Source organism: Alcaligenes sp. DN25 (assembly GCF_023674485.1).
GTDB classification, from domain to species: Bacteria; Pseudomonadota; Gammaproteobacteria; order Burkholderiales; family Burkholderiaceae_B; genus Alcaligenes; species Alcaligenes phenolicus.
In genome coordinates, this window is record NZ_CP098408.1 from 2101079 (window position 1) to 2158749 (window position 57671).

The window sequence follows — 57671 nt, forward strand, 5'->3', positions numbered from 1 at the left end:
TTGCCTGAAGGACAGGCGTCGCGCTACAGACTGCGTAAAGCGCCCGACCCGCAGGCTGTGTCGACCCTGGAAGCAATTGTCCGGCTGATGCAGATTATGGAGCCGGAGCGGGATTTCAGCCCTTTGCTCCGGCCCTTCGAGCAGTTGATTGAAGAACAAATCCAGGCTATGGGCCTGGATACGTATCAGCGTAACTATCCTACTTCCAGGTGAAGTTCAGTTCGCGGGGCTGGCCTTCAACAATAGTGGCCTGGCGCTCCTGGGTCTGGCCCTGGTAAGTGGCAAATACCTTGTAATTGCCGGGGCCAAGACGGATCAGGCAGTAGGGGCCGTCGATCAGGCTGTTCAGCACGGTTTGGTCGTTGCTGTTACGGATAACCAGCTGCACATCGGAAATATAGCCGACGCGCTCACCCTGGTTGGCTGAAAAGTTCACGGACAAGGGAAAGGTGTTGCGCACCATGCGAAACAGTTGGGCTTCATCACTACCTATGCCGCCGCTGATGTATTCGGTTGAACCGTAATACTGGCTGGGGGGCAGTTCCTGGGCGTGCACAATGGGGCTGCTCAATAAGGCCAGCGACATGGCAATGCCGATCAATGAAAGACGAGGACTCATGAGGTTTCCTTGCTTGAAGTAAGGTGGCTAAGCGGGCCCTCAGGGGCCCTGTTGCTGTTATGAGAGGGGTGGGGCTGGCTGTCAGGATGAAAGCTGGGCCATAACAAAGGCCAGTCATGCTGACGGGTCGGTTCTGCCTGCGGATTGAAACTGCGTTCACGCAGCATTCCATGTCCGCGCTGATTAATAGTGATGACGGTGGTGCAGCGAGTGCCGTAATTGGGGCTGACAATAAACGGGCTGCTTAACAAGCGTTCGTGCTCAAGACTTAAGCCGGTTTGGGGCAAGTCGGCATCGGCTGCGACTTCCTGATTGCGTAAACCCTGAAACAAGCCTTCTACCGCTGGTGGCGAGCCATCAAAATGCTGTGCCTGCAGGGTTTCTTTCAGGAACAGGCTTTTGGGCCAAGGAGTATTAAGCCAGGCATTGCTCAGAACATGTACGCCTGGTTCCAGCATGTGCGGGCTGCCACTGGGATGACGGTTGCTGTAATAGCCCATGCGTAAAGGCTGTTGCTTGTCCGGCCATTCCAGCACAAAAAGATTGAAGCCTGCGTAATCGGCTCCTTCCTGGGCGAGTTGTTCCAGATAGTCGGCGGGACTGCGCTCGTCTCTTAGAAACTGGGGGATCAGCTCGCCGCGTGAGCGTTGCTTGCTGTTTTTGTTGCTGGGGGCTTCGCGGTAATTGGTCAGCAAGGCTAGACGTCCACGGCTTTGTGTCAGGCCCAGCCAGGTGCCCCCGGCTTGCAGGTCCCGACCCGCCAGAATATCGGGCTCGTCCCGCCAAGGTTGAGCCGCTTGGCTGGGGCGAGCATGATATTCGTCGCGATTGGCAGCAATAATCAGCGGCCAATCCGCATTAACTCCGACGGCGATATAAGCGATGCACATGTGCCGATTGTAGGATGGCTATGCAGGCTTTGGTAGCCAAAGTACCGCCAAGTTCCGCTTTTTTTCTCGGTATTGAGAATGCCTCTTTAGGCTTGGCATTCAGGGCTTGAACGTCAGATTTAAGCGATCTATGAAAGGGCGTCGTAGTTTTGTGCCAGACGCACGACGGTGACACCCGGACGTAGCTGGCGCAGCGAAGGCATGACCAAGGTGCAGTTATCGTAGGGCGTCAGCAAAGCTTGACCATCAGCTTGGCCGATCGCTGTGCCGGCATCGGCCAAGGTTTCCAGGCCTTGCCAGTTCTGATCGAAACTGACTTGCATGGAAGGGGCGACAATCGCATGGGTGACTTGCAGAACGCGTTGCGTATCGGGAGACGCTCGACGCCAGTCCGAGGGCAAATCCTCTTTTTCCACAATCTCGGAGGCGAGCAGAAAGCGGGCAATCAGGTCCAGTGCGATTGCCGGTGTATCAGGATCGCCATGAAAGCCGCATTCCAATAATAAGGAGCGCGCTTCATGTGCTTCAGGGTCCGAGAATCGACCGTAATCGCGCATGCGTACGCCGTCTTGATGGCCGCTATCCACAATCACATGCTCGGGAGCGCCCAGAGTACGAGCCAGCTCGATATTGCGTGCCAAGGTGCCAGTCAATAACAAGGGGGCGCTGGGTTCATGCATGGAGTGCAGATCCAGCAACCAGTCGGCTTGTTCCAGCCAAGGCAAAATGGCTCGTGCGCGACGCTGTTCTTGTGTCTGTGTTTGAGCCAGCTTCTGATCGCTCCAGACGCGGTTCATGTCTTCGTCCACGTAGCGGCTGGCATCGTGCTGCTCAGGATCAAAGCGATCAAAGGCGTCCAGATTGCAAAAGGCCAGAATCAGCTTGCCACGACGGGGCTTCAGGCCACTGGCCAACACGGCTTTCAAGGCCCAGGCCCCACAAAGTTCGTTACCATGAATCAGGGCGCTGATCATTACGGTACGGCCCGCTTCGCCCGAGTCCAGGCACCAGAGTCCAGGGACACCGGTATTGCCCTGACGCTCTTCTTGAATGTCAGGCAAGGAAAGAGAAAATTGCATGGAAAGACTCCAGCGCCCCAGCAGCTAGCCGGGGCGCATGTGTTTTATTCGGCTTGCAGCTTGGCCAGTTCGACCAGACGAGCATATTTGTCGACCTCTTTGGCCTGGAACTCTGCCGCGTTCATGCCGGGTGCGTAAAGCGTGGCTCCATTGGATTGCATTTTCTCTTGCAAGTTGGCCGATTGCAGGCTGCTGTCCAGAGCCTGACGCAAGGTGCTGGTGACGGATTCAGGCAAATCCTTGGGGCCATACAAACCAAACCAGACGTTGATGTCGACCTTTTCAAAGCCGGGTGTATCGGCCAGCGGCGGGATCTCCGGGGCAGCAGGAGAGGCATGGGTTTCGGTAATGCCCAAAGGCACGATGGCGCCTGCGCGAGCTTGCGACAGGCCCGAGGACAGCACAAGGTAAGCCGTATCCAGTTGACCACTCATCAAATCCGAAACCAGGGGTGGGACGCCACGGTAGGGCACGTGCATGGCGGTGGTACCGGTCGAGGCGTTCACCATTTCACCGGCTAGGTGCAAGGTAGTACCTACGCCGGAGGAACCAAAGCTGAAGGCTTCCGGTTTGGCCGCCCGCAGCTTTTGCGCATAGTCTGCCGCGGAGCGAATACCGGACTCTTTGGAGGCTGCCAGCAACAAGGGCTGGGAGGCAATCATGCCAATAGGCGTGAAGTCTTTTTGCCCGTCGTAGCGCACGGCTTTGTTGATCATGCCGGCGATGATCATCTCGTTGGTAGAACCCAGCAGCAGGGTATAGCCGTCGGCGGCTGCACGTTGTACGCGTTGAGCACCAATGGTGCCACCGGCACCGCCTGCGTTTTCCACGACGACGCTTTGGCCCAAACGGCTGCTCAGCTCTTCAGCTAACAGGCGGGCAGTCAGATCCACGCTGCCTCCGGCGGGATAACCCACGACCAGAGTCAGGCTGCGTGAGGGGTAGGTGTCGGCGTGGCTGATTGAGGCTTGCAAGAGGCTACAGGCGCCCAGAATGCCAAGGACCAAGCTGCGCTTGGGAAAAGAAAAAGACATGATGTGCTCCCCGTTCAATAGATAGGTTTCCAAGCAGCGGCCGGTGTGCGCGCTGCGGGCCTGTTTATCCTTAGTTATGAAAGGGTATTGTGTCTGTTGCGGCTACTTGCGATGTGCTGTTGCGGCACATGGACGTGCTTTTTCGGTTGCTTGTGCGTTTATCGCCCCTGCTGGGTGAAGGCCCAGACGGACTCTGCCAGATCCGAGAGCGGGGCTCGGGAGCGATACAGCCGAACTTCAAAGGCAATCTCGTCGCCTTTGCCGCCCAATTGCACCAGCGTGCCGCGACGACATTCATTGGCAATCATGGACAGGGGTAACCAGGCTACGCCCATGCCTTTCAATACCGAGCCCATTGCCGTATCCAGAGAATCGCAACGCACCGTGCTGACCAGGGGATAGGGAAAGTGGTGCAGCTTGTCACCCAGAATGCGGGCCATGGCCAAGCCGCCTGAATATGAAATCAAAGGAATGCTGCGTCCGCTATCGGCATTGAGTTCATATAAAGGTGTGCCGTTCTTGCGGCGCTGACAGGTAGGCACCAATTTGTCAGTGGCGATGGTCATATACGTCACTTGCTCGGCCAGCAGTTCAATTGACAAGGCCGGGTGTTCATAACAGCACAGAAAGTCGGTTTTGCCTTGGGCCAGCAGCTTGGCCATGTCGGCCATCATGCCGGTGCTGATGTCGATAGGCACATGGGCCGACAAAGGGGCGTGGCTGCCTTTTTGCAGACGGCTGACCCAATCCGTGACCAAGGTGCGTGCCAGGCTACGGCCGGTAGCAATGCGCAAGCTGCCTTGTCCGGCTTGATCCGAGGCCTGCAATTGCCGACGAACGCGGTTCAGTTGTTCCAGCACTTGATTAGCCGTGTTGTAAAACACCTGTCCTTCCGGCGTTAGCGTGATGGGCAGGCTGCTGCGCTCCACCAAGGGTGTTCCCACCCATGCTTCCAAGGCCCGAATGCGACGTCCAAATGCTGGGTGTGTGACGTGGCGTTGCTCTGCTGCCCGAACAAAACTGCCCGCACGAGCCAGGGTTACAAAGTCTTCAAGCAGCTTTAGCTGGGGCACGAAGGGCGTCTTACAGCATGGCCAGGCCGTTGGATTTTTCAACCAGATCGCGAATACGTACGGCGTCACCAATACGCGAGTAACGACCCGAGGAGTTCAGCAGCACAATAGCCACTTCACGATCTTCGATCTTGGTCAGCATTACCAGGCATTCGCCCGCTTCGTTGATGAAGCCGGTTTTGGAGACCTGAATATCCCAATTGGCGTTTTTCACCAAACGATTGGTATTGTTGAACACCAGTTGGCGACCACGTATAGGCTGCACGGAGTATTGATCATTCGTGGTGTATTGCTGGATACGGGCATGCTGGCTGGTGGCCGTCAGCAACTTGACCAGATCACGCGGGCTGGATACGTTGTCGCTGGACAAGCCGGTAGGCTCTACAAAACGCGTATTGCGCATACCCAAGGCACGTGCCTTGTCATTCATGGCGCGCACAAAAGCAGACAAGCCACCAGGATAGCTGCGCCCCAATGCGTGGGCAGCCCGGTTTTCCGACGACATCAGCGCCAGGTGCATCATGTCGGCACGGCTCAGTTTGGAGCCAACGCTAAGACGCGAGCTGGAATATTTGACGCGGTCCACATCTTCGTCGATGATCTCCAGCATTTCATCCATGGGCAGGCCGGATTCAGCTACGACCAGGGCTGTCATCAGCTTGGAGATGGAGGCAATGGGACGAACGGCGTCGCTGTTTTTCTGGTACAGCACAGTAGACGATTCCAGATCCTGCACAAAGGCAATTTCCGAACGCAGGGCCGCGTGCTGGATCAGGGCGTCGTGTTTAAGGGCATTAAGCGCGCGGCGGCTATCGTTCTCGCTATAGCTGATAGGCTGCAGGTTTTTCTCGAAAACCAGATGCGGCACGTTGTAGCTGATGGCGGCTGTGGCTTCATCCAGTGTGGATGGCTCGGCCAGCGCCAGTGTCTGCGCAAAGGACGAAATCGAAAAAGGCGCTAAAAATAAAACACATAGCGCACGTCGAATGAATTTATTTGTTCTGGTCTGAGGCATTTTTCAGTTCCCGGTAGGCGAGAAACAGAAGGGCGGAGAGAATTTATGCGCTTATGCTACCAGAAAAAATCCTCTTTATATTAGTATCTTACGGCTCAAAGTTAAAAAAAAATTAAGATGTCTGCGCGGTATCATTAAGAAACTTATTTTTATCTGTATAAAAACACAGCTTATGCTTTTTCTGAAAGTCCAAAATAATAAAAAACCTGTTTTTATAAACAGTTTTTTAAATCGATTCCTGCTTTCTATCGTCCTGGTTTCATTACCGCTGGCCAGTCATGCTGCCTCCTTGGCCTGGGACGGGGAACAGCTTAGCAATGCCATCACCACCAGCTCGCCCAGCACCCAGCAAAGCTTCCTGCCTGCAGAGGCGGTGCGAGCACAGGCTTCAAGCATAGGCAAGGTGGAAGTCAGTTATCACCACAATGGGCGCGCCATTCTGAAAAGCCGTTTGTGCTTGCAAGGCGGCTCCTGTGTGGACATGAATGGTTCGGTATTAAGTACCAGGGCCTTTGCCGGTCAGGATGCGCGTCTTGGCTTTGTGCTGGTGCATGAGGTGTGGAGCTGGGCGGGTAGCACAGAGCCTGTGCGTGTGCAGGCCTCGATACGGGTGAATTACCAGCGCTAGCCTGAAATGAGGCGGTCTCCCAATAAACGATTTAATTACTCTTGTACTTGATCCACCTCAAAGTCCAGGCCTAAAGAAACCTGCCGTACTGCCGATATGTAGTCCTGATGCCCATCGGGCCATAACCAGGACTTGTGCATGAACCCCTCTACTCTGATCGGCATCGTAGCCAGCGTGCTGCTGTTTGCCGTGATCTTGTTTTTTACGGCAGAAAATCCCGCCTTGTTTGTGGACCTGCCCAGTCTGGCCGTGGTGCTGGTAGGTACCTTGGCCGCGACGTTCATCAGTTATCCCTTAAGCGAAGTTGTCCGTATTTTTGGTCTGATCGGCACTGTGCTGCGCAATGAACGCCTGTATACCCAGCAGGATATGGACGAGCTGATCAATATCTCCCGCCTGTGGATGATGGGGGATATTCGCGCGGTGGAAGAGGCGCTGGAAAAAGTGGCCAACCCTTTTCTGAAAACCGGCGTTCAGCTGGTGATTGATCGGGCACCCCAGGAAGATATTGAAGACCTTTTGCAATGGCGTATCAGCCGTTTGCGTGCTCGTGAACATGCAGAAGCGCAATTGTTCCGTTTGATGGCCAGCTTTGCACCGGCCTTCGGTATGGTCGGCACGCTGATTGGCTTGGTCAACCTGATGTTTTTGCTGGGCGATGGTGACATTACGTCTATTGGTCAGCAAATGGCTCTGGCCTTGATGACGACGTTCTACGGCGTGCTGCTGTCCAATCTGGTCTTCAAGCCCGTGGCGGTGAAGCTGGAGCGTCGTACCGAACAGCGTGTGGTTCTGATGAACATGATCATGCAAGGTGTGTCCATGATGAGCCAGCGCCGTGGCCCGGCCTTGATGCGTGAGACGCTGAACTCCTTCATGGCTCAGTATCAGGACGAGATCAATGACCGGGGCGGCCGCGATGATGATGCGGACCCGGCTCCGGAACGGGGCTGATCCCATGGGAAACATGGAGCAGGACCTGACTTTGGGTGAACTTGCTGACCGCCAGAAAGCCTTGCAAAAGGAACTGGAGCAAGCTCGCGGCGCCAAAATCGAACAACAACTGGCCAGCAATCTGGGCAGTCGTCGTCGTAGCCGCCCCTGGAATGATCCAGGGCTGGCGGTGCCCGAGGAAGAAGAAGCCTGGTTGACCACGTATCTGGACATGATGACCTTGTTGCTGGTCTTGATGATTGTGATGCTGTCCTTTGCGGGTAAGCGGGCGCAAACGGCGGCGCAGGGACAAGGGCAGGGAGGGGCTACAGTCGTGGCCCAAGCAGGCAAGGACGGAGCCGGTTTGTTGCCTGCTGGGGCGGGCCTTTTCCCGGACGCTGGTCAGGGTGAGGGACAAGGCAAAGGCAATCACGGTCTGGATCTGGACGGCTTGGGTGACAATATCGATGTGGTCATGAACGACCAATCCGTGAGCTTTCGTATCAATAGCGAAATTCTGTTTAACTCGGGCGGTGCGGATCTGGGGCTGGAAGGTTTGACGGTATTACGCCAACTGGCTGCCGTACTGCAGAAATCCACCCATCCTATTGTGATTGAAGGTCATACGGACTCGGTGCCGATTCGTAGTTATCGCTACCCATCCAACTGGGAACTATCAGGTGCGCGTGCCGGTAGCGTAGTGCGTTATATGGAAGCCAACGGAATTGGCAGCCAGCGACTGAGCGCTGTCGGTTATGCCGATACCCGGCCTTTGGGGGATAACGGCACCTCGCAAGGCCGTGCGACGAATCGACGGGTTGAAATTATTGTGCAGACTCCCCAAGCACAGCCTGAAAGCCCCGTCCCATGAGCCTTTAACACAAAACCCCGGTTTGTATGTTGCAAACCGGGGTTTTTGTTTTGAGCCGAAATTCAACGCGTCTGACTTAGTCCAGTACGCGCGTGGAGGAAGCCAGAGAGCCTAGATCGAACTTGGGCAGGTGACGACGCAAGGGCATGATCAGAACACTGATCACTACCGGCACAATCGCGGCCAGCAGGAAGGACTCCAGCAAGTAATCCATAGGACCATTGGGGCGCGGGAATACGGCCAGACCGGCGACCAGACCACCGATGGTGCTGATGGTGGCCGTAAAGCCATCGTAGCGGCGGCTGTACAGGCCAAAGAAAACCGGGAAGGCCGCTGCCGAGCACAGCAAGTCTGCCAACAGGAACAAGTACAGTACGCTAAAGCCTTGTGAGGAGGCGTAGAGCACAGGGATGGAGCAAATCCAGATCAGGGAACGCGCCAGACTCATCATTTGGGCGGTGTTGCGATGCGGCATGATGCGGCTCAAGTCCACGGCAATCAGGCTGGAGACAGCGCTGATTGCGGTATCGGCACTGCTCATGACCAGGGACAGGCCTAACGGAATCAGCAGCACCAGGAACCAGACAGGTACGTGCGGCAAAATTACATTGAACAAGGCCACGGAGCTGTCACCGGGCGAGCCCAGACCAACAAAGGCCAGGCCAAACAAGCCCATCAGGAAGATGAAGGGCGCTACAAACAAACCACCCAACAAAAAGCCGCGACGCATGGACTTGGTGTCTTTGGCGGCATAGATGCGTTGCCAGTTACCTTGGTGAAACAGGCCGGTCAGCAAGATGGCGACAAAGAACGTCAGGCCAGCCTTCACGCCTACGGGATCGCTAAGCTCGATCAGTCGAGGAGCTTCCAGTTTCACGTTGTCAAACAACTGTACCGGGCCGCCCACCGCTTGCCAGCCGAACATCACGATCAGGAACAGCATGGGCAGAATCACAAACATCTGCACCTTGTCGGTGAAGATGGAAGCACGCAAACCGCCGTAAGAGGTGTAGATCAGCGTGGCCAGCAACACAATGCTGGCAGTGACCCATAAAGGAATCGGGGCAATCAGGGTGATCATCTTGGACATGGCAGTGATTTCTGCCGTCATGGAGATGAACATGTAAAACAGCATGATGACCAGGGTCAGCGCATACATGGGGCGACCGTAGCGGGCGATGACAAACTCGCTCAGGCTATGGCCGCGAGGCAGCAATTCGCGCATGCGCTTGCCGAGTGGAATCATGGCCAGACGGGGCGACATGGAGCCAATGGCATAGCCGATGACAGCGCTTAAACCGCCCCAGCTGGCTGCCTGTGCGGGCGAGAACAGAATCCAGGCACCCAGCGAGGAGGCCAATAAAGTCAGAATGGTAGCGACCGAGCTTTGGCTGTTGCGAGCCACCACAAAGTCTTCCAGGGAACTGTTGTAGTGGCGGGCGTACAGCACCCCGGCCAAGGCAAAAGCGGCGGAAAAAACGATGAGCCACAGGAGGGTGGCACTTTGGTCCAGCATGAGATCTCCCCAAAAGCCTGCTTGAACAGGCACAAACCGGCCAGTCTGGCAGGGTGCCAGAGCAGGGCGCAGAAAAATGGAGGGATTGAAATGGGGCGTGTGAGCTTGTGAATGCGCCGCTCAGACAAGAGCGGGCAGGCTGCCAGGCCGCGTTTCCTTTCCCTTCGCCGGCATGATCCGGATCAGGTTCTAAGGGTTACCGCTTGAATGCGGAGTCTCAGCCCGTTAAGGACTCCCCCAGGAACAGGCTAGAAGAGTAGGAGAGCTTCTTTCAAATGTCAATAATACGGTTTAGTCCGATTTATGCTATGGTCTGCCTGCGGCACGGGGTGTCCTTCTTGGAAAGGGCTGAGATAAAACCCGTCGAACCTGATCCAGCTCATACTGGCGAAGGGATGTCCGAATCCATGGCCCTGCGTCCGAACTGGGCCGACATCCTCGCCGAATTTTTGCAAGGAATGTCATGTCTGTGGAACACGTCTCGGAACTCTCTCAACAACTTGTTCTGGTCACCGGCGGCGCACGCGGCCTGGGGGCTTGTCTGGTACGCGCCTTTGCGGGCCAGGGCGCAAAAGTTGTGATCAATTACCTGAAAAGTGAAGCAGCCGCTCAGGCGCTGGCGGACGAATTTCCGCAGCAATGTCTGGCCGTGCAGGCGGACGTGACGGATGCGGCTTCGGTACAAGCCTTGTTTGCCAAGGCGCAGGCGCACTTTGGCCAGCCCATCACCACCGTCGTCAATAACGCCTTGCCCGAGTTTTCCTTCAACGGCGATGCCCGTTCCCATGCCGATACCTTGACGTGGGCTCAACTGAACCAGCAACTGGAAGGCATTGTGGGCGGTGCCTTGAACACTACACAGGCCGCCCTGCCTGGCATGAAACAAGCTGGTTTTGGCCGCATTATCAATATCGGCACGAACCTGTTTCAGAACCCCGTGGTGCCTTACCACGATTACACCGCGGCCAAGGCGGCCTTGTTGTCCATGACACGCACCTTGTCGCACGATCTGGGGCCGGATCAGATCACCGTGAACATGATTTCCGGTGGTTTGCTGCGTACAACCGACGCGTCCGCGGCCACGCCCGAAGCGGTGTTTGACTTGATTGCGGCCAGCACCCCCTTGCGCCGCGTGACCACGCCCGAGGAGTTTGCCGATGCGGCCTTGTTCTTCGCCGGTCCGTGGGCGCGTGCCGTAACAGGACAGAATCTGGTTGTTGACGGTGGATTGGTGAAAAACGGATGAGACAGCTGCATTTCAATTTGTTCATTATGGGCTGCGGGCACCACAAAGCAGCCTGGCGCCATCCTGATTCGCAGGTCGAACGTTTGGGCGATGTCCGGTTTTACGAAGAGCTGACCCAAATTGCCGAGCGCGGCAAGCTGGACGCTATTTTCTTTGCCGATGGTCAGTCCAGCGATAACGTGTCCGATGGTCCGCGCTGGTTTCTGGAACCCTTGACCATGATGGCTGCGCTGGCGCGAGCCACCGAACGTATCGGCTTGATCAGTACCGTTTCCAGTACCTTCTACACGCCGTTTGTGGCGGCACGCATGTTGTGCTCTTTGGATCATGTATCCAATGGGCGGATGGGCTGGAATGTGGTGACATCCATGTTTGACTCGGAAGCGCGTAACCACGGCTACGAAGCCATGCCCGATCATGCCTGGCGCTATGCGCGGGCTGAGGAGTTTGTCGATACCGCATTGCAACTGTTCGACTCCTGGAGCGACAGTGCTTTGGTCATGGACAGAAAGGGCGATTACGCCAAAGTGGATCAGGTTCGCCAGATCCTGCATAAGGGCGATCACTTCCTGGTGGATGGGCCCTTGACCTTGCCACGTTCGCCGCAAGGCCAGCCGGTGCTGTTTCAGGCAGGTGCTTCTGAGCAAGGCCGTGATTTGGCCGCGCGCAAAGCGGAGGCTATTTACGCTGTGGCTTATGATTTGCCCTCGGCCCAATCCTATTACCGCGATATCAAACGACGCGTGCGTGAAGCGGGCCGTGGCGTGGATGTGCCTGTGATGCCGGGTTTGGTGACCTATGTGGGCTCCACCATGGAAGAGGCGCGCCGCAAGCAGCAAGAGCTGGACGAATTGCTACCCGCCGAGACATCCTTGCGTCAGCTGGGCATGTTTGTCGGCCAGGACTGCATGAATTGGGAGCTGGATGCGCCAGTGCCACCACTGCCGCCACTGGAAAGCTTCAAAGGCCCCAAAGGGCGCTATGCCACCATGCTGCGCATTGTGGAAATGGAAAAACCGACAGTGCGCCAGTTGCTGGGCCGAATCGCTGCTGGCGGCGGTCACTGCACCATGGTCGGTACGCCGGAGTCCATTGCGGATCAGATTGAGCAATGGTGGCGCAACGAAGGAGCGGATGGTTTTAACCTGATGCCGCCTTCCTTGCCCAATGGCATTCGTGACTTTGTTGAGCAGGTGATTCCGGTTCTGCAAAAACGCGGGCTGTTCCGTCAGGAATACGAGCATGCGACCCTGCGCGGCCACCTGGGCCTGGAGCGGCCTGCCGCCTGATGCCAGGGCAAGAAAAAAGCGGGCATTTCCATAGACGGATTTGTCCGCTTTTTCCCTAGGGTGAAGAGGCTACGACGTGCCTGAAGTTTGCTATCCTTAATGCTTTAATTGTCGCCTGCTTAACGAGCAGCGAGCTGTATAGGGATCGCACTATGAAAACCGCCGTTGTCACCGGGGCCTCCTCAGGGTTTGGGGCTGCGCTTGCCCGTAAATTGGTATCTGAAGGACACACCGTGCTGGGTCTGGCGCGTCGTCAGGAAAAGCTCGATGCCCTGGCCGCCGAACTGGGCGAGCGTTTTGTACCGGTCAGCGTGGATTTGACCGATCGTGCGCGAGCAGAAGCGGTGCTGGCTGATCTGACAGCTCGTTTTCCCAATATTGATGTGCTGATCAATAATGCCGGTCTGGCACTGGGCGTGGACAAGGCGCAAGACGCCAAGATGGATCAGTGGGACACCATGGTGGCCACCAATATCAGCGCGCTGCTGCACATTACGCACGCTTTGCTGCCGGGTATGGTCAAGCGCAATCAGGGCCACATCATTAATCTGGGGTCGACTGCGGGCGAATACGCTTATGCAGGCGGCAATGTGTACGGTGCTACCAAGGCTTTTGTGCATCAACTGGGCCTGAACCTGCGCGCCGACCTGTCGGGTACCGCAGTTCGTGTTTCTACCGTGGCTCCTGGCCTGTGTTCCGGTACGGACTTCTCGACTGTGCGTCTGGGCGATAAAGACAAAGCCGCAGCGCTGTACCAGAACGTGGATGCGCTCACGCCTGACGATATCGCCAATACCATTGCCTGGATCATGAACGCGCCTGCCCATATGAACGTCAACTACATCGAGTTGATGCCAGTGGCGCAAAGCTTTGCAGGCTTGAGCGTGCATCGCAAGGCTTAAGCGTGGCGACCGGCGCGGGTCTGGCTTGATTAGACTTGGGCTCCGGTCTTACACTGCAAACGTCTTCAGGGCGGGGTGAAATTCCCCACCGGCGGTAAGGGAGCCATTCCCCAGCCCGCGAGCGCTTTCCGCCAGGGAAAGGTCAGCAGATCAGGTGAGAAACCTGGGCCGACGGTCAGAGTCCGGATGAAAGAAGATGAAGCATCGCTGCCTTGTGATCAAGGCAGCGGCGTGTTTTATTGCTGCCCGGAGGACGCATTGTTTAATCAAGGATGCGTTCAAATGAAAAATCTGAAAATCTCCCCTGCATTAGCCGTTGGTCTTTTGCATGAATTCTGCGAAGGAGCGTGCTGATGTATACCGGAATTGTTAAAGCGGTTCGTCCTCTTACAGCGGTCAAGGCCGAGCTGGGCCGTACCGAGTTTGAAATCGACTTCACCGACGAGCTGCTGGTGGATCTGCAACTGGGTGCCAGTGTCAGCGTGGAAGGCACGTGCCTGAGTGTGACCAGCATCTCTGGCCCTAAAGTCACCTTTGATGCGATTCCCGTCACGCTGGAGCGCACAAATCTGGGCACACTCAAAATGGGTGATCTGGTCAATATCGAACGGTCGGCCAAGCTGAACGAGGAAATTGGCGGCCATGTGATGGCTGGCCATATCGCAACGACGGCTGAAGTGCTGGAACTGAGCATTACCGAGGCCGGTAATCGCCTCCGTTTTCAGATGCCGGAAGATTGGGCGAAATACGTGTTTCCACGTGGTTTTCTGGGCGTGAATGGCTGCAGCTTGACTGTGGCTGATGTGGAAGACGGTGTTGTGACCATCAACCTGATTCCCGAAACCTTGCGCCAGACGACGTTCTCACGCTACAAGGTGGGCGATAAGCTCAATATCGAAGTGGATCAGCAGACGGTTGTGCTGGTCGATGTGCTGGAGCGTACGGTTGCAGGCACGTTGACACGTGTGATGCCTGGTTTGAAAGGCTGATTGACGCCCAAATGAAGTAAAAAGAGCTGTCAGTTTCAAGACTGGCGGCTCTTTTTTATGCGGGGCTTTTACTGTCTCTGTTGCGGTACTGGATGCTTTGGGGCTTGTGGACAAAGTCTGGAGTGAAACGCAGCCCGAAAGCAGAGTGTGGAGCCGTGTGAGCCTGCCCCTTCTAGCGATCGGCACCTTCCATAATAAAGCTGCACTCACACTTGAGTTAGCGCCTTCAAGACAAAATCAGCACGCTTTTCTACGCTTGTTTTGGGCAGCAGGCTCACTTGGTATCCCAAGAGGGGATAAACACGCTCCAGGCGCTCATACTCACGCAAAGCAGCGTCCATATCGTGACGACGTTCTGGGTCAGCCTCGTATATTTCAGGCCAGGGAGGCGTTAAAAACACCTGTGAATGATAAGGGCAGGTCTTGTCGAGTTCATCCAGCAGTGGCGTTCCCTTTAATTCCTGCAAAGCCGCGGCTGCATCAATCAAACCTCGATCAAAAAATACCCATCCACCATCTTTCGGAGCGCTGGAATAGTCATCTTGCGCGATCTTTATCGCTTCATACAGGAAGGCCTCCATATCCAGCCAGGGAAGGGCAGAGCCACCGCTGGCCAGTTGTTCCTGCACGATGCGTCGCCCAGGTTCCTGGATAACCGTATAGCCACGATTTTGCAGCTCCGATAACAAAGTAGATTTGCCGCCACCAGAGCAGCCGGAGATAAGAACAAAAGGGTTCATAAGAGTAGGTCAGTAGAAGATGAAGACTTGTACAGGCGTGTTCACGCCCCGAAACTGAAGCCGGATGTAGGGATGTAGGGATGTAGGGATGTAGGGATGTAGGGATGTAGGGATGTAGGGATGTAGGGATGTAGGGATGTAGGGTGGGGAAGTCTGGACCAGATACCCGCGAAGATTTTGCAAGTTTAGCGTATTTCTGCATTTCCATACTCCCACACCCAGCCAGCTAGTGACCAGCCGACTTGAAATAATAAAATGCAATTAACGGAAAAGAGTTTTTCTCATTGAAAAGATAGTCTTCAACAAGAAGAGGGCGAATTTACTTACCATCGGCTCGCTTATTGATGCGACATCAGAGGGAAGCACAGCGATAGGGAGCATTCCTGTTCTCATACTCTTGTTCCCACACATTCACACCAAGGGCTTGCTTCAAAACCAAATCGGAGCTTTGAACAAACAAGCCTCCATACATCCATAAGCAAGCAAAGAAAAACGCCGATCATCCAAAGGACAATCGGCGTTCTTATCTTTCAAAAACCTCTTGAAAGAGGGGGCGCTTTTAAGCCGACAACTTTTCTACCTTGGCTGGCAGGCCTTGGCGCACGGCCGCGCCAGAAACCCAGTCAATCCAGACGTTGTCCTGACCATCGCCACGGGTTGGATCAGCAAAACCCAATTCGTTCAGGTTCACACCTGCAGCCAGATCGTTCAGGTGAGGCGTAGCCTGACCATCAATCTGGTGCGAACGCGCACCCAGTTCGGTATGCCCAAAACCGTGTTCGATTGCAATGGCCCCGCGCATAATACCGCCACGCACCAAAGCAACACCTTCAACCGCACCACCTGGTGTACTGACACGAATACGGTCCCCGTTACGGATGCCCATGTTCTTTGCATCATCCAGATTCAAGGAAATCGGATTGTGCGGGTGGACCTGGCGCAGGCGGGACATCCCGATGGACATGGAGCTCATCAAATTGGATTTGTAGGAGCTCATCAGCAATGGCCACTCTTGTTCCGAGAAATGCTCGCGCATTGGGCTGCCGTCAGCCAAACGAGTGGGGTACCAAGTAGGGCAACCGCTAAGACGTTCACCCGTCATGGTGTGACGCATCTTGGACAGGTCTTCATTCCAGATCTGCAAAGCATTGCTGTAGCGATTTTTCAGCTGATTTCCTTTCCAGGCGTTTTCGATCCGGTCGAATCGGCCACCGCGTGTCAACAACATCGCCACTTTGCGCTGCTCTTCAGGATGCAAACGCGCTTGAAGATCAGGAAAAAGTCGATCCACACCGGTGATGCGCATATCGTCGTCGGATGCGTCGCCAACCGGGCGGCCAGCACCAAAGGCAATATTGGCCATGCCCCGCAGATAGAAATCCTCGGCGCGCAGCAAGTCGTGGGCATTGCCTGCCTTGTCTTTCAGAACGCCTTTACCAAAACCTGGCAATCCCAAACGCAAAGCTACTGCAAACAGGAAACTTTCCAGGTTGATAGGTTGACCGTCAGCCGTGCGATCCACTCGTGGCTCGACCACAGGCCAGCGCAAGGTCGAGGACTTGGCGATCACGTCAGCCCAAGGTGCCGAAACACCCCAGCTTTCGTAAGTCACCGTGTCTGGCACGATGTAGTCTGCGTAGGCATTGGTTTCGTTGATAAAGGGATTGACCGAAATCGACAAGGGCAGAACCGCAGGGTCTTTCAGTTTGTGCAGCAAGGCATTTTTAAAGCCAGCAATCGCATAGACCGGGTTGCTCATGTGGTTGATCCACACTTTGCTGGTGTATGGATAGCCATTCAGGCCTGATGCAATCATTTCACTGCTCAAGGCACCTACAGCGGGGTACCAAGGAGCAGGAGCGGGGTACAACGCTTCCCCATTCGCTTGGCGGCGCTTGAATTCGCTGGATTTTTCGTAAGCGAAGCGATGTCGCGACAAAGACACGCCTTTAGCCGCCACTTTTCCGGGGAATTGAGCAAAGTTGTAGCGTGGGCCGGGGCCAAAAGGACCAAATGGGCCCGCATCCAGCACCAAACCGCCTTTCAGGTTCAGGTTACCCACCAAGGTATTCAACATGGCAATGGCATAAGCCGTGTAGAAACCGGAACCGTTCATGGTGCCGCCGTGTGCGTCAGCCACGGCTTGGCGACCGTAGCTGGTAAATTCACGGGCCAGTTCGATCAGGGTTTCTTCGTCCATGCCGCAGCCTTTGGCGTATTCGGCAATGGATTTTTCCTGACTGCGCTCGCGCAGCATGTTCAGCGCAGTACAGACACGTACATCCTTGCCTTCCAGCTCAACGGTACGGTCGACAAATAGCGTCGCACGATCCAGATCGGTATGGGCGCGCAGTTCGCCTTGTTCGTCCTGAACAATAAAGGGCGATTCAGTGTCTTCAGCTACTTCCCAACCCAGGTCTGTACCGCGCAAATAGCGGCCAAAACCAGGATGCTCAGGATCCGCAATCAACAAATGGCTGGCGTTCGTCCAGGAAGCGGTATTTTCGTCCTGCTCCGCAGGCGCATGGGGCAGGGACAAGTGTTCTGCATCAAAACGCTCTTGTTCCAGAATCCAGCGCAACATGCCCATGACCAGGGACAAGTCAGTGCCGGGCAGAACAGGTTGCCAGCGGTTGCCACTGCCCGAAGCCAGGCTGGAGGACGTTGGCAAGATCGGGGAAACAACCACGTACTTGAAGGTGTTTTCAGGACGCGAACGGGCTTCTGCTAGCTCACGGCCTTGACGCTGGAAGGGATTACCGGACTGAGCCGGTGCTGCACCAATAAACAGGCCAAAACGGGCGTTTTTCCAGTCAGGTTTGCCATGAGGCATACCTTTGATGTCACCCATGGCAGCGCCTGTACCGACACGGAAGCTTTGACCACAGTAAGAACCGTGGTTGCTGACGTTGATCGTGCCAAAAGCCTGCTCGGCAAAGCGTTTGACCAGTGGCGTACGGCCTTCATTCGCGGCATCCGTGAACAACAACTGGTTGGCCAATGGACCGAACTCGGGGTTTTGCGGGTCAATCAGGGTTTCGTGATCCCAAATCGCACGCAAACCATCGACATGACCTTCTTTGAACAGATCGCCGCCTTCGCAGACCTCTTCAATCAATTGTTCAAAACTGATGCGCTCCCATTGGCCTGAGCCACGGGGGCCGACGCGTTTCAACGGCGACAGAACCCGGTAAGGGCTGCTGTGCTGTTCCAGCATGGAGGCACCGCGAGCACAGGCGCTGGCACGGCCTTCCAAGCCGTTTTCACCACCCAGCATGGCGTAAACCTCGCGTACGGGCTGCTCCATGGGAGCAGACTGCGTGGTTGCCAAAGGATGATAAGGATTACCGGCGATACGCAGAATCTTGTTGTTCTCCGTATCAATACGTACGCGCACACCACACTGCGTCCAGCAGCCCAGGCAACTGGACGGGCTCACAATCTGGCCGGGCTGCGTATCCAGCAGACCCGTGATCGGATCAATACGGAATTCAGCCTGCAAGGAGTTGCCACGGGTTGCGTGTGCGGTGGGTACACCGGCTGTACCTTGGCCCAGACCTTGGACCGCCTTGACTACCGTGTCGCTATAACCAGCCGCAAAGGCAGCCAGACCACCCACAGCAGCACCGCCGCGGGTCAATACCTGTCGACGCGACAGGTTAGGGGTTTCTTTTTTCTTGCTCATGACGATAAGTACCTGAAAGCTAGTGAGTCTGTAGGGCCTAGGCCGTCAAAGACGAACGGCGGGCCGGGAACAGAGAGAGCAGGGTGGTGCTGGCGGCGAGCAAGGCAATACACAAGCCCAGCACACCCAGCATCCCCAGCAGACCATCGCTGCCTAAGGGCATGGTGTAGAGGTACAAACCGGCACCGTATTTAGGCACTCCTTGTACCGCCATGAAAATAATCCAGCGAAACATCCAGGCAGAGCCGAGCATGAAAGCAGCACAGAACAAGCTATAAAGATTGCCTTGCAAGGTATGGACAGGACGGCTGAGCATGTACAGAAGCAGCAGACCGAACGCCGAGGAACCCAGGAAGCCCAAACGCCATACGGGATAGGTCTGAAACAGTTCCCAGGCCGAACCAAAGGAGTGGCTGTAACCCATCAGACCGGAGCCCACCCAGAACAGGGCCACGAGGATCAAGGTCAATACCACGCCCAAAGACCAACGGCGTACGTACTCCAGCGGCAGATTGGCCACGCCGCCAGGCAAGAAGCGAGCAACCAGCAAAATAGCGCCCAGACTGGCCAAAGCAGCTGTCAACGCGAAGTTGATGGGTAAGAACGCGGTATTCCACAAGGGGCGTGAACGCAGCACCATGACTTCAAAACCGCTGTAAACCAGAATCGACAAGGCCGAAACCAGTAAAGCCAGGCTCAACCAGCGCCACAGAGCACGTTTATTCAGCCACCAGGCCAGCACGTTGGCCATGGACAGGCCAACGAACAGGGGCAGCAGCACAGCACCCAGCGACATCCAGGACCAAGGAGTGAAGTGGGCATAAAAATGCCAGAAACGGCCAGGTTGGTGCAAGTCAGCCAGCAAGGACACAGGAGCGGCAATGCTGCTGCACAGAAGCACAATCATCAGCGCAGGCTCCAGACGACGCAAAGCGCTGTCGCTGGACCAGGCGCAACGCCACACCCAGACGGTGCTGGTGGCAGCCATACCGACCAGGAAAAAGTATTGAACCGCCCAAGGTAACCAGGCAACTTCGTAGGCGGGGGTCAGAATTTCGATAATAGACATAACGGCCCCTTAGAACTGATTGGTCAGACGCACACTGGCCTGCCCATCCACACCATCGACGAACTCATCGGGCAAACCGATGTAGAACACATGCGGGTTGGTGTTCATGCCGGGCTTGAGTACACGGATTTCCTCTTTGTGCTCTTTAAGCAGCTGGGAAATCGTGCTGGTTTCATCGTTCATATCGCCAATGACGCGTGCGCCACCCACGCAGCTTTCCACGCAGGCGGGCAGCAGACCCACTTCCAGGCGGTGCTCGCAGAAGGTGCATTTATCGGCGGTCTGGGTTTCATGGTTAATGAAACGGGCATCGTAAGGACAGGCTTGAACACAGTAGGCACAGCCAACACATCGTTCGTTGTCGACCAGCACCACCCCGTCTTCGCGCTGGAACGTCGCCTGCACAGGACAGACCGGCACACAGGGCGGGTTGTCGCAGTGGTTACAGAGGCGTGGCAGGCTCAGCATGGCCGCCTGCTGCTGTTCATCGAGCACCTCATATTGCAGAACCGTGGTGCGGAACTGCCCGATAGGGGGTGCATTTTCGATAGAACAGCTGACCGTACAGGCCTGGCAACCGATACATTTTCTTAGATCAACCACCATGCCGTAGCGGGCCCCATCTTTCCCACCGCTACGTCGTGGAGGCTGGCTGTTCATGGCAGCATGAACAGGCTGAATAGGAATAATCGTGGCCCCGGCACTAAGGCCCAGCAATTCCTTAAGAAAACGTCGCTTGCCCTTTTTGGGCTCGGCGCTTGGAATCATGTGTTTTCCTTTCCTATGCTTGGGTTGAACCCATTTACATTATTTGTAGTTATAAGCATATGAAGAATACAAAGTTCCGGTCTTGATGAAGGTCAAAAAGAACATTTAAAGGTTGAAATGTTGACGCTCGGCTGTATTTTTCAGGCACAAAAAAAGCCCCTCCAGGAAAGGGAGGGGCGCTATATACCTGAGTTGTGGATAAAACCGCTTAGAACGTTCCGCTTAAGCCCAGGAAGAAAGTGCGGCCGGGTTGGTTGAATGTGTAGGCCCCAGCACCGTAGATGTAATTGGGGGTACCCAGGTTCACGCCGATGGCATTGCCGCGACGGAACAGACGCTTATCAAAGAGGTTATCAACCCCTGCATTGATGCGGAAGTGCTTGTTGATCTTGTACTGCGTGCTCAGACCAAACAAGGCGTAAGGGGACACCTTGTCGGTTGCAGAACCCGTCAAAGGCTGACCGTAGTAGTCGTACTTCGGTGGCTTTTGCTCGCCGTAAAAGGTTGCCTTGGCGCGCAAGGACCAATCGGCATTTACATCCCAGTCCAGAGTCGTATTGATCGTGTATTTAGGGATAGTGGACAGCGCTTCACCCGTAGTCTTGTTCTTGGATTCGATCATGTAGGTGAAGTTGGTGGACCACAGCCAGTTTTCGGCCAAAGGCAGCGTCAAGTTACCTTCCAAACCCGAAACTACGGCTTTGGGAATGTTTTCCCATTGCAGAATCAATTGTTGATTGTTCAAGGCCGTGAAGCTATCGATTGCAAAACGGCCCGCTTCTACTTTGTTGCGGTAATCATTATGGAAGTAGGTCAGGCTGGCACCCAGGCCGTTGTCACCCACGTACTCGACACCCAATTCTTTATTGATGCTGGTTTCGGCCTTCAAGTCCGAATTACCTTGCAGGAAGCAACCCGTGCTACTGCCCGTGGTATTGCCCCAGCAGCCGTTACCCAGGCTGTACAAGGTATAGCCGTCATTGCTTTGATACAGGTTAGGTGCCTTGTAAGCACGGGCGATACCGGCTTTCAAGAGCCAGTTATCCGTCACGGCATGAGTCAGGTTAAGCGATGGGCTCCAGTTGCTGCCATGCTTGTCGTGATAGTCAAAACGCAAACCTGGGGTAACCGTGGTCTTGTCGGTGGCATAAATATTGTTTTCAGCGAAAACCGAGTAAATATTCGCCCGCGACTTGGGTTTGTATTTGTTGGGGACACCAGGAATACGGGTCGGGTTACGTTGTGCCAAGTCCGAGGACTTGTCGTTCAGCTCCTGCCCAACCCACTCCATACCGATAGTGGCGTATTGCTCGACGCTACCGGTCTTGAATTGATGGCTGGCCTCAGCGTGGGCCGTCATGGTGGTCAGGTCCGCTGTGCCAAAACCTCCATCCTTGACTCGGGATGGATCATTAAAAGCACCCTCAGTCCCTCCGGCCAAGCCTTCCAGCAAACGATAGTTACGCGTCTTTTCGTACTGGAAGTAGGCCAGGGAGTTCGTCTTATCGTTCCAGTCCCCACGATGCGTCAGCGAATAGCTTTGGCGATACATCTTGTTGGTCTCGTCGCCCAGCTGACGTTTCACCTCGTCATTGGTATTCGTGTTCTGGGTATCACCCGTATAAATATTGCCTTGGCGGCTATAGGAGGCCTCCAGATCCACCGTTTGACGGCTATCAGGACGCCAGGACAGCAAACCATTGATGTCCTTGTTACGTACGCCTTCACGTCCAGCAGGCAAGCTGTTCGCATTGGCACCACCACGCTCGGTCTGGTGTCCTTTATTGATCTCCGGATCGTCCGAATCCGTCTTGTTCAGGTTTCCGTACAAACGGAAGGACAAAGATTCGCTGATCGGGCCACTCAAGCCAAAGCTCATGCGTCGCGTGGCGCCTTCATCGCTATGTTCGGGCAAGTTGCCATACAAGGAGTAGGTGCCCTGGAATTTGTCTGTTGTGGGTTTGGTGATGATGTTGACCACACCACCCGCAGCCCCGTTGCCGTAACGTGCTGCTGCCGGGCCGCGCAGCACTTCCACGCGTTCGATCTGCTCGGCAGGTACCCAGTTGGTATCCCCACGCGAATCGCGCTCGCCACGCCAGCCGAAACGCACAGCAGAACGCGAACTGACGGGTTTGCCGTCAATCAGAATCATGGTGTTTTCCGGGCCCATGCCGCGAATGTCGATCTGGCGATTATTACCGCGCTGGCCGCTAGCCGAGTTACCTGTCAGGTTCACGCCCGGCATGGTGCGCAGAACTTCGGAGATATCGTTGGCGGGAGGGGACTTCTGGATGTCTTCGGTGGTAATGATGGAAGAGCCCAAGGTCTGCTTGAGCTCCTGCTCGGCCTTGACCACGATGCGGTCCAGCTCCTCGACCTCTTGCGCTTGCGTCTGATAGGGAAAGGCCAACAATAAAGCCACTGCCAGACTGCTTAAAGGCATAAAAGATACGCCGCTAGGCACCTGGCGCTTAGCGGCGAGAGACGAGGACACCGACATAATGAACACCCAGTAATAATGAGATTGATTCTTGATTATAAACAGAATGTTTCATGTTACCGAGCGTGAATCTCGTAAAACCAACACATCCGTCTGGGCAAATTCAGCCAGAACTACGCCCGCCAACGTTAAAGCTGCGGCCTGTCAAGGCTGACAGCTTGCGCTGCAAAGGGGCTGATTGTATTTAGGCGCAAACGCTGCAGCCAGGACCCATACAGGTATGGATGACAGAATTCCGGGTGCTGGAACGAGTGCCGGGCCCGGTCACATTATTGCCCGCCAAAGCTTGTTGAGGAGTCAGACCGCGCGTGGGGCTGGCTTTGCTGAACAGGCGTCGTGGTGCGCTCAGTTGCAGCAAGAGGCTGCCTTTTTCACAAGCAGGGCAGGTCTGGGGATCGTTGCGGGTGGCAATGCTGCGCAAATGGCTACTGCGTTGCAGGCAATGATTACAAAGATAGTCGTACAAAGGCATGGCAAATCCGAGTAAAGCAAGCCCTGACTCCAAGACGAAGCCAGGGCCAGAGACTGATCAGGTCAAGTTACAGCGTGTGCCTGGACGGCCAAAACGGGCCGCGTCATTCAAGGCACCTTTAGGCAGGATATCGGTATCAAAAATACCGGTAGGCAAGGCCAGAGAAGCGGAGCTGTTAGGCAGATCCACCACGCCGCCGTAACGGCCCTCAACGGGAGCAGCAGTCAGCAACATATAGGCTTGCGCACGCGACAGGTCTGTCGTGCGGCTGATGTAATCGATCGCAGCCAAACAGGCCTGACGGTATGCAACCGTAGAATCCAGGTAGTAGTTGACGCCTTCTTCCACGCTGATGCCCGTGAAGTGCATCCACTGATCGTACTTGGGATCATGACGGCCTGGAACATAGATAGGCGCGGTCAGATTGTATTTGGCCATGCCACCTTTGATCAGATCAAAGCCAAGGTGGGCTGCGCCGTCCATTTCAATGGCACCACAGAAGGAGATTTCGCCATCGCCCTGGGAGAAGTGCAAGTCGCCCATGGACAGGCCAGCACCCTTCACATAGACGGGGAAGTAAATCCGCGAGCCAATGGTCAGGTTCTTGATATCCAGATTGCCGCCGTGCTCACGTGGAGGCACGGTACGAGCAGCTTCAGCCGCCATGCGGTCAAACTCGGCCCCTTTAACGCCGCGCAATACAGCGGTTTTGGCATCAGGCGGATTGGCGTGGCCCTTGGGCACCAGCAGGGCTTCACGGCGGTTCCACTCGCGCAGCAGTTCGTGCGAGGGCAGGGTGCCGATCAAGCCAGGGTGCATCATGGCCGCAATGCGTACGCCAGGGATGTGACGCGAGGTGGCGTAAACACCATGCAGGTCCCAGATGGCCTTGTCGGCTTCGGGGAAATGCTCGGCCAAAAAGCCACCGCCATTTTCCTTGGCAAAAATGCCCGAGAAACCGACAGGAGTAATGGCGCGAATATCCAGCAGATCCACCACCAGAATATCGCCTGGCTCAGCGCCCTCTACGTGGATGGGGCCCGTCAATGGGTGGGCGCGGGTCAGGTCAACGTCGCGTACGTCGTTGGCGCTGTCCGTGTTTTTGATCTGGGCGTCCAGAAAGTCCATGCATTCCAGAATCATTTCCTCGCCAGGCTTCACGCTGGTCAGGTCTGGAATATCAGGGTGCCATCGGTTGTGCCCGATTTCAGCTTGTTCGGCCAGGGGTGCGCCGGGTTTGATTTTTATATGCTGCATGTGTTCTCCGAATAATGTGTGCGAGGTCAGCACAACGGCGCTTTTAGTGCGCTTGGCGACACAATTAACACGACTGGACTGGCACGGTCAAAATGTGTGGATAAGCGGTTTTATATGTTTTTTTATGCCAATAAATAAATTCTTAAGCGAGTCAATGATTTAGGCTTTAAGTGATTAAAGGACAATAGTCCCAGGTTTTTGTCCAGAGGATAAATCCTGATTTTGAGCAAATTTTTTATGTCCCGGAATACCGTAAAAAAACGGGCTGCTCTCTATACGACAAACCTTATAGAAGGCATAAGAGTTCCTGAATGGCCTAGCAGGACTCAAGGCTTGGAGCGAAAAAGGGCACGGCTAAGGCCTGGCTCTAAATAACCCTTATCACAGCAGGTATATAAGTCGGCTAGTCGAACTGACAACAATGAAAAGCAATAAAACGCAGGAGACACAATAATGACTAGCCGTTCCCCGATCCTGTGGATTCGCAATCCACTGGCCTGTTCAGATGCACAAGCTGCCGGTGGCGTACTGGTGCAAGATAGCCGCATTATCGAAAAAGTGGCCGCCGGTCAGCAGCCCAAGCAGGCTTACGACCAAAGCTGGGATGCCTCCCGGCACGTTTTGCTGCCCGGTTTGGTGAATACGCATCATCACTTTTACCAAACCCTGACACGGGCCTATACCCCAGCGCTGAACAAACCCTTGTTCCCCTGGCTGACCACCTTGTATGACGTGTGGGCCGGGTTGGACGACGAGCAAATGCAGGTGGCCAGCGAGCTGGCCATGGTGGAACTGTTGCAGTCGGGCTGTACGACGGTGGCCGACCACCACTATGTGTTTTCGGGCGCCTTGCAACATGCCATTGATTGCCAGGCTGAAACCGCTCAACGCCTGGGTGTACGCGCCGCATTGACCCGTGGTTCCATGAGTGTGGGCCGGGATCAGGGAGGCTTGCCCCCGCAAAACGTCGTACAGGACGAACAAACCATTCTGGACGACAGCCTGCGCCTGATTCGCCAATATCACCAACGCGAGGATGGGGCGATGATCACGCTGGCCCTGGCTCCGTGTTCGCCTTTCTCTGTCAGCCGCGAGTTGATGAGCGAAAGCGCCAAGCTGGCTGAACGCGAGGACGTACGCCTGCATACGCATCTGGCTGAAACAGACGACGAAACTGCCTACTGCGAGCGCCTCTTTGGTATGCGTCCACTGGACTATCTGGATCAGCAGGGCTGGTTAAGCAATCGCACCTGGCTGGCACACGGCATTCACTTCAACGACGAAGAAATCCAGCGTCTGGGCCGGGCAGGCACAGGTATTGCCCATTGTCCCTCGTCCAATATGGTCTTGGGCAGCGGCCTGTGCCGCACCATCGAGCTGGAAGCCGCTGGTGCACCCGTGGGGCTGGCCGTAGATGGCTCGGCCTCCAATGATCACTCCAATCTGGCTCAAGAGATGCGACAGGCACTCTTGCTGGGCCGGCTGCGCTACGAGCCGGGCCAGGTTACCCATCAAGCCGTTATCCGTTGGGCGACTCAAGGCTCGGCCCGTTGTTTGGGTCGCGAGGACATTGGTGGCCTGAACGTCGGGCAGCAGGCCGATCTGGCCTTGTTCACCCTGGATGAATTGCGCTTTTCCGGCGCTGAGAACCCCTTGGCGGCCTTGCTGCTCTGCGGCGCAGACCGGGCCGACCGCGTGATGGTCGCCGGCCAGTGGCGCGTGATTGACGGCCAAGCCTGCGGCATTGATTTGCAAGACCTGATGCAACGCCATCAAGCCGCTGCGCGTCGTTTGCGCGACAAGGTACTGGATACCGTAGCGACAGCTTGAGTTCGGTAGTGACAGGGCCCCTAGAGCCCTGCCTATCTATTTTCGGAGACAAACAATGACAACACCTACAAGGGCGACGGGTGCAGCGACTGCGCAGCGCCCCGAAGACGAGAATCTGGGCCTGGGCGCGAATCTTGCCTACGGTTTTCAACACGTATTGACCATGTATGGCGGCATTATTGCCGTACCCCTGATCATTGGCGAGGCCGCTGGCCTGCCTGCCAATGAAACCGGCTTGCTGATTACCGCCTGCTTGTTCATGGGCGGCCTGGCGACCTTGCTGCAAACGCTGGGCGTGCCGTTTTTCGGCTGCCGTCTGCCGCTGGTTCAAGGGGTATCGTTTTCTGGCGTAGCCACCATGATCGCCATTTTGGGTACGGGCGGCGGTTTGCCAGCCGTATTTGGCGCAGTCATTGTCGCGTCCCTGCTAGGGCTGCTGATTACGCCGGTCTTTTCACGGGTGATCCGGTTCTTCCCGCCTTTAGTCACGGGCTGCGTGATTACGACTATTGGTCTGACCTTGATGCCAGTGGCCGCATTCTGGGCCATGGGCGGTAATCCTTCCGCACCGGATTTTGGTAGCGTAGGTAATATTTCCCTGGCCGCCATGACCTTGCTGATCGTGCTCTTGCTCAGCAAGCTGGGCAGCGCCACGATCTCCCGCCTGTCTATCTTGCTGGCCATTATTATCGGCACCATCATTGCCGTCGCCATGGGCCATGCAGATTTCTCTGCCGTCAGCGAAGGCGAGGTCTTTGCCTTGCCCAGCCTGTTCCACTTTGGCATGCCCACTTTCCAGACTGCCGCGATTATCTCCATGTTCATTGTGATCATCGTGACGCTGGTGGAAACTTCGGCCGACATTCTGGCCGTGGGCGACATTATTGAAACCAAAGTGGATGCTCGTCGTCTGGGTGATGGCCTGCGTGCCGATATGCTCTCCAGCCTGATCGCCCCTGTATTTGGCTCTTTCACACAAAGTGCCTTTGCCCAGAACGTCGGTCTGGTGGCGGTCACCGGCGTGAAAAGCCGTTACGTCGTAGCCTTTGGTGGCCTGATTCTGATCGCACTGGGCTTGCTGCCCATCATGGGCCGTCTGGTTGCCGCTGTCCCACCCGCGGTACTGGGTGGCGCGGGTATGGTCCTGTTTGGCACCGTCGCTGCCAGCGGTATCCGTACGCTGGCCAAGGTGAACTACGAAAACAATATGAACCTGATCATCGTCGCCACCGCTATCGGCGCCGGCATGATTCCTATCGTGGCCCCCAAGTTCTACGAGCACTTCCCAACCTGGTTTGCGACGATTTTCCACTCCGGCATCAGCTCGGCGGCCCTGGTGGCGATTGTGCTGAACCTGTTGTTCAACCACTTCACCTTGGGCAATCCGGATCAGCCCTCTGTGTTTGCTGCGGGTGGAGGCCGCTATCTGCGGGTCTCGGACGTGGCCAATCTGAACGAAGGGGACTATGTTGAAAACGGCAAGGTCATGGACAAGGACGGCAAGGAGATCCCGATTATTGCTGATGAGCACTCCGCACCGGAACAGGCCCCTGTGCTGCACACGAAACCGAGTTTAAGCAGTACCTGAACAAGTAGAAACATTGCTAAAAGAACATAAGATCGTACCTTTGGCCGCCTTGTCTCTTTAGGGAGCAAGGCGGTTTTTTTTAGCTAAGCACTTGAAATATCGGGAACTAGCCTCATCTCTTTTTATGTAGGCGATCGAGCCCACGCCTTCCATTGCAGCAGGGCTCAGCAAAGGAAAAATGGAGATCAAGCATGGCAAATAATTTGACACGTTTTAATCCGTTTGGTGATCTGGCGGGCCTGGACACGTGGCGAGATATTGAAGACATCTTCCGACGCGTTCCTGTTGTCGGCTCCCTGGCCGGAAATACACCGCCCGCCATTCGTCTGGATGTCAGCGAGAGCGAAGAGGCCTATCAAGTCAGCGCGGAAGTGCCAGGTATCAACAAGGAAGACGTGCATGTCAGCGTCGAAGGCAATGTGGTTTCTATCCGCGTGGAAAGCCGTCGGACTCAGGAAGAAAAGGACGGCGATACGGTCTTGCGTAGTGAGCGCTATTACGGGGTGCAGACACGTCGCTTCAGCCTGGCGCAGGATATTGACGAGTCCCGGGCCAGCGCCAAATGCGAAAACGGCGTACTGGAGCTGATTCTGCCCAAGAAAAAGAGTGGAACAGGGGCCAAGAAGCTGGAAATCCGCTAAATAAGCTTGTTAAATTGAAAACCGCGCCATTTACGGCGCGGTTTTTTTGTTCTCCATCTGAAACCATCAAGAGGCTACGGTTTTTTGTGATCCATCATATAAGTCAAAGAGCTGGCCACTAAAGCACGAGTACCGATGCGCAAAGCCTTTTCATCAATCATGAATTCAGGCGAATGGTTAGGTGCTCCCATCTTGTCGGAATATGTCGAGGCATTCAGACGCCAGAAAACCACGGGCACGTTCTTGCCAAAGGCGCCGAAGTCCTCGGAGCCCATACCAGGGGCAACTTCCTTGGCCCCAATCCCGTCCGTTGCCAGCTCCAGAGCAGGAATCACAGTTTGGGTAGCCTTAGGATCGCTGACCAAAACTTCGTAGCCAGTATCGATACGCACAGTGGCCTTCAAATCGTGGTTCGCAGCAATGTTTTGCGCGTAGCGCTGAATCAGCTCATGTGCGGTTGCCTGGTTTTGCTTGGACAGGGAGCGCACCGTACCACTGATGTCGGCACTTTCCGGCAGAACATTGGGGCGATTACCGCTTTGCAACGAACCTACCGTCACGACAGTAGTGCCGTCCTGGGGATTGGTACGCTGGGCGATAATGTTGTTCAAGGCCACAACGGTTTCAGCTGCAGCGACAACCGGAGAGGCAGCACTCCAGGGAGAGGAGCCATGGCCACCTTTACCTGCCAAAGAGATGGAGAACACATCGCCACTGGCCATCAAGCTGCCTTGACGGTAGCCAATACTGCCGGCAGGGTAGGAAGGACCAATGTGCTGGCCCATCACTACATCCACTTTAGGTTGATCCAGCACGCCTTCAGCCATCATCGCGTTAGCACCACTTAACGGTTTGCCAGGGCCTTGCTCTTCAGCTGGTTGGAACAGCAACACAATCGTACCAGGCAGTTCGTCGCGCATATCCGAAAAGACCTTGGCCGCACCTAACAACATGGCAACGTGGGTGTCGTGGCCGCAAGCATGCGATACCGACACTTCCTTGCCTTGCCAAGTGCCTTTGGCGACAGACTTGAAGGGCAAATCATTACGTTCCTGCACGGGCAGGGCATCCATATCGGCTCGCAAGGCCACAACTGGCCCAGGCTTGCCACCTTTCAATACTGCCTTGACGCCGGTTTGAGCAATGCCGGTCTGGATCTGATAACCGGGCATGGTTTCCAGAGCGGCTTTGATATACGCCGCCGTATCGTGCTCTTGATAAGACAGCTCAGGATTCTGGTGAATATGACGACGCCACTCAATAACCTGCTGCTCCAAGGCGTCGGCCTTGCTTAATGCAGTATCCATGATGGGATTGCTGGCTTGCGCCAACGCGGTACCGGCCATTAAACATGTCGCTGCCAACAAACTCAGGCGCAATGAATGCTTCATACAGTCTCCTCTCTTTTTAGTAGTAATAGCGACTGATCATAGCACCGGTATATACAGTGAACGGAGTAATTATTGACACTTCCACTAACTAGAACCCCCGGGTGCACTCGCCCATTACTGTCTAATCAAAATAGCGCTTCTGGCGACCATATTGGCCGGGAGTCAGGCCCGTCTGTTCCTTGAAAAAGGCAATAAAAGCGCTGTCGCTGGCAAAGCCCAAGTCTGAAGCTAACCGGGTGACACGGCCCCCGATAGAAAGCTGCTCGATCGCCTTAAGCAAACGCCACTGTTGTCTCCACTGCTGGTAATTCAGACCAGTATCTCGCTTGAAAAGGCGGCTGATGGTTTTTTCACTGGCGCCCAGATAGCTGGCTAATTCATTCAGAGCGGGAGGCAGGCTGTCCAAGGGAATTTGTCTTAAGCGGCTATCAAGCGGCAAGGGCAGAAACAAAGCCTGATCGGGCGCCCGTTGCAGCTCATCAAGCAAGACCAGCATCACATGATGGCCCGGCGGCTGATCCCAGTCCTCGTCCAAATCAGCTTGGGCAATACGGTCCAGCGCGGCAGTCAGCAAATCGTTCGCCGCCAGTAGTTGAACCTGAGAGGGCAAGTCAGGGTAATGAGTCGGGTCCAGATACACCGATCGGTAATCCACCTGCTCGCTCATCTGTGCCTGATGGAGCAGCAAGGGAGGGATCCAGATCAAGCGTCCCGGTGGCAACAAGCACAATTGCTGATCCAGGGTGACAGTAATGCAACCGCTGTGCGTGTACAGGATCTGGCCCCAGGGGTGCTGATGCAGGCCGGAATCATGTTGCGCCAAACGGGCAGCAATACCCAATACATGGTGATCTGTCAGGTCGGGAAAGGGGTCACTAGCATCTAACCAAGGCATGATTGTCCGATTTCATTGGTTTTTTATCAGAATACTTGTAATAGAAAAATCCAGCCAGACTTACGCTGATTCTTTTTTCCCAATTCAGTGTGGTTTGCATGTCTCGTTTCCTATTCTTGATGATCGCCTTGATCATGTTTCCGCAGGTGGTGGAAACCGCCTATAGCCCGGCTTTACCCCTGATCGCCGACAGTTACTCCGTGTCGGCCAGCCGCGCCGGGCAGACCTTATCGGTCTACTTCATAGCCTTTGCCGTAGGCGTGCTGTTCTGGGGCTGGCTATGCGACAAGGCCGGGCGTCGGCCCGCTGTTCTGGCCGGTTTGGCGGTTTATGGCCTGGGCTGCCTGCTGGCTGTGTTCAGCCCCAGCTTCGGTGTTTTGCTGGCTGCCCGCATGATCAGTGCATTTGGAGCAGCGGTCGGCTCGATCGGTGTACAAACCATGTTGCGCGATCGCTACCAGGCAGAAGATCTGGCCAGGATCTTTGGCACCATAGGCGCCGCTCTGGCATTAAGTCCCTTGCTAGGTCTGGCAATGGGCGTCGCTCTGACAACAAGCGCAAGCCTCATGCCCGTCTTTCTGGGGCTGTTCGTGTTGGCCTTGATCTTGTTGGCTGCTTGCCTGTTTCAGCTTCCTGAAACCCGCCCGCTTCAACACAGCCAGGCCAGCATGGTGAATGTGCTGCTCCGCTTGCTGCGTGACCCGGCAATTTGGCAGTCCGCCATGCTGGTGGCTCTGTTCAACGTCACGATTTTTTCCTTTTACCAATGGGCACCTTTCCTGCTGGAAGGCCTGGGCTCCGATAACCGTCCCATGATGGTGGCCGGCCTTTTACTGGCTGCCGGAACCTTTATGGGCGCTTTTCTGAATCGCCGCTGGCTGGCGGCAGGACACCGTGCCCGGCATTTGGTGTGGCGGGGGATTTTGATTTTGGCCGTGGCGGCTACCGGCCTGGAGTTGGCGGGACCACATCTGATTTTCCTGCTGCCGGCCATGTTGCTGGCATTGGCCTACGCCATCGCCATCCCCAATCTTTTGTCGGCTGCCTTGCAGGACTATCGCTCGGTGGCAGGGAAGGCAGGTGCTGTCTTTGGCCTGATGTACAGCCTGTTGCTAGGCATCGGTTTGGCCTTGTCGGCCTGGTGGGGGAGTCTGGCTGACGTGACTGTTGTTTGTGCTGTGCTGGCCGCTATTTGTCTGGCCTTGCCCCTGAAAAAGGCTTGAGAAAAACCCTGATACGCCATTCGTAAGCCGCCTCATCATAGGGTATATACCAATACATATGTATTGACATAGATTAAGTCAAATCACCATAATCCTTCATGTTTAAAGCAATTGAAGAGTGTGCCTGACAAACACTCAGCTTGAACATTTATCCAAAAGGAGAGGATGACATGGTGGAACAGGGGGTTATGGGCAATCCGCTCGACAAGGTCAAGCCACGCGGCACAGTGGCCTTGCTCATGCTGTTGATGGCCGTGATGGGCGAAATGTGCCTGGCGGCCGACTTTTACGGCTTTGCAGCTGTTATCAAAATTGTCTCGGCAGACCTGTCACTGAGCCCCGCGCAAGCCGGGCTGGTGCAGGGTGCTTTCGGTGTCTCGTTTGCACTGGGCATGTTGTTCTGGGCACCACGTGGTCGCTCCATGAGCTCGGCCCGTTTGTACCTGATTGGCTTGGGTGGCAGCGGCTTGCTGATGCTGCTGCAGACTCAGGCACAGGATTTCACGCAGCTATTTTTACTGCGTCTGGTTGTGGGCTTTTTTGACTCTGCAGTCTGGGTCGGGTCCATGAAAATCGTCATGCAGTGGTTTGCGCCACGCCGCCAGGGTCTGGTGCTGGGCATTATTCTGGCCGCCTATTCGCTGGCCATTACCCTGGACTTTGCCTTGGGTTTGCCTTACGCCATGGCCCATGGCTGGCGTGCTTTCTTCCTGGTCCTGGGCGGGCTGACCTTAAGTGCCTGTTTAATCACGCAGCTGGTGGTACGCGCCGGTCCTTATCAAGATCCACACGACAAGATCAAAACCGATGCCGGTGTGTTGCGCTCCATCGCCGCACGCCCCTGGATCTGGGTAGGCATTCTGGCCATTTTTGGGGCTTTGTTCTCGGTTGCGGCAACCGCGACCTGGCTGATTCCAGCGCTGATTGATGTGCAGAAAATGGCCCCCGAACAGGCTCCCTTGTTCGGCACCATCATGGGCTTGTCCCAAGTCTTCTTCCTGATTCTGGGCGGTTATGTCAGCGATCGCTTCACCCGTGTTGGGGTAATGCGTGTGGGCATGTGGTTGACCATTCTGGCGGCTAGCGCCTGTGTTCTGGTTGCCTGGCAGGCATTGCCCTACAACGGCCTGCTGATCGTGGCCATTCTTTGTGGCGTAGGGGTCTTTCATGGTGGTGCCATTTTCAGCTACGTGGGGGAGCGCTATGGCGTGAACCTGGGCCCTAGCGCTGCTGGCTATGCCGAAATGGGCGGTGTGTTCGCCACCTTTGTCGCGCCGTCCCTGCTGGGCCTCTTGCTGAGCCTGACTGGTTCCTACATCTGGGCCTTTGGCAGCTTCCTGGCGTTGGAAGTGCTGGTTTTCATCGGTTTCCTCCTCTTGAATCGCTTGCCTTCGGCGCAGGCGGAATAAGCAATGAACAAACTTGTTTTCGATCCAGCAGACCTGGAGCAATACCGGCTCCAGGCCTCGGTGGCTGATTTTGACGCTGAGATGGCCGCCTACAAGCAGGCCAGTGAACGGGCCCGTGCAGCTCTGGAAGCCTGTTTCAGCACCCACGCCTATGGCGATGACCCGACAGAAAAACTGGATATCTATGCGGCCAGCCAGGCTGGCGCCCCGGTATACCTGTTCATTCATGGGGGCTACTGGCGCATGTTGTCCAAGGATGACTCGGCCATGATGGCGCAAAGCCTGCATGCCGCCGGTGCCACGGTGATTTGCCTGGACTACGGTTTGGCTCCGGCTTACCGCCTGCCGCAGATCGTGGCGCAATGCGAACGCGCCTTGCAGTGGGTCCACGCGCACGCCACGCAATTTAATGGCGACCCGCAGCGTATTCATATTAGTGGCAGCTCGGCAGGGGGCCATTTAAGCGGCATGTTGCTGGCGGCCGATACCCGACGTGAACAGCGTCTGATCCACAGCGCCAGCATTATCAGCGGCGTCATGGATTTGCATCCCCTCTTGCAGACCGCCGTGAATGATTGGCTGCAGCTTAACGAAGAACAAGCCCAACGCTATAGCCCGGCCTTGCACCCACCAGCAAGGGGAACGCCCGTGCTGGTGGCCTGGGGGGCACTGGAGCCTGCCGTCATGCAAGAACAAAGCCGTCACTACGCCCGCCAATGCGAGCTGGCGGGCTGCCTGGTGCAAAGCATGGCCATGCCAAACCGTAATCATTTCAACGTCTTGATGGATCTGGAGCAGAGCGACAGCGCATTGACGCTAGCCGTGTTGCAGACCATGAATCGTCATACCCAGGAGAAGAGACTATGACACAAGCAACTTCCCACTCCATCCAAACTGCGTGCTTTGAGCCCCGCCGTCTGGGCCACGTCAACCTGTGGGTTGACGAGCTGCAACGCGGTGAAGATTTTTACAGCCAGGTCTGCGGCCTGAAAGTGGAATTTACCGAACCGGATCTGGTAGCGACCTTTTTGGGCACCGGCCACACGCCCCATGATCTGGGCATGATGGAAACAACCAAAGGCGTGAACCGGTATGGCCGTGACGGTCTGCTGCAACTGCCCGGCACAATTGGCTTGAAGCCCGGTCTGAATCACCTGGCCTGGGAGCTGGAAAACGAAGCTGAACTGGTTGCCGGCTGGAAGCGCGCAAAAGAGCAAGGGCGCGACATTGACATGACAGTGGACCATCAGGTTGCCCATAGCGTCTATATGTTTGACCCCGATGGCAACTACAACGAGTTCTACTGCGACACCATTAAAGACTGGCGCAGCGTACTGGGTGGCCCTATGGAATTACTGACCAGCCGCTGGGATCCTGAAGGTCAGGAGCCTTTTACCGAAGGCCGTTACGACTCCGACCCGGTTCTGGAAACAGTGGCCGACGCTCCGGTCCAACCACGCCGTGTCACCCATGCCGTGCTGCGTACCGCTCAGTTGGACGCCATGCGCCGCTTTTACACCGAAGTCGGCGGCCTGGAAGTGGTTTATGAAAACGAGCAGGTTGTCTACTTGCGTGCTGGTCTGGCCAATTATGATTACAGCCTGATCCTGGTACGTGATGAAGAGGCCTCCTTCTCGCATGGCAGTTTCGAGCTGGCCGGCGTCCAGGATCTGGAACAAACACTGGAGCGCCTGAAAGCCCGGAACATCACACCCGTTCACAACGTGAACCTGCCCTGGAAGCGCGCTTTCTTCTTGCGTGACCCGGATGGTCTGCTCAGCGAGTGGTACGTGACTCTGGCTGGCGAACGTGTTCTGGATAGCAATCACTCTTTGCCTTTGTGGGCGCAAGTTTAAGGAAACCAGCATGTCCGATAAAAAACTAAGTGCCTTGATCGCAGGCGGTGGCCTGGGTGGTTTGGCAACCGCCGCCGCTTTGGCTCAACGCGGCTGGGATGTCACTGTGCTGGAGCGCCAGTCTGAATTGCGCGCCAATGGCTCCGGTATTTATATCTGGGAAAACGGCCTGCGCGTTCTCAAAGCCTTGGGAGCGTACGAACAAGCGATTGAAGGCGCTTTCTACGGTAGTCACTTTGAGCAGCGCGATCTGAATAACGAGGTCATTGATTGCGGCCCCACACCGCCCGATCGCCGTCTGATTACCGTGATGCGCTCGCAACTGCTGAAATCCCTGGAGCAAGCGGGCAAACGCGCCGGCGTAAAGGTACGCACGAATGTGGAAGTCATCGCCGCCAGCGCACGCGGCGAAGTTCAACTGGCCTCGGGCGAGCGTTTACGTGCCGATCTGGTCGTGGGTGCTGATGGCATCTGGTCCCGTATCCGCCAATCTCTCGGTCTGGAACTGGTGCACGAGCAAACCCGCGAAGGGGCCTTGCGTACCATGATCACCCGCAAGCCAGACGACACTCCGGAGCAAGACGCTCAAAAATACATCGAGAACTGGAACGGTCTGCATCGCTTGCTGATTACGCCCGTCAGCGAAACCCAAACCTATCTGGCCTTAACGTGCCCGTACGACGATGTGCGAGCCAGCAATGTCCAGATCGACAAGGAATACTGGTCTGCCTTGTTCCCACACTGGGCACACTTGATTGAACGCGCAGATGGCCCGGTCAGTTGGGGTCGTTACAGTGTGACGCGCTGCAAAACCTGGTCCAGTGGCCGTACCGCGATTTTGGGCGACGCCGCCCACGCGCAACCGCCGAACCTGGGGCAGGGTGGGGGCATGGCCATGCAAAATGGTCTGGCTCTGGCTACATTCCTGGAAAAAGTGCAGGATGCCCGCGATATCCCCGAAGCCCTGGAAGCCTGGGAAAACAATGAGCGCGAGATTGTAGAGCACTGCCAGAAGTGGTCCTGTCTATATGGTGAGATCAGCGCCTTGCCCGATGCCGTGCGTACTCAGGTCGTGCGTTCTGCCATGGCCAATCCCTGGAGCTACGCGCAGATTTTCCGCGCTGCCAGTCACACGCCTACGGGAACCGTCCAGGCAGAGCTCTGCTAGTATACTGACGGTCCGCTTGTCGCCCCGATTTCATGGAGCGACAAGCGCAGGATTGACTCTCCCAAGGCATTATGAGCAAAACTCCCGTCTCCATCCCTGACAGCAGCGTAGAAACCAATCTGGCCTTCCAGATGGCCAACATTATCTACAAGTTGGACCAAACGCTAAGATCGACCACCCTGCGTGAACATAATATGACCTATGTGCACTTTCGGGTCTTGCAGTACCTGTGGGATAAGGACGGGCGCAGCATCGGGGAAATTGCCAAGGCCATCGTGGTGCATCAGCCGGTCTTGAGCCGGGTGATTGACCAAATGGAAGAACGCGAATTGGTGCAGCGCCGCACGGACGAAAACGACAGCCGCTATATGCGTGTGTATCTGAGCGAAACGGGCCGTGAGCGCTATGCGCAAGTCTGGCCCGCCGCCAAAGAAATGATTGATGATGCTCTGTCAGTGCTCAATCCGAATGAGCGCGAGGATTTGGGCCGTATGCTGCGCAATGTCGCCGCCCATCTAGCGACCTGAGTCACGCTTTAAGTCTTGGCCAGGCCCGGTAAATTGGCCCGAATCAAACGGCCCGCAATGGAGTCTGTATGGGGCAGATCGGGCAGGGCGTCACCCGGGCCAAACCAGCGCGCGTCATTGATTTCGTCAGCTTGAATGCGCAGATCACCCCCGGCGTACTCGGCGGTATAAGCCACCATTAAAGAATGTGGGAAAGGCCAGGACTGACTGCCGAAATACTGAATATTGTCCACGCGCAGCCCCACTTCCTCCATAACCTCACGGTGAATGGCTTCTTCCAGGTTTTCACCGGCTTCCACAAACCCGGCCAGAGCCGTGTAGCGCGCCGTCGCGTAAGTGGAGTGACTGGCCAACAAGATACGGTCCTTGTCGCGGATCAGTACCATCATGGCCGGGGAGATTCGGGGATAGGCCGAGAAACCACAAGAGGTGCAGCGAAAGCACAGTTCATGCTTCACACGCTCCATGGTCGAACCGCACACACCACAGTAACGATGGCTGCGCGCCCATTCCGAGACTTGAAAAGCCCGATTCACCATACTGGCTTGATCTCCCAATTGCGACAGCACACCGCGCAAGTGACGGAAGGTAAAGCCATCCGGAGCCGGGGTCTCGGCCGCTACGTGGCAGGCAAAATCCTGACAATCGTCACCTGGAAAAAGAGCATGCCATTGCGCCGGCGCTAAATCCAGTGCGGGTTTGGCGGGAATCAAGGCTTGTCCTTCCTGGCTGCTGACCAATATTTCATTTCCACGAAAAATGAAATTCATGTGTTTTCTGTCCTTTAATAAGCCGCTTAAGAGCAGCACAGCGCTGGCTATTGTACGGGAAGGACGGAGGCAGAAAAAAGCGGAGAAAAACCCAAGGGGCCGAGCAGGGCATTCAGACAGCGGCCAGAAAAAACCGCCGTTTTAAAACCAGAAACACAACTGTCAAAAAGGTGACGTGTTACCTGGCCTTGTCGAGCAAATCCCAGGACAAAACCGGCAAGCCACCTAATTAGCAGACAGATAATTAAGCATGAATTTATTTAAAATCAGTGATTCGTTTTTAAACTTTTAAAACCGGATTAATTATTTATAAAAATTATTTCTTATTTTTGTTTTATTTTTTTATTTTAAAAATCGCTATTTTATTTTTATATATTAAGGCAGCTTATAAAGCGTCTGTATTTATTCCTGGCTTCACTAGACCACTTTCAGAAAAAATAGCCCTAGGGAGTTTGAGGATGATCAGAAAAGTCCACAAAAAAACCGCCTGGCCTGAGCAAGACGGTTTTCTTGAAAAAACCCCATAAAACCTGAGGTTTCACGCGGTTTAAGCAGACAGCACCTGCTGAAAAAAATACTGGCAGGCAGAAAATAAGGAACTGGCTGGTTTACTCGATGTTTTGGGTCTGTTCGCGCAGTTGCTCAATACACAGCTTCAAGTCGATAGAAGCGCGCGTCATGTCCATGCTGCCTGCCTTGGAACCCAAGGTATTGGCCTCACGGTTCATCTCCTGGAACAGGAAGTCCAAACGCTTGCCAGTGCTGCCTTGGCGTGTGCTTTTCTTGTTGGACGCCACGCAGGTATCGCCGTTCAGAATCAGTTCCAGCTCGGTCAAATGCGAACGCAAGCGGGCGATTTCCTCGGCCACATCGATACGCAAGGAGAAAACTGCCGCTTCCTGCGCGACGCGGGCAGACAGTTCTTCGCCCGAAATCAGGGCGAAACCGTCCGGACTGGCTTGCAACAAGGCGTCATGCAAGCGAGTAGCAATCTTGTTCTTCTGCTCCGTCAGGATCGAGGGCAGGTGCTGCTCAACCTCGTCCACAATGGCGCTCATGTCCTGGCGAATATCCAGCATGGCTTGTGCCAGCCGCTGGCCTTCACGCTCTCGGGTCGCCTGAAAATCCTGCAAGGCCGCTTCGAAAGCCTGGCTGATCATGGGCAGCCAGATTTCGGGATCCATGCCCGAATTATTGCCGCTTTGATTGCTCAGCAAGGTATGCAGCTCGGGTGCAGGCAGATCGGGAATGGCCACGCGTGCCACTTGCAGCATCTGTGCCGTGCGTTCCACCGCCTCCATATCCAGGCTGCGTTGCTGATCCGTGCCGCTACGGGCAAAGTTGACCCGCAATTCCAGCTTGCCACGCTGTACGCCCTGGGCGGCCAGCTCGCGCAGCAGATTCTCCGCAAAACGCAGTTCCTCGGGCAAACGCAGATTCAGGTCCAGAAAGCGGTTGTTGACGCTGCGCATCTCGATATTGATGGTGCCTGCTTCGGACTCGGCCTTGGCGCTGCCAAACGCGGTCATGCTACGGATCATGGGTGGGTCACTTTAAGAATGGAATAAAGCCGCCAATTGTACTCTCAGGTCCCGGCTTTGGCCGCGCCTCTTGCCGCGACAAAGCTCTATACTTTAGGCATTCAAGGCCTGTAAGGGCCGATTTTTTTACCAAATCTAAGGGCAGTCATGCTACGAATCCTGCATACAGCCGATTGGCAAATAGGTCGCCAGTATTCGCGTTTCGAGCTGGAGGACGCGGCCGCCCTGGCTGAGGCACGTTTCAAGGCCATTGAGAAGCTGGCAACGATGGCCAGCGAACATCGCGCCGATCTGCTTGTGGTAGCGGGCGATGTCTTTGATTCGCAAACCCTGAGCGATCGCAATCTGCGCCGCAGTTTCAATGCCATGGCGGGTTTCACCGGCCCCTGGCTGCTCCTGCCCGGCAACCATGACGCGGCCTTGAGCGAAAGTGTCTGGACACGCGCGCGCCGCTTGAACTGCATTCCAGATTATGTGCATGTGCTTGATACACCGGAGCTTTTTCTGCTGGACGAGCTCAAGCTTGCGGTCCTGCCAGCGCCGTTGACACAACGCCAGACTTATCAGGACTTGAGCGACTGGTTCGATCAGGCCGAAAGTCCGGCGGGTTACTGGCGTCTGGGCTTGGCGCATGGCAGCGTCAGTGGGGTGCTGGAGCATTTGGACAGCCATAACCTGATCGATCAAAACCGCGTACAACGCGCCAAACTGGACTATCTGGCACTGGGGGACTGGCACGGCACCGTCAAAATTAACGAGCGCTGCTACTACAGCGGCACGCCCGAGCCGGACCGCTTTCGGGATAACGACTCTGGCCAGGCTCTGCTGGTGGAAATCAGCGAGCCGGGCGCAACACCTGTGGTTCAAGCCTTGCCGGTTGCCCAACACCCTTGGCGCAGCATTCAGCACCATTTGAATGACGACACGGATCTGGACCTGCTGGAGCGGGAACTGAATGCCTTGGCCGATCAAAGCGTGGTCGAGCTGGAGCTATCAGGTCAGTTAAGCCTGAGCGGTTTTGAGCGTCTGGAAAGTATTTTGGGGCAGTCCCAAGCCCGTTGCCGCGCCTGGGACTGCCAGCGCGAGGCCTTGCGTCTGGCACCTTCTGAAGAGGATCTGGACGCCTTGCAAGCCGATGGCTACTTGCAAGCCGCGTTGAAACAGTTGCAGGAACTGCGTCACGGCAGCCAGCAGCAAGCCGCTGAAAATGCCTTGTTGATTCTGGCCGGTTTGCTGCGCGATAAGGAAGGTGGTCATGCACATTAAGTCCCTGCGCGTCGAGCAGTTCAAGCGCTTTCGTCAGCCCGTCTCACTGGACCAGCTGGAACCGGGCCTGAACATCATCAGCGCCCCGAACGAGGCCGGTAAAAGCACTTTGGCCGAAGCCCTGCGCACGGTGTTTTTCGAACGTTATGGCACAGGTAGTCTGACAAAAATCCTACCTTGGGGCGATTCCTCGGCCGCACCGGAAATCGAGCTGGATTTCAGCCTGAACGGCCAGGACATGCGACTGAGCAAGCGTTTCCTGAAGCGCAAACGCTGCGATTTATACATTGGCAATCAGCATCTGGACAATGACGAGGCCGAACAATTCCTGGCCCAGCAAATGGGCTTTGAGTATGCCGCTAAAGGCAGCAGCCAGGCCCGCAACTGGGGCGTGCCGGGCCTTTTGTGGATTGAACAAGGGCAGGGCCAGGATTTGCGCAGCTCCGTTGAGCACGCCAGCGGCACCTTGCAGCAGGCTTTGGGTAGCGAAATCGCCGATTTGACTAGTGCAGACGGGGATTATCTGATCGAACAGGCCCAGCAACAGCTGGACCAATATGTGACCCAGGCTCAAGGACAGCCACGCGGCGTCTGGCTGGCAGCGCAGAAAGAAGCCAAGGAGCTGGAAGAGCAGTTACAGAGCCAGCAAGCCGCCTTGCAGCAGTACCAGCAATGGGTGGACGAACTGGCGCAGGCCCGTAGGCAAATTGCCCATGCCGAGGCTAAGCGCCCGTGGGAGCAGCTACGTGAGCAAGCCAAACAAGTGCAGGTTCAGTTACTTCAAGCCCGCCAATTGCAGGAACGGGCTAAGGAACTGCAACAGGCGCTGAACATGTTGGCCGAGCGAGAAAAGCTCTACCAACAAGCTGGGGAACGCGACCTGGAGTGGGCTCGCCAACGCAGCCAGCGCGCCGAGCAGGTCAAATCCTTGAGTGCCAAGCTGGAGCAAGAGCAGGGCACGCTCAACAGCTTGAACCAGCGTCTGGAGCAGGCGCGCAGCCATAAAGACGCCAGCCTGCAGGAGCAGGAACGCGCCCGTACCTGGCAGCAATGGTTTCAAGATCAAGCCAGCTTTGAAGGCACGCAGCAGCAATTGCAGCAGGTGCAAGGGCAACTGGAAGAACTGGGCAAGTTGGAAACCCAACTAGCGCAATGCGGGGCCGCCTTGGTGCAGCTGAAAATCAGCGACGAGGCCCTGGACCAATTACGCCAGCAGCACCAGCTTATTCAGCGTTTGCAACACCAACTTGAGACGATTTCCACCGAATTGCAGATCGAACTGCAAGACGGCGCCAGCCTGTTGCTGGATGGGGCATCCATTCAGGGCCAGCACCGCGCCCACCTTAGCGCCAGCACCCTGATTGAGCTTCCCGGAATGGGCCAGTTGCGCATCATTCCCGGCGGCCGCGATCTGGGCAAGGTGCAGCAGCAATTGGCGCAAACCCAGCAGGAATACGCACAGGCGCTTGGCCAACTGGGCGGAAAAAGCCTGGAAGAACTGGAACGCCGCCGCGAACAATATCGGGAACAAGAGCAGCAGGACCGGCTGTTACGCAGCTCCATGAAAGCACTGGCCCCTCAAGGCAAAGCACACTTGCAAGGTCTGGTTCAGGCGGCTCAACAACGCATCGCCCCGCAACGCCCGCAAGGCGAGGCCATCGAGGCCTCGGAACTGGGCCGTATCGCCCAGGCCGCCACCATGGCCGAGCAGCAGTACCGTGCGCTGGAAAGCGACTGGCATGATGCCCGCGAAGCTGTTGCCCGCACTCAGGCCCGTCTGGAACAGGCCCAGGCCGAAGCCAATAGCCTGGAGCAACAATGGGCTGACCCACAACGCCAGCAAGCGCAGCAGGAGCGCGAGCAGCAGTGGGGACAACTGCGCTTGCAACGCGAGCAGCAACTGGCCGATCAGAAGGCGTTGGAAGCCGAGCTGGCCGCCTTGCCCGTCTCGGTTCTGGAGCAGGACCTGCAACGTCTGGAGCGCAGCGCTCAACAACAGGAGCAAAGCTATAACGAGGCCCGACTGGCCGCGCAGTTGGTGCAAACCAAGCTGGAAACCCACGGAGCGCAAGGCCTGGAAGAGCAGATCGACCAGACCTCGCTACGTCTGCACGACTGCCAGCGCCGTTGCGCCACCTACGAGCGCCGTGTCGCGGCCTTGCGCCTGTTGCTGTCTGTCCTGCGAGAGCAGCGCAACGCCTTGACCCAGCAATTGCACGAGCCTTTGCAAAAGCACATTAACCACTATCTGCGTCTGCTTTTGGGCAAGGCACGGGTGGAGCTGGACGAATACCTGGCCCCACGCTGGCTGCAACGCGATAGCGGACAAGGGCTGGCCGACGACATTGACGGCTTGAGCTTTGGCGCACGCGAGCAAATCGGCCTGATCGCCCGTCTTGCCTATGCAGATTTGCTGCAACAGGCAGGCCGTCCCACCTTGCTGATTCTGGATGACGTGCTGGTCCACAGCGACAACGATCGCCTGGGGGCCATGAAGCGCATTATTCACGACGCCGCCCAACGCCATCAGATCCTGCTTTTCACCTGCCAGGCCGATAAGTGGATGGACATGGGTGTTGCGCTACGGCCCGTCCCGCAAGGCGTACAATAGGCGTTTTGAATTTTGTCCGGAGCCTAGCCTTGTCTGAAAACGCTACGATTGCACGTCCCTCGGGTCGATCTGCTGCACAATGCCGTCCTATCGAACTGGTGACCGGCTTTACCCGTCACGCCGAAGGCTCGGTACTGATCCGTCTGGGTGAAACCCATGTTCTGTGCAATGCCAGCGTGCTCGACAAAGTCCCTCCCTTTCTGAAAGGCAAGGAACAGGGCTGGGTAACGGCGGAATACGGCATGCTGCCTCGCTCCACGCACACGCGCTCGGACCGTGAAGCGGCCCGTGGCAAGCAAAATGGCCGTACCCAGGAAATCCAGCGTCTGATCGGCCGCAGCCTGCGCGCTGTCTTTGATCTGAAAGCCCTGGGCGAGCGCACCATTCACATTGACTGTGACGTTCTGCAAGCCGACGGCAGCACCCGCTGCGCCAGCATCACTGGGGCCTGGGTCGCAGCCAGCCTGGCCGTACGCAGCCTGCAAGAGCAGGGCAAGCTGCAAGCCTCGCCCATTCTGGATCAACTGGCGGCCGTCTCGGTCGGCGTGTTCGAATCCAACCCCGTCCTGGACCTGGACTACCTGGAAGACTCCGCCTGCGGCGTGGACATGAATATCGTCATGACAGGCAGCGGTAATCTGGTGGAAGTGCAGGGCACCGCCGAAGGCCAGACTTTTGCACGCCCCACCTTGAATCGCTTGCTGGATCTGGCCGAGCAGGGCATTGCCGAGCTGATGCAAGCCCAGAAACAAGCCTTGCAGGGCTGATCGCGATGAAACGGGTCTGTCCTGCTCCCTGCGCGACACCGCCAGGCAGCGGGACAAACCGCTATTGGGACGCCGTCCCATGCAGCACACACTGCCTGGCACGGCGCCTTGCCATTTTTACTGAACAGGGCGCTTTGCCGCCTGCTGCGACTTATGAACACTGAATCCAAGCGTGTCGTCCTGGCCTCCAACAATGCCGGCAAACTCAAGGAGTTTTCCGCCATCCTGGCTCAGGCCGGTATCAGCATGGTTCCTCAAGGCCAATTGAACATTCCCGAGGCCGAGGAACCCTTTGCCACTTTTATCGAGAATGCACTGGCCAAGGCCCGTCATGCCAGCCAATTAAGCGGCTTGCCCGCCTTGGCCGATGACTCCGGCCTCTGTGTGCGCGCCCTGGACGAAGCCCCCGGCGTATATTCCGCCCGTTTTGCCGCTCGCGAACTGGGCGGTGAAAAGTCCGATGCAGCCAATAACGCCTTGCTGGTCCAGCGTCTGCAAGGACAAAGCGACCGTCGCGCCTGTTATGTGGCTGTTCTGGTGTATGTGCGCCATGCCCAGGACCCACGGCCCATCGTGATTGAAGGCGTCTGGGAAGGGGAGATTCAGGATCAACCCGCTGGCGAGCACGGCTTTGGCTATGATCCTCACTTTTATCTGCCAGAGCTCAAGCAAACTGCGGCGCAGCTCTCTCCTGAAGTGAAGAACAAATACAGCCACCGGGCGCAAGCCATGCAAGCCTTGTTGGCCCGTCTGGCCGCCGAGTAACACCATGACTGTTTTCTCTCCCGAGGTACGCATCCGGCCTGGCTCCGGCCCGGCCACCTTGCTGCCCAGCCTGCCGCCCTTGTCCGTCTACGTGCACGTGCCCTGGTGCGTGCGCAAATGTCCATACTGTGACTTCAACTCACACGAAGCACCCGCTGAACTGCCCGAAAACGAGTATCTGGACGCTTTGCAGGCCGATCTGGAACAAACCCTGCCGCTGGTCTGGGGCAGGCAGGTAATTTCCGTATTTATCGGTGGTGGCACGCCCAGTCTGTTGTCAGCCCAGGCGCTGGACCGCATGCTGGCCTTGCTGCGCTCCCACCTGAACTTGCTGCCCGACGCAGAAATTACGCTGGAAGCCAATCCTGGAGCCTCCGAAGCCTCGCGCTTCATGGATTTTGCACACAGTGGCGTGAACCGGATTTCCTTGGGCATTCAGAGCTTTAACGATGAGGCCCTGAAAGCGCTGGGCCGCATTCACGACAGCCAGCAAGCACAACAGGCCATTGAAGCTGCCATGAAAGCCGTGGATCGCGTGAATCTGGATGTCATGTACGCCTTGCCGGGCCAGACCCCAGCGCAATCCGAGCAGGACATTTTGCAGGCCATGTCTTATGAGACCGAGCACTTGTCGCTCTACCATTTGACCTTGGAACCCAATACCGTTTTCGCGAAATACCCGCCGGTCTTGCCCAATGACGACGACAGCGCCGCCATGCAGGACCGCCTGATCGAGCTGACCGCCAGCCGTGGCTGGAACCAGTACGAGATCTCGGCGTACAGCAAGCGCGGTGGCCATAGCCGCCACAATCTGAATTACTGGGAATTTGGCGACTATATCGGAATAGGCCCGGGAGCCCACGGCAAGCTGTCCTTTCACGACCGCATTATCCGTACTGCTACCACCCGCAGCCCGGCGCAATGGATGCAGAACGCCATCAAGCGCGACGGCAGCCACTATGCGCACAATGCCCGTGTCACACCCAAAGACTTGCCCTTTGAGTTCATGCTGAACGTGTTGCGCCTGAAAGAGGGCGTACCAGCCCAGTACTTCCAGGAACGCACGGGTGTGCCCCTTGCGCACATCCTGCCCGTGATCAAGCGCAATATCGAGAAAGGTTTGCTGGCTTCCGATCCGGTTCGTATTCGAACCACCGATTTAGGCTGGCGATTCTTAAATGATTTACAGGAAGCATTCCTTCCTGATGAAGGTTCCTGACATTTAATTGTTTATTTAAGACATTTTTTATTGTGCATCTGCACAATTGCTCTACAATTAATTTCTGGTAAGTCCTATGCCATAACTACTTTATCGGTATTGCGCTGTTTGGATCAGATTCAGCGGCAATCCCGATAAACGTAATTAAGACCTGCCGTAGTGGGTTACACAATGATCCGCGCCACTCCTCCTCACTTTTTGTTAACGTCATTGACGCTGGAGTAACCATGTCCTCCCCCGAAGATGTTCTGAAGATCATCGCCGAACGCGAAATCACGTTTGTCGATTTCCGCTTTACCGATACCCTGGGCCGTGAGCACCACTTGACCACCCCCGCACACGCGGTGGACGAGGATCGCTTTGAGTCTGGTGTCGCCTTTGACGGCTCTTCCTTGCCTGGCTGGAAAGGAATCGAAGCCTCGGACATGTTGCTCATCCCGGACGCCAAAACCGCCCGTATGGACCCGTTCCGTGAAGAGCCCACCCTGATTCTGACCTGCGATGTGGTCGAGCCTTCCGATCTGAAAGGTTACGACCGCGACCCACGTTCGCTGGCCAAGCGTGCTGAAGCCTACCTGCGCTCCAGCGGTTTGGGCGATACCGCATACTTTGGTCCCGAGCCGGAATTCTTCGTGTTCGACGGTATTACCTGGAACGACGACATGTCGGGCAGCTTCGTGAAGATTCGCTCTGAAGAAGCTCCCTGGTCGCGTGGTCTGGAACTCAATGGCAATAACCTGGGTCACCGTCCTGGCGTCAAAGGCGGCTACGTTCCTGTTTCGCCTACAGACTCCTTTGCCGATCTGCGCGCTGAAATGTGTTTGCTGCTGGAACAGCAGGGCGTTCCTGTTGAAATCCACCACCACGAAGTGGCCGCTCCCGGCCAGCTGGAAATCGGTACGCGCTTCTCGACTCTGGTCGAGCGTGCGGACTGGAACCAGATCATGAAGTACACCATCCATAACGTGGCTCACGTTTATGGCAAAACGGCAACTTTCATGCCCAAGCCCGTGGTCGGCGACAACGGTTCCGGCATGCACGTGCACCAGTCCATCTGGAAAGACGGCCAGAACCTGTTTGCCGGTAACGAGTACGCCGGTCTGTCCGAGTTCGCGCTGTTCTACATTGGCGGCATCATCAAGCACGCCCGTGCCCTGAACGCCATCACCAACCCCACGACCAACTCCTACAAGCGTCTGGTTCCGCACTTTGAAGCCCCAGTGAAACTGGCTTACTCCGCCCGTAACCGCTCGGCCTCGATCCGCATTCCTTACGTCAGCAACCCCAAGGCGCGTCGTGTGGAAGCCCGCTTCCCCGATCCAATGGCCAACCCATACCTGGCCTTCTCGGCCCTGATGATGGCCGGTCTGGACGGTGTGCAGAACAAGATTCACCCCGGCGATGCAGCCGACAAGAACTTGTACGATCTGCCACCCGAAGAAGATGCAAAAATCCCAACCGTTTGCGTGTCGCTGGAACAGGCGATCGAGTCCCTGGACAAAGATCGCGAATTCCTGACCCGTGGCGGTGTGTTCAGCAATGAAATGCTGGACGCCTTCATCGAGCTGAAACAAGCCGAAATCACCCGTCTGCGTATGGTTCCGCACCCGGTCGAATTCGACATGTACTACAGCCTGTAAGATCGAAGGCACTGGTTTTGGCCAGTACGATCAAAAAGAGCGGCGTTCGGGCCGCTCTTTTTATTCTGCCCTCGGACGATTACCATACGCAGTCACCCAAACCTTATCGTCATGGAAGTAAAGATGGACCTGGTTTTTCAATGGAAACGGTTGGACGATCTGTCCACGCGGGAAATGTACACAATCATCCAGGCTCGCGAGGCGGTGTTTGTGGTGGAGCAGGAGTGTGCCTACCAGGACGTGGACGGCCTGGACCTGGATTCCTGGCATTTGTCCGTGCTCAAGGACGGCGAGCTGGCTGCTTATGCTCGCGTTGTCGAACCGGGCCTGAAATATGATGAGCCTTCCATTGGCCGTGTCCTGACCTTGGCCAAGTTCCGTAGCCTGAAAATCGGCTACGCGCTAGTGGCTGAAGCGATCCGCTTTACGGAAGCCCACTATCCTGGCGCAGGCATACGCATTGGCGCACAGGCGCATTTGCAGAAGTTCTACGGCTCTTTAGGTTTTGAGCCTGTGGGCGAGATCTACGACGAGGACGGCATTCCTCATATTGATATGGTCAAAGCAGCCGTCATTGCTTGATATAGCGTCGGTTGCTGCAACGACGACCCAAGCTCAAACCCTACAAGGCCCCCAAGTTAATGGGTGTTTAATCCAGGCAAGGTGCCGATATCAGCTTGGGCCTTCAGATACTCAATCAAGGCACGTGCCGAGTTCGACAAGTGTCGTCGATGCGTATACGCCAGTACCAGACGCAAAGGGGCAGGCGGCAAGGGCAGGGGAACGGCAATCAGACGCCCTTGGGCGATCTCCTTCTCACATCCCTGCCGCACCAGAATCGCAAAACCCAGCCCTTTGACGGCGCCAGCTCCCGCCAGCAAACCGCTATTCACACGAAAGCGGCTGGGGACGTTCAAAATTTGAAAGCGACCATTGGGCAAGACAAACTGCCAGGCTTGGCCATCCAAAGCTGTATCGGTCGTAATGCAGGGCAACTGTTCCAACTCTTCCAGGCTGCTGGGCATACCGTATTGCTCGATCAAGGCAGGTGCCGCCACGACCTGGCAATCAAAAGAACACAATTCCTGCACCACCAGACTGCTGTCTGGCAGAGCACCCCGACACATCAATAAGGCCAGGTCAAAATCCTGCGCCAGCACACCAGGGCCTTCCAGGTTGGTTTGACAATGCAGTTCCAGATCCGGATGCTGGGCCGCAAAATCTGCCAGGACACCCGCCAATAGAAACGGCCCCACCTCGGATGGAATACAAATCCGCAAGCGTCCCGACAAACGGGTGCGTTGATCCAGCAAATCCTGTTCAGCCTGCTTTAAGGCTCCCCACCAGGGCTGAACGGTATCAAACAAGCCCTGGCCCACACTGGTCAAACGCAGTTGCCGGGAACTGCGCTCCAGCAAGCGCTGACCAATCTGCCGCTCCAGTTGCGCCACATAACGGCTGACATTGGAGGTCGGCAAATCCAGCACCTGAGCTGCAGCCGTAAAACTGCCACTTTCAGCTACCTGGATAAAAACCCGCAAGGCATTCAAATTCAGCTGAGGAGCCATGGAATTATCCCGGTTTTGATAATTTAATATTCGAATTATAGAGACTACATATCAAAACCGCGAAGAATTAGGCTAGAGGCCTCTTTCTTTATGCGTATCATCATGTCTGATTCTGAAGTGTTTCGTCCCCGGCTGCGTGCCCGTGCCGTGTCTTTTATCCAGTTTGTTCATGCTCTGGAATTCATGGCCTTGACGCCTTTGTTTGTCTGGATGGCAGTGGACTTTGATGTTCCTGCCACCTACGCCGGCTATGCCGCTTCCGCCTTTATGGGCGGCGCCGCTTTATCGGGCGTCCTGGCTGCACGCTGGATGCACCGCGCGGCACTAAAGCCTTTACTGCTCCTGGCACTGATTCTCTTGGCCGTATTAACCGCTTTGGGGTCCATCAGCTCCGAATTCGGGCTATTTATCCTGCTGCGTCTGGGAGCTGGTTTGCTAGGTGGTTTTTTAATGAGCGCCGCAACGACTTTACTGCTGCATGGCATGAATGCCGAGCAACGTACCGACGCGATTGCCATTGTGGTCAGCGCCTTTGCCTTGGTCAGTATCGCCGGAATGCCCGCCACCTTGTTCATCGCCGTGGAACTGGGCTGGCGTATCGCATTGATGACTCTGGCCGTGCTCTGCCTGCTTGCCGTCGCAATTGCTCATCGCTATCTGCCTTCCAACCCTTGCGTTGCAGCGCAACCCTCACCACTAGCTCTAGGTAAAGAGGCCTGGCGCTGGCTAAGCCTGCCGGCTATTGCGCAGGCAGGCTCACTATTACTGATCCCGGTCCTGATCCCCGTTTTGGCGCTACGCTACGACACTCAAGCACAGCAAATGCCTGTGATCTTCATGTTGGGCGGTATCGCCGCCTTGATCGCCTCCCGCCTATCCGCTACGGGCATCAAAAAATGGGGCGAGACCCGTATCTCTGATCTGGGTACGTTGATCTTGCTCTTGTCCTTGATCATGCTGGCCCTGGGGCGGGGAACAGCTCACATATTCATGATTCTGTTCATGACGGGCAGCTACACTCGTCTAGTCTGCGCCAGCGCCCGCAGTACAAGCTACCCCACTCAAGCTCAGCGGGGCCGCTTCATGGCTTTGCAAACCACAGGCAACCACATCGGCAGCTTTATTGCTCTGGCTATTCCCTCCCTACTGCTCCGCTCTCTGGATGTATCCGTGCCAGACCTTCATGTCTTGTTGCTCCTGACAGCGTTTGTTGCCCTTGTTCTGCCCATTTTCATGCGATGCGCTACCCCCCAGCCCCTGAGACCTTACGATCAGGCAAAAACAATCGATCACTAACACTACTAAATCACTACACCTGCTTACTCACACTTCCTGACACCTGGTTTAGGGTGTCAGATAAACGCTTGCATGAGCGTCAGGGGAGGGCTTCCGACAAACAGCATCACGTCAAAGGAGTCGCATATGGCTACACACACCGCCAAACACGCCGAGCTTTACCGCATGGTGACGGCAGAACATATCTGTCCCTTCGGGCTTAAAGCACGCGCACTGCTCAAACGCAAAGGCTACGAGCTGGACGATCACTGGCTCAGGAATCGCGAAGAGATTGACGCTTTCAAGGCCAAGCATCAAGTCAGCACAACCCCCCAGACCTTTATCAATGGAAAACGGATAGGGGGCTATGACGAACTGGTCGAGTATTTCGGTGGGAAGGTCAAGGACAAGGATGCCGTCAGCTACACGCCCGTGATCGCCTTGTTTGTGATGGCTGGCTTGATGGCGCTAGCCGTTTCCTGGGCGGCATTCGGACAGATTGTCCTGCTCCAGGCGCTGGAATGGTTTATTGCCATTGCCATGTGTTTGCTGGCCGTGCAGAAGCTCAAAGATGTGGACGGCTTTGCCACCATGTTCCTGAACTACGACTTGCTTGCCCAACGATGGGTGCGCTACGCCTATCTGTACCCCTTTGGAGAAGCAGTGGCCGGCGTGTTGATGCTGGCCGGTGCCCTGATGTGGCTGTCTGTGCCCATCGCCTTATTTATTGGCAGCATCGGTGCCTGGTCAGTGTTCAAGGCGGTCTATATCGACAAGCGCGAACTGAAATGTGCCTGCGTAGGTGGTGACAGCAAGGTGCCCTTGGGCTTTGTCTCTCTGACTGAAAACCTGATGATGGTGGCGATGGCAGTCTGGATGCTGATCAAGCCGTCCTTGATCAGCGCGTAGAGGACAGCATGGCGCACGCTAGATCTGCCGTACTTGCAACTACGCAGGCTCGCCACGCAAAAAGGCCTGGGCCCGTTGCGCCATGATGGCTTCGCGGCGGATGAAGTCCGCCACAAAGTCATTCACAGGACGATGATGCAGGCTGTAAGGCGTATCCCACTGGATGATCTTGCCAGCCTGCATCACACCAATACGATCGGCAATCGCAAAGGCTTCAGCCTGATTGTGGGTGACCAGAATCGCGGTAATGCCCGCGCTTTTCAGAATGTCGCGCACCTCAAACGCCAAGCGCTCGCGGGTATCCACATCCAGATTGGAAAACGGTTCATCCAGCAACAGCAGAGAGGGTTTGGGAGCCAAGGCGCGTGCCAAAGCCACGCGCTGCTGCTGGCCACCCGACAATTCATGCGGATAGCGCTGCGCCAAACGGGCCAGATCGACCAGTTCCAGCATTTCCAGTACTCGGGCCTGACGCTGGGCTTTATCCCATTTGCGCAGACCAAAGGCCACGTTTTTTTCTACCGTCAGGTGAGGAAAGAGGGCGTAATCCTGGAACATCATGCCCACATGGCGGTCTTCCGGCGGCACTTGCTGAGACACAGCCGACAAGACACGGCCATTCAACAGAATATGTCCGGCACGCAAAGGCTCGAAACCGGCAATGGCCCGCAAGACCGTGGTCTTGCCACAGCCCGAGGCCCCCAGCAGACAGCCGATTTCCCCTTGGGGCAAATGCAGGCTGAGCTGGTCAACAACCGGCCGAAAACCTTCAGACGTTTCGTAGGACAGGGTAATCGCCTGCAAATCCAGAAAATCGTTCATGATGCGCGTGGGCCAGAGGCCATCAATTGAGTACGTGCCAATAAAATAACGGGGATCAAACCGGCCAGCACAATGGCCAAGGCGGCAACCGCGCCTTCCTCATAAGTCCCACGAGCCGCTTCCGCATACAGCCAGGTTGCCAAGGTCTCGAAATTCATCGGACGCAGCAACAAGGTCGCAGGCAGCTCCTTCATGGCATCAACAAAAATCAGCAAAGCAGCCGCGCCCATAGCGGGGCGCAGCAAGGGCAAGTGCACACGTTTCAGCGTCCCCGCCGGGGTTTCACCCAATAAACGGGAAGCCTGCTCCAGCGATGCCGGGATTCGAGCCAGCCCGGCTTCAATACCGCCAACCGAGATCGCCAGAAAGCGCAGGGTATAAGCCAAAACCAAAGCCAGCGTTGAACCCATCAACAACAAACCCGTCGCCGAAACACCAAACCAGGACATGACTTGATTGTAGAAAGAGTCAAACATGACGAGGGGCGTCAACAGCCCAATCGCCAGTACGGTTCCCGGAATGGCGTATCCCAGACTGCTGACACCTGCCAGAAAACGAGCCAGACGCGGTTTGCGTCCCGAACGTACTGCCCGAGCAGCCCAGGCGACGACCAAGCCACAAGATAGGGTCGCGATAGTGGCCAGAGCTGCGATATACAAGGTGTTCCAGGCGCTGCTCAGCAATTGCGCCGACACACCGCCCGCCAAGCTCACATGCTTGATGGTCTCATTCAACAAATACAGGGAGGGGGCCACAAAGCCCACCAGCACGGGCGCTACACCCAAAGCAATGGCGATACAGGCAGCGGAGCCTTTCAACCGGGTAGGTCGAATGGGTTCGGAACGCTGATTACTGGAATAGGCTTGGCGGCGGCGACCATAACGCTCGATGCTGATCAGCGCCGCCACCAGACAGAGCATGGAAACAGCAATTTGCGCGGCACCCGCCAAATCCGAGCGCGTCACCCAGGTGGTGTAAATAGACACCGTCAGGGTCTGCACGCCCAGAAACTCGGAAGCACCAATATCGTTCAGCGTTTCCAGCAAAGCCAGGCTGACACCCACTGCAATCGCGGGGCGGGCCATGGGCAACACGACCCGAAAAAATACGCTGCGGCCCGATTCACCCATAATGCGGGCAGCCTCCAGCAAGCTGGCCGATTGTGTCGCAAACATGGCGCGCGTGCTCAGGTATACATAGGGGTAGAGCACCGAACCCAGCAGAAAAATTGCGCCACCCAAGGAGCGCAGATCTGGCAAACGGAATTCACGCGGGTTGCTATAGCCCAAGACGTAGCGAATGGCAGACTGAATCGGGCCAATCGGATGCAGCAAATCCAGATACGCAAAGGCCACGATATAGGTCGGCACTGCCAGCGGCAGCAACAAAGCCCATTGCAAGACCCGTCGTCCGGGAAACTCGTAGGCGGTAATCAGCCAGGCTGACCCCACTCCCAGACAGCTCACCACCACGCCGACCCCCAGGAGCAGCAGCAAGGTATTGCTCATGGCTTGAGGCAGAACGAACTGGAACAAATGCGACCAGTGCTCAGTCGAGCCGCCTAAGGCGTGGGTCAGCAGGGTAATCACAGGCGCTGCCACGATCAGGGCAATCACAGCGGCAGCCAGGGACCAAAAGGGCAGACGACGAAAAAAGGGCATTATGAAAGGCTAGGTATTACAGGCGCTTAAATGCGCGACGACCGCCGCTCTGATTTCTCAAAGCTGGCGGTCGTAGAAAAAGAGTAGGGCGATTTTAGTTGTCGAAGCCAACTTTATCTACCAGCTCGCTGGCTTGTTTGCGATGTTTGGCGATTTCAGTCAATGGCAACGGATCAATCGTCATGGGGCCGAAGCTGGCCACCACGGGGTCCAGCTCAACACCGGCGCGCACGGGGTATTCGTAGTTGGCCTTGGCATACAGGCTCTGGGCTTTCTCGGAAACCAGGTACTCCAGCAGTTTGACAGCGTTGTCCTTATTAGGAGCGTGCTTGGCCACAGCGGCACCGGAAATATTCACATGTGTGCCACCGCCCTTGGTATCAGCAAAGGTTGGACGCACCACATTGATGGCTTCGCCCCATTTGTAGGCATCGCTACCAGGCTCGGCGTTTTTCATGCGGCCCACGTAGTAGGCGTTGGCAATACCCACATCACAAATGCCGCCCAGAATGTCGCGCGCTACGTCACGGTCACCACCGGCAGCCTTGCGGCCCAGGTTGTCTTTCACGCCACGCAGCCATTGTTCCGTCGCTTCTGCACCATTATGCGCAATCATGGCAGCCACCAAGGCTGTGTTATAGGGGTGCTGGCCGGAGCGAATACACACCTTGCCTTTCCATTTAGGATCGGCGAAATCTTCGTAGTGAATGCTCTTTACATCCACGTCTTTAGCCACATAGGCCACGCGATCGCGCAAGGACAGGGAGTACCACTGTTTGTCGGCACCGCGCAAATTGGCGGGAATGGCGCCGTCCAGAGTGGCGGACTCAACGGGCTGAGTAATTCCGGCTTCCACCAGATCCAGCAGATTACCGATGTCCACCGTCATCAGAATGTCGGCAGGGGACTTGTCGCCTTCGGTTTTCACGCGCTCGATCAGGCCATCTTTCACAAACACGGTATTGACCTTCACGCCTGTGTCTTTGCTGAAGGTTTCCAGCAGGGGAGTAATCAGGCCAGGTTCGCGAGTGGTGTAGAGGTTGACTTCGCCAGAGGCAAAAGCCGCCATCGACATAGTGCCCATAGCGGACAGAAGCAAAGCTTGGGTCAGGGCACGGCTACGAAGAGTAAAGCGCATTATCAACACTCCAAAACAGGCGTAAATAGCGTAAAAATCGGCTGTAAGCCAGAAAATGTGAATGATTATCAAACGTATGCAGGAACTAGGCAAGAGCTATTTGAATGTGGGCCCGTTTCCAGGCTGGAAATCGTCGTACTATCTGTGCCAAAGCAGGAGAATGGCGACTCATGGAACTTAATGGTAAGTCCTGATTGCGATCAAATCGTATTGGTGAATCAGCATGGATTTACCTGGGGAACTCGGTACAATGGACAAATATTTGCTTACTGATCCGGGCAATGTTGCCCCTCTATACGACAACTAACATGGCAGCTTTCAATACCGAACAAGTGCTCAGCGTCCACCACTGGAACGACACCCTGTTCTCATTTACCACCACCCGCGACGCCGCCCTGCGTTTTCATAATGGGCACTTTGTAATGATCGGTCTGGAAGTCGATGGCAAGCCGCTGATGCGCGCTTACAGTATCGCCAGCGCCAACTACGAAGAAAATCTGGAATTTCTCAGCATCAAGGTACAGGACGGTCCATTGACCTCGCGCCTGCAACACCTGAAAGAAGGCGACACCATTCTGGTCAGCCGCAAACCCGTTGGTACGCTGGTAATTGACGACCTGCGCGCAGGCCGCAATCTGTTCCTGTTTGGCACCGGCACCGGTCTGGCTCCTTTCATGAGCATCATCAAGGACCCCGACACCTACGAGCGTTTTGAAAAGGTGGTACTGGTTCACGGCGTGCGTTTTGTCAGCGAACTGGCGTACTCGGATTTCATCCAGAATGAATTGCCGCAGAACGAATACTTTGGTGAAGTGGTACGCGAAAAACTGCTGTATTACCCCACTGTCACCCGCGAAGAGTTCCGCAATACCGGCCGCATTACCGACCTGATCGAGACCGGCAAGCTGTGCGAAGACCTGGGCATTTCTCAACTGGATCCCGCTCAGGATCGCGCCATGTTGTGCGGCAGCCCCGCCATGCTGACCGATATCAGCGCCATGCTCGATAAACGCGGTTTTGAAGTGTCGCCCGGTGTAGGTCAACCCGGTGACTACGTGATTGAACGCGCCTTCGTGGAAAAATAATCACGCCAAGATCTGTTAATTTTAGCTATAGGCGCTTAAACTCTGATAGTACAACACTCATCAGAGGTTTCTTATGACTAAGCAAGTTGTCTTCACCGATGCCGCTCCGGCTGCCGTAGGCCCATACTCTCAGGCCATTATTGCTTCGGGTGGCAAGACAGTATTTCTGTCTGGCCAAATCGGTCTGGAGCCTGCCACAGGCGAACTGGTATCTGAAAATTTTGAAGGTCAGGTACGTCAGGCATTTGCCAACCTGGAAGCTGTGGTCAAAGAAGCTGGCGCTAGCCTGAGCGACATCGTCAAACTGACTTTGTTTTTGACAGATCTGTCCCGATTTGCCAGCGCCAACGCCATCATGGCCGAACTGATTCCCCAGCCTTTCCCCGCACGCTCCACCATCGGTGTGGCCAGCTTGCCCAAAGGCGCTCAGTTCGAGGTCGAGGCTATCCTCAATTTCTAAAGACGTATTGCCATGACCGCAGGTCGGCCTGCGCCTCAGGCCAAACGGGCTGCGCCACGCAAGGCGCTCAGTCTGGACCAGAAGTTTGAAAAGCTCGGCCTACGAGAGCCTGCCGACTTCGTGGTCCATCTTCCTTTGCGCTACGAGGACGAGACTCAGGTCGAGCCCATCGCCCATCTCTACCCTGGCAAGATGGCGCAAATTGAAGGGCGTATTCTTAGTACGGATGTTCAGGCTCGTCCCCGTGCGCAGCTCCATGCTCGTATTGCCGACGAAAGTGGCGAGCTGGCCTTGCGCTGGCTGCACTTTTATCCCAGCCAGCTCAAGCAGCTGCAAGGGGATTTGCCCCTGCGAGTACGCGGCGAAGTGCGCCAGGGCTTTCATGGCCTGGAAATGGTGCACCCCAAAGTCACCAAAGCCGGCCAACCCCTGGCCCGCGCCTTGACCCCTGTTTACCCCACGACTGATGGCTTGAGCCAGGTACAGCTGCGCAAAGCCATTGCCGATGCGCTCAATAATGCGGACCTGCGCGACACCCTGCCTGAAGAAGTTCGTAGCGAATATGGCCTGATGCCGTTTAACGAGGCTATCCGGCTTTTGCATTACCCACCGCCCGAGCTCAGCTACGACGATTTGTTCGAACACGGCCATCCGGCCTGGAGCCGCATCAAGTTTGATGAATTGCTGGCTCAGCAATTGTCTCTGGCGCAGGCTCGTGCTGCGCGTCAGGCTCAACGTGCCAAGCCTATGCGTGAAGGCAATAGTGATCTGGCTAAAGCCTTGCTGGCTTCGTTGCCCTTCAAGTTAACGGCCGCTCAGAAACGCTGCATCAAGGAAATCAGCGCGGACATGAAGCGCTCGTATCCCATGCACCGGCTGTTGCAGGGAGATGTAGGCAGCGGCAAAACCATTGTATCGGCCATTGCCGCCGTGCAAGCCATTGCCAGCGGTTTTCAGGTGGCTCTGATGGCACCCACCGAAATTCTGGCCGAGCAGCACTATCTGAAGATGCGCGCCTGGCTGGAGCCGTTGGGCGTCGAGCTGGCCTGGTTAAGCGGCAGTTTGGGC

At 56.0% G+C, this 57671-nt stretch carries 52 protein-coding genes and 3 riboswitches (2 of these 55 running past the window's edge); of the genes, 30 read left to right on the top strand and 22 right to left on the bottom strand.

Annotated features, from left to right (window positions below; translation table 11 throughout):
- A protein-coding gene (locus tag NBV64_RS09835) for a tRNA-uridine aminocarboxypropyltransferase (RefSeq protein WP_250755639.1) crosses the window boundary here: on the top strand, nt 1–213 show its 3' end. It extends 402 nt beyond the left edge of the window; only the last 213 of its 615 coding nucleotides appear in the window; its start codon lies off the left edge, out of view; its stop codon occupies nt 211–213.
- On the opposite strand, the gene NBV64_RS09840 is transcribed toward NBV64_RS09835, so the two are convergent.
- The 6 genes from NBV64_RS09840 to pbpG form a co-directional block, all read right to left on the bottom strand.
- Nucleotides 200–619 carry a carboxypeptidase-like regulatory domain-containing protein gene (locus tag NBV64_RS09840; protein WP_009454198.1) on the bottom strand — a complete coding sequence of 140 codons (420 nt, stop codon included), beginning with the start codon at nt 617–619 and terminating at the stop codon, nt 200–202. The two genes, NBV64_RS09835 and NBV64_RS09840, sit on opposite strands and share 14 nt — an antisense overlap.
- Nucleotides 616–1509: an NRDE family protein gene (locus NBV64_RS09845; RefSeq protein ID WP_060185028.1), complete on the bottom strand. Its 894-nt coding sequence runs from the start codon at nt 1507–1509 to the stop codon at nt 616–618. Before NBV64_RS09845 ends, NBV64_RS09840 begins: the two co-directional genes overlap by 4 nt.
- Nucleotides 1510–1637: 128 nt before the next feature.
- A complete protein-coding gene (locus NBV64_RS09850; protein WP_250755641.1) occupies nt 1638–2588 on the bottom strand; it encodes a M14 family metallopeptidase in 951 nt (316 codons plus the stop codon).
- 44 nt (nt 2589–2632) lie between these two features.
- Complete coding sequence (locus NBV64_RS09855; protein ID WP_021446611.1) at nt 2633–3622, bottom strand: Bug family tripartite tricarboxylate transporter substrate binding protein; 990 nt, start codon at nt 3620–3622, stop codon at nt 2633–2635.
- Nucleotides 3623–3780: 158 nt separating this feature from the next.
- Nucleotides 3781–4695, bottom strand: a complete 915-nt coding sequence (locus tag NBV64_RS09860; protein ID WP_250755643.1) for a LysR family transcriptional regulator — start codon at nt 4693–4695, stop codon at nt 3781–3783.
- 10 nt (nt 4696–4705) lie between these two features.
- Entirely contained in the window at nt 4706–5710 is a 1005-nt protein-coding gene (pbpG, locus tag NBV64_RS09865) for a D-alanyl-D-alanine endopeptidase (protein ID WP_009454188.1), read from the bottom strand.
- Nucleotides 5711–5999: 289 nt separating this feature from the next.
- Between pbpG and NBV64_RS09870 the strand changes: the two genes are divergently transcribed.
- From NBV64_RS09870 to NBV64_RS09880, 3 genes are all read left to right on the top strand, one after another.
- On the top strand, nt 6000–6338 hold the full coding sequence (locus NBV64_RS09870) for a flagellar protein FlhE (RefSeq protein ID WP_250755645.1): 339 nt from the start codon (nt 6000–6002) through the stop codon (nt 6336–6338).
- Nucleotides 6339–6476: 138 nt separating this feature from the next.
- Entirely contained in the window at nt 6477–7292 is an 816-nt protein-coding gene (locus NBV64_RS09875) for a motility protein A (protein WP_009454185.1), read from the top strand.
- Nucleotides 7293–7296: 4 nt separating this feature from the next.
- Nucleotides 7297–8142 (top strand): OmpA/MotB family protein, encoded by an 846-nt coding sequence (locus tag NBV64_RS09880; protein ID WP_240688304.1) that lies wholly within the window; start codon nt 7297–7299, stop codon nt 8140–8142.
- Nucleotides 8143–8218: 76 nt separating this feature from the next.
- On the opposite strand, the gene NBV64_RS09885 is transcribed toward NBV64_RS09880, so the two are convergent.
- Nucleotides 8219–9658, bottom strand: a complete 1440-nt coding sequence (locus NBV64_RS09885) for a sodium:solute symporter family protein (protein WP_026482622.1) — start codon at nt 9656–9658, stop codon at nt 8219–8221.
- 141 nt (nt 9659–9799) lie between these two features.
- A riboswitch (TPP riboswitch) is annotated at nt 9800–9907 on the bottom strand.
- A gap of 66 nt (nt 9908–9973) precedes the next feature.
- A riboswitch (TPP riboswitch) is annotated at nt 9974–10071 on the top strand.
- A gap of 50 nt (nt 10072–10121) precedes the next feature.
- Between NBV64_RS09885 and NBV64_RS09890 the strand changes: the two genes are divergently transcribed.
- The 5 genes from NBV64_RS09890 (at nt 10122) to NBV64_RS09910 (ending at nt 14084) form a co-directional block, all read left to right on the top strand.
- The gene (locus NBV64_RS09890) at nt 10122–10904 is read left to right on the top strand and encodes a 3-oxoacyl-ACP reductase (protein ID WP_250755647.1); all 783 of its coding nucleotides are present in this window, start codon (nt 10122–10124) and stop codon (nt 10902–10904) included.
- Complete coding sequence (locus tag NBV64_RS09895) at nt 10901–12193, top strand: LLM class flavin-dependent oxidoreductase (RefSeq protein ID WP_035273191.1); 1293 nt, start codon at nt 10901–10903, stop codon at nt 12191–12193. The genes NBV64_RS09890 and NBV64_RS09895 overlap by 4 nt, the downstream gene beginning before the upstream one ends.
- A gap of 152 nt (nt 12194–12345) precedes the next feature.
- Nucleotides 12346–13095, top strand: coding sequence for an SDR family NAD(P)-dependent oxidoreductase (locus NBV64_RS09900; RefSeq protein ID WP_250755649.1), 750 nt, complete (start codon nt 12346–12348; stop codon nt 13093–13095).
- Between the two features lie 57 nt (nt 13096–13152).
- Nucleotides 13153–13297: riboswitch (FMN riboswitch) on the top strand.
- Nucleotides 13282–13449 carry a hypothetical protein gene (locus tag NBV64_RS09905; protein ID WP_181900152.1) on the top strand — a complete coding sequence of 56 codons (168 nt, stop codon included), beginning with the start codon at nt 13282–13284 and terminating at the stop codon, nt 13447–13449. It overlaps the preceding riboswitch by 16 nt.
- Nucleotides 13449–14084 (top strand): riboflavin synthase subunit alpha, encoded by a 636-nt coding sequence (locus NBV64_RS09910; protein WP_250755651.1) that lies wholly within the window; start codon nt 13449–13451, stop codon nt 14082–14084. Before NBV64_RS09905 ends, NBV64_RS09910 begins: the two co-directional genes overlap by 1 nt.
- A gap of 206 nt (nt 14085–14290) precedes the next feature.
- Here the strand turns inward: NBV64_RS09910 and NBV64_RS09915 are convergent, their stop codons facing one another.
- The 7 genes from NBV64_RS09915 to fmdA form a co-directional block, all read right to left on the bottom strand.
- The gene (locus NBV64_RS09915; RefSeq protein ID WP_250755653.1) at nt 14291–14824 is read right to left on the bottom strand and encodes an AAA family ATPase; all 534 of its coding nucleotides are present in this window, start codon (nt 14822–14824) and stop codon (nt 14291–14293) included.
- Nucleotides 14825–15383: 559 nt separating this feature from the next.
- Nucleotides 15384–18509, bottom strand: coding sequence for a tetrathionate reductase subunit A (locus NBV64_RS09920; protein WP_250755654.1), 3126 nt, complete (start codon nt 18507–18509; stop codon nt 15384–15386).
- A 37-nt stretch (nt 18510–18546) separates the two neighbouring features.
- Nucleotides 18547–19578, bottom strand: coding sequence for an NrfD/PsrC family molybdoenzyme membrane anchor subunit (gene nrfD, locus NBV64_RS09925; RefSeq protein ID WP_250755655.1), 1032 nt, complete (start codon nt 19576–19578; stop codon nt 18547–18549).
- A 9-nt stretch (nt 19579–19587) separates the two neighbouring features.
- On the bottom strand, nt 19588–20346 hold the full coding sequence (gene dsrO, locus NBV64_RS09930; protein WP_009453878.1) for a sulfate reduction electron transfer complex DsrMKJOP subunit DsrO: 759 nt from the start codon (nt 20344–20346) through the stop codon (nt 19588–19590).
- A 208-nt stretch (nt 20347–20554) separates the two neighbouring features.
- A complete protein-coding gene (locus tag NBV64_RS09935; protein ID WP_274984775.1) occupies nt 20555–22792 on the bottom strand; it encodes a TonB-dependent siderophore receptor in 2238 nt (745 codons plus the stop codon).
- Between the two features lie 241 nt (nt 22793–23033).
- Complete coding sequence (locus NBV64_RS09940) at nt 23034–23321, bottom strand: FmdB family zinc ribbon protein (RefSeq protein ID WP_009453884.1); 288 nt, start codon at nt 23319–23321, stop codon at nt 23034–23036.
- A gap of 57 nt (nt 23322–23378) precedes the next feature.
- On the bottom strand, nt 23379–24578 hold the full coding sequence (fmdA, locus tag NBV64_RS09945; RefSeq protein ID WP_021446607.1) for a formamidase: 1200 nt from the start codon (nt 24576–24578) through the stop codon (nt 23379–23381).
- A gap of 453 nt (nt 24579–25031) precedes the next feature.
- On the opposite strand from fmdA, the gene NBV64_RS09950 reads away from it, so the two are divergent.
- The 3 genes from NBV64_RS09950 to NBV64_RS09960 all read left to right on the top strand — a co-directional run bounded on the left by NBV64_RS09950 (nt 25032) and on the right by NBV64_RS09960 (nt 28637).
- Entirely contained in the window at nt 25032–26408 is a 1377-nt protein-coding gene (locus NBV64_RS09950) for an 8-oxoguanine deaminase (protein ID WP_009453885.1), read from the top strand.
- Nucleotides 26409–26463: 55 nt separating this feature from the next.
- Nucleotides 26464–27996, top strand: a complete 1533-nt coding sequence (locus NBV64_RS09955; RefSeq protein WP_021446606.1) for a nucleobase:cation symporter-2 family protein — start codon at nt 26464–26466, stop codon at nt 27994–27996.
- A gap of 191 nt (nt 27997–28187) precedes the next feature.
- Nucleotides 28188–28637, top strand: coding sequence for an Hsp20/alpha crystallin family protein (locus tag NBV64_RS09960; protein ID WP_009453888.1), 450 nt, complete (start codon nt 28188–28190; stop codon nt 28635–28637).
- Nucleotides 28638–28711: 74 nt separating this feature from the next.
- Here the strand turns inward: NBV64_RS09960 and NBV64_RS09965 are convergent, their stop codons facing one another.
- Together NBV64_RS09965 and NBV64_RS09970 are read right to left on the bottom strand one after the other, a co-directional pair.
- Entirely contained in the window at nt 28712–30028 is a 1317-nt protein-coding gene (locus NBV64_RS09965) for a M20 metallopeptidase family protein (RefSeq protein ID WP_060185048.1), read from the bottom strand.
- Between the two features lie 121 nt (nt 30029–30149).
- On the bottom strand, nt 30150–30923 hold the full coding sequence (locus NBV64_RS09970; RefSeq protein WP_060185049.1) for an AraC family transcriptional regulator: 774 nt from the start codon (nt 30921–30923) through the stop codon (nt 30150–30152).
- Between the two features lie 98 nt (nt 30924–31021).
- On the opposite strand from NBV64_RS09970, the gene NBV64_RS09975 reads away from it, so the two are divergent.
- The 6 genes from NBV64_RS09975 (at nt 31022) to NBV64_RS10000 (ending at nt 37106) form a co-directional block, all read left to right on the top strand.
- Nucleotides 31022–32146 (top strand): MFS transporter, encoded by a 1125-nt coding sequence (locus NBV64_RS09975; protein ID WP_250755658.1) that lies wholly within the window; start codon nt 31022–31024, stop codon nt 32144–32146.
- A 170-nt stretch (nt 32147–32316) separates the two neighbouring features.
- Complete coding sequence (locus NBV64_RS09980; protein WP_250755660.1) at nt 32317–33555, top strand: MFS transporter; 1239 nt, start codon at nt 32317–32319, stop codon at nt 33553–33555.
- A gap of 3 nt (nt 33556–33558) precedes the next feature.
- Nucleotides 33559–34422: an alpha/beta hydrolase gene (locus NBV64_RS09985; protein ID WP_250755661.1), complete on the top strand. Its 864-nt coding sequence runs from the start codon at nt 33559–33561 to the stop codon at nt 34420–34422.
- Nucleotides 34419–35411, top strand: a complete 993-nt coding sequence (locus NBV64_RS09990) for a VOC family protein (protein ID WP_250755663.1) — start codon at nt 34419–34421, stop codon at nt 35409–35411. Before NBV64_RS09985 ends, NBV64_RS09990 begins: the two co-directional genes overlap by 4 nt.
- Nucleotides 35412–35421: 10 nt before the next feature.
- On the top strand, nt 35422–36579 hold the full coding sequence (locus tag NBV64_RS09995; protein WP_009453900.1) for an FAD-dependent oxidoreductase: 1158 nt from the start codon (nt 35422–35424) through the stop codon (nt 36577–36579).
- Nucleotides 36580–36650: 71 nt separating this feature from the next.
- Nucleotides 36651–37106: a MarR family winged helix-turn-helix transcriptional regulator gene (locus NBV64_RS10000; RefSeq protein WP_009453901.1), complete on the top strand. Its 456-nt coding sequence runs from the start codon at nt 36651–36653 to the stop codon at nt 37104–37106.
- 8 nt (nt 37107–37114) lie between these two features.
- Here the strand turns inward: NBV64_RS10000 and nudC are convergent, their stop codons facing one another.
- Together nudC and NBV64_RS10010 are read right to left on the bottom strand one after the other, a co-directional pair.
- Nucleotides 37115–37876: an NAD(+) diphosphatase gene (gene nudC / locus NBV64_RS10005; protein ID WP_250755665.1), complete on the bottom strand. Its 762-nt coding sequence runs from the start codon at nt 37874–37876 to the stop codon at nt 37115–37117.
- A 608-nt stretch (nt 37877–38484) separates the two neighbouring features.
- Nucleotides 38485–39417 carry a YicC/YloC family endoribonuclease gene (locus NBV64_RS10010; protein WP_250755667.1) on the bottom strand — a complete coding sequence of 311 codons (933 nt, stop codon included), beginning with the start codon at nt 39415–39417 and terminating at the stop codon, nt 38485–38487.
- A gap of 147 nt (nt 39418–39564) precedes the next feature.
- On the opposite strand from NBV64_RS10010, the gene NBV64_RS10015 reads away from it, so the two are divergent.
- The 7 genes from NBV64_RS10015 (at nt 39565) to NBV64_RS10045 (ending at nt 48267) form a co-directional block, all read left to right on the top strand.
- Complete coding sequence (locus NBV64_RS10015) at nt 39565–40683, top strand: metallophosphoesterase family protein (protein ID WP_250755669.1); 1119 nt, start codon at nt 39565–39567, stop codon at nt 40681–40683.
- Nucleotides 40673–43294, top strand: coding sequence for an AAA family ATPase (locus NBV64_RS10020; RefSeq protein ID WP_250755671.1), 2622 nt, complete (start codon nt 40673–40675; stop codon nt 43292–43294). The genes NBV64_RS10015 and NBV64_RS10020 overlap by 11 nt, the downstream gene beginning before the upstream one ends.
- A 29-nt stretch (nt 43295–43323) precedes the next feature.
- A complete protein-coding gene (gene rph / locus NBV64_RS10025) occupies nt 43324–44061 on the top strand; it encodes a ribonuclease PH (protein ID WP_274984776.1) in 738 nt (245 codons plus the stop codon).
- Between the two features lie 153 nt (nt 44062–44214).
- Entirely contained in the window at nt 44215–44826 is a 612-nt protein-coding gene (gene rdgB / locus NBV64_RS10030) for an RdgB/HAM1 family non-canonical purine NTP pyrophosphatase (RefSeq protein ID WP_009453909.1), read from the top strand.
- A gap of 4 nt (nt 44827–44830) precedes the next feature.
- Complete coding sequence (gene hemW, locus NBV64_RS10035) at nt 44831–46045, top strand: radical SAM family heme chaperone HemW (RefSeq protein WP_021446604.1); 1215 nt, start codon at nt 44831–44833, stop codon at nt 46043–46045.
- Between the two features lie 227 nt (nt 46046–46272).
- Nucleotides 46273–47685, top strand: coding sequence for a type I glutamate--ammonia ligase (glnA, locus tag NBV64_RS10040; RefSeq protein ID WP_021446603.1), 1413 nt, complete (start codon nt 46273–46275; stop codon nt 47683–47685).
- A gap of 123 nt (nt 47686–47808) precedes the next feature.
- Entirely contained in the window at nt 47809–48267 is a 459-nt protein-coding gene (locus NBV64_RS10045) for a GNAT family N-acetyltransferase (RefSeq protein ID WP_035271535.1), read from the top strand.
- A gap of 56 nt (nt 48268–48323) precedes the next feature.
- Here the strand turns inward: NBV64_RS10045 and NBV64_RS10050 are convergent, their stop codons facing one another.
- Nucleotides 48324–49253 (bottom strand): LysR family transcriptional regulator, encoded by a 930-nt coding sequence (locus NBV64_RS10050; RefSeq protein WP_250755673.1) that lies wholly within the window; start codon nt 49251–49253, stop codon nt 48324–48326.
- Between the two features lie 102 nt (nt 49254–49355).
- Between NBV64_RS10050 and NBV64_RS10055 the strand changes: the two genes are divergently transcribed.
- The gene (locus NBV64_RS10055; RefSeq protein WP_250755674.1) at nt 49356–50549 is read left to right on the top strand and encodes an MFS transporter; all 1194 of its coding nucleotides are present in this window, start codon (nt 49356–49358) and stop codon (nt 50547–50549) included.
- Between the two features lie 126 nt (nt 50550–50675).
- The gene (locus tag NBV64_RS10060) at nt 50676–51437 is read left to right on the top strand and encodes a MauE/DoxX family redox-associated membrane protein (RefSeq protein ID WP_250755676.1); all 762 of its coding nucleotides are present in this window, start codon (nt 50676–50678) and stop codon (nt 51435–51437) included.
- A 39-nt stretch (nt 51438–51476) separates the two neighbouring features.
- Here the strand turns inward: NBV64_RS10060 and NBV64_RS10065 are convergent, their stop codons facing one another.
- The 3 genes from NBV64_RS10065 to NBV64_RS10075 form a co-directional block, all read right to left on the bottom strand.
- Nucleotides 51477–52259, bottom strand: coding sequence for an ABC transporter ATP-binding protein (locus tag NBV64_RS10065; protein ID WP_035271544.1), 783 nt, complete (start codon nt 52257–52259; stop codon nt 51477–51479).
- Nucleotides 52256–53920, bottom strand: coding sequence for an ABC transporter permease (locus NBV64_RS10070; protein ID WP_250755678.1), 1665 nt, complete (start codon nt 53918–53920; stop codon nt 52256–52258). Before NBV64_RS10070 ends, NBV64_RS10065 begins: the two co-directional genes overlap by 4 nt.
- A 94-nt stretch (nt 53921–54014) precedes the next feature.
- Nucleotides 54015–55058, bottom strand: coding sequence for a Fe(3+) ABC transporter substrate-binding protein (locus tag NBV64_RS10075; RefSeq protein WP_009453937.1), 1044 nt, complete (start codon nt 55056–55058; stop codon nt 54015–54017).
- 308 nt (nt 55059–55366) lie between these two features.
- On the opposite strand from NBV64_RS10075, the gene NBV64_RS10080 reads away from it, so the two are divergent.
- The 3 genes from NBV64_RS10080 to recG all read left to right on the top strand — a co-directional run.
- The gene (locus NBV64_RS10080; protein ID WP_250755680.1) at nt 55367–56143 is read left to right on the top strand and encodes a ferredoxin--NADP reductase; all 777 of its coding nucleotides are present in this window, start codon (nt 55367–55369) and stop codon (nt 56141–56143) included.
- 73 nt (nt 56144–56216) lie between these two features.
- Nucleotides 56217–56603, top strand: coding sequence for a Rid family detoxifying hydrolase (locus NBV64_RS10085; RefSeq protein WP_009453941.1), 387 nt, complete (start codon nt 56217–56219; stop codon nt 56601–56603).
- A gap of 12 nt (nt 56604–56615) precedes the next feature.
- Nucleotides 56616–57671 carry the 5' portion of an ATP-dependent DNA helicase RecG gene (recG, locus tag NBV64_RS10090; RefSeq protein WP_203144637.1) on the top strand. It continues 1026 nt past the right edge of the window, so the window shows 1056 of its 2082 coding nt (coding positions 1–1056); it begins with the start codon at nt 56616–56618; the stop codon falls past the right edge of the window.

Coding starts and splice junctions, on each gene's coding strand:
- NBV64_RS09935 (WP_274984775.1), bottom strand. CDS start 22,792: ATGCCTTTAAGCAGTCTGGCAGTGGCTTTATTGTTGGCCTTTCCCTAT.
- NBV64_RS10060 (WP_250755676.1), top strand. CDS start 50,676: ATGGCTACACACACCGCCAAACACGCCGAGCTTTACCGCATGGTGACG.
- NBV64_RS10080 (WP_250755680.1), top strand. CDS start 55,367: ATGGCAGCTTTCAATACCGAACAAGTGCTCAGCGTCCACCACTGGAAC.
- NBV64_RS09885 (WP_026482622.1), bottom strand. CDS start 9,658: ATGCTGGACCAAAGTGCCACCCTCCTGTGGCTCATCGTTTTTTCCGCC.
- NBV64_RS09990 (WP_250755663.1), top strand. CDS start 34,419: ATGACACAAGCAACTTCCCACTCCATCCAAACTGCGTGCTTTGAGCCC.
- NBV64_RS09940 (WP_009453884.1), bottom strand. CDS start 23,321: ATGCCTTTGTACGACTATCTTTGTAATCATTGCCTGCAACGCAGTAGC.
- NBV64_RS10055 (WP_250755674.1), top strand. CDS start 49,356: ATGTCTGATTCTGAAGTGTTTCGTCCCCGGCTGCGTGCCCGTGCCGTG.
- NBV64_RS10050 (WP_250755673.1), bottom strand. CDS start 49,253: ATGGCTCCTCAGCTGAATTTGAATGCCTTGCGGGTTTTTATCCAGGTA.
- NBV64_RS09890 (WP_250755647.1), top strand. CDS start 10,122: ATGTCTGTGGAACACGTCTCGGAACTCTCTCAACAACTTGTTCTGGTC.
- NBV64_RS09900 (WP_250755649.1), top strand. CDS start 12,346: ATGAAAACCGCCGTTGTCACCGGGGCCTCCTCAGGGTTTGGGGCTGCG.
- NBV64_RS10075 (WP_009453937.1), bottom strand. CDS start 55,058: ATGCGCTTTACTCTTCGTAGCCGTGCCCTGACCCAAGCTTTGCTTCTG.
- NBV64_RS09920 (WP_250755654.1), bottom strand. CDS start 18,509: ATGAGCAAGAAAAAAGAAACCCCTAACCTGTCGCGTCGACAGGTATTG.
- NBV64_RS09845 (WP_060185028.1), bottom strand. CDS start 1,509: ATGTGCATCGCTTATATCGCCGTCGGAGTTAATGCGGATTGGCCGCTG.
- NBV64_RS09960 (WP_009453888.1), top strand. CDS start 28,188: ATGGCAAATAATTTGACACGTTTTAATCCGTTTGGTGATCTGGCGGGC.
- NBV64_RS10070 (WP_250755678.1), bottom strand. CDS start 53,920: ATGCCCTTTTTTCGTCGTCTGCCCTTTTGGTCCCTGGCTGCCGCTGTG.
- NBV64_RS09875 (WP_009454185.1), top strand. CDS start 6,477: ATGAACCCCTCTACTCTGATCGGCATCGTAGCCAGCGTGCTGCTGTTT.
- NBV64_RS10065 (WP_035271544.1), bottom strand. CDS start 52,259: ATGAACGATTTTCTGGATTTGCAGGCGATTACCCTGTCCTACGAAACG.
- NBV64_RS09840 (WP_009454198.1), bottom strand. CDS start 619: ATGAGTCCTCGTCTTTCATTGATCGGCATTGCCATGTCGCTGGCCTTA.
- rdgB (WP_009453909.1), top strand. CDS start 44,215: ATGAACACTGAATCCAAGCGTGTCGTCCTGGCCTCCAACAATGCCGGC.
- NBV64_RS09910 (WP_250755651.1), top strand. CDS start 13,449: ATGTATACCGGAATTGTTAAAGCGGTTCGTCCTCTTACAGCGGTCAAG.
- NBV64_RS10015 (WP_250755669.1), top strand. CDS start 39,565: ATGCTACGAATCCTGCATACAGCCGATTGGCAAATAGGTCGCCAGTAT.
- NBV64_RS10000 (WP_009453901.1), top strand. CDS start 36,651: ATGAGCAAAACTCCCGTCTCCATCCCTGACAGCAGCGTAGAAACCAAT.
- NBV64_RS09905 (WP_181900152.1), top strand. CDS start 13,282: ATGAAAGAAGATGAAGCATCGCTGCCTTGTGATCAAGGCAGCGGCGTG.
- NBV64_RS09970 (WP_060185049.1), bottom strand. CDS start 30,923: ATGCCTTGGTTAGATGCTAGTGACCCCTTTCCCGACCTGACAGATCAC.
- NBV64_RS09955 (WP_021446606.1), top strand. CDS start 26,464: ATGACAACACCTACAAGGGCGACGGGTGCAGCGACTGCGCAGCGCCCC.
- NBV64_RS09855 (WP_021446611.1), bottom strand. CDS start 3,622: ATGTCTTTTTCTTTTCCCAAGCGCAGCTTGGTCCTTGGCATTCTGGGC.
- NBV64_RS09950 (WP_009453885.1), top strand. CDS start 25,032: ATGACTAGCCGTTCCCCGATCCTGTGGATTCGCAATCCACTGGCCTGT.
- NBV64_RS10020 (WP_250755671.1), top strand. CDS start 40,673: ATGCACATTAAGTCCCTGCGCGTCGAGCAGTTCAAGCGCTTTCGTCAG.
- NBV64_RS10085 (WP_009453941.1), top strand. CDS start 56,217: ATGACTAAGCAAGTTGTCTTCACCGATGCCGCTCCGGCTGCCGTAGGC.
- NBV64_RS10045 (WP_035271535.1), top strand. CDS start 47,809: ATGGACCTGGTTTTTCAATGGAAACGGTTGGACGATCTGTCCACGCGG.
- NBV64_RS09915 (WP_250755653.1), bottom strand. CDS start 14,824: ATGAACCCTTTTGTTCTTATCTCCGGCTGCTCTGGTGGCGGCAAATCT.
- dsrO (WP_009453878.1), bottom strand. CDS start 20,346: ATGATTCCAAGCGCCGAGCCCAAAAAGGGCAAGCGACGTTTTCTTAAG.
- NBV64_RS09995 (WP_009453900.1), top strand. CDS start 35,422: ATGTCCGATAAAAAACTAAGTGCCTTGATCGCAGGCGGTGGCCTGGGT.
- NBV64_RS09965 (WP_060185048.1), bottom strand. CDS start 30,028: ATGAAGCATTCATTGCGCCTGAGTTTGTTGGCAGCGACATGTTTAATG.
- nudC (WP_250755665.1), bottom strand. CDS start 37,876: ATGAATTTCATTTTTCGTGGAAATGAAATATTGGTCAGCAGCCAGGAA.
- NBV64_RS10010 (WP_250755667.1), bottom strand. CDS start 39,417: ATGATCCGTAGCATGACCGCGTTTGGCAGCGCCAAGGCCGAGTCCGAA.
- nrfD (WP_250755655.1), bottom strand. CDS start 19,578: ATGTCTATTATCGAAATTCTGACCCCCGCCTACGAAGTTGCCTGGTTA.
- NBV64_RS09985 (WP_250755661.1), top strand. CDS start 33,559: ATGAACAAACTTGTTTTCGATCCAGCAGACCTGGAGCAATACCGGCTC.
- NBV64_RS09850 (WP_250755641.1), bottom strand. CDS start 2,588: ATGCAATTTTCTCTTTCCTTGCCTGACATTCAAGAAGAGCGTCAGGGC.
- NBV64_RS09975 (WP_250755658.1), top strand. CDS start 31,022: ATGTCTCGTTTCCTATTCTTGATGATCGCCTTGATCATGTTTCCGCAG.
- pbpG (WP_009454188.1), bottom strand. CDS start 5,710: ATGCCTCAGACCAGAACAAATAAATTCATTCGACGTGCGCTATGTGTT.
- NBV64_RS09980 (WP_250755660.1), top strand. CDS start 32,317: ATGGTGGAACAGGGGGTTATGGGCAATCCGCTCGACAAGGTCAAGCCA.
- glnA (WP_021446603.1), top strand. CDS start 46,273: ATGTCCTCCCCCGAAGATGTTCTGAAGATCATCGCCGAACGCGAAATC.
- NBV64_RS09880 (WP_240688304.1), top strand. CDS start 7,297: ATGGGAAACATGGAGCAGGACCTGACTTTGGGTGAACTTGCTGACCGC.
- NBV64_RS09895 (WP_035273191.1), top strand. CDS start 10,901: ATGAGACAGCTGCATTTCAATTTGTTCATTATGGGCTGCGGGCACCAC.
- fmdA (WP_021446607.1), bottom strand. CDS start 24,578: ATGCAGCATATAAAAATCAAACCCGGCGCACCCCTGGCCGAACAAGCT.
- hemW (WP_021446604.1), top strand. CDS start 44,831: ATGACTGTTTTCTCTCCCGAGGTACGCATCCGGCCTGGCTCCGGCCCG.